The sequence below is a fragment of the Caballeronia eucalypticola genome (assembly GCF_047608185.1).
Lineage (GTDB): Bacteria > Pseudomonadota > Gammaproteobacteria > Burkholderiales > Burkholderiaceae > Caballeronia.
In genome coordinates this window covers 1-57,671 of record NZ_JBLKRU010000020.1, presented here as the reverse complement: position 1 = coordinate 57,671, position 57,671 = coordinate 1, and the positions used below count along the sequence as shown (strand labels likewise).

Genomic DNA, 57,671 nt, shown 5'->3' with positions numbered 1-57,671 from the left:
CGTAAGGCAACGCTTCGTGCAAGGGATCGGTGAGCGACACGACGTCATCGAGAGCGAACTGGAAGCCGGCCGCGCGTAACTGGGCGCAGCGTTTGAAAAGCCTGGCATCGAAGGTGACGGTTTCCAGAATCTCGAGCACGAAACGCTCGGGCGGCATGATGTGGACGATGTCATCGAACAGCAGGTCGCGGTTCATGTTCACATAACCGCGGTGATCGCCCAGCACCGCCGACAAACCGATCTCGCCCACCGTTCGCGCGACGACATGGGCAGTGGCCTGCACATCGTCGAAAATGCGCGCGCGATTGTCCGGGCTGTCGCGAAAAAGCAGCTCGTAGGCATGCAGCGCACCGTTGCAATCGATGATCGGCTGGCGGCCGAGATAAACGCTTTCCGGCTCGCGAAGAACGGGCGAGGCAGTCTTCGCCGCGGGAGTGCCCACGGCGTGGTGCGCGGCGCGCCGGGGCCGGTTCCGATCAACTGGCGGCATGAATGGACCGGCTGCGTTGGCGTGAGATCGCAGGCTCAATGCAAGGGGCGGCCGTCGCCCAAGCCTCGCACATCACAATGCGTGTGTTCAGGGCCAGCTCCGGCAATCGGCTTGGGGACGCGATCATGGCGTGCAGCAATGGAACGGTGTTGACTGAATGACGACCAGACAGCGGGTTAGCTCAGGCGATTAGCGTGAGAGGTTGGCTTAAGGATTCGGCTCGACTATCCGGCTTACACACTCAAAGAGCGACGAAAGCGCGTTATCAAGCCCGGACAGCAGCCAGACCATAGCTCAACATCACACTTGGCGGAACCACCGGCCAGTTCAGAATCCAAGCCATCCAGCCGCACTCTACCCCAAATCGTGATGCCGACAAATTGCGTGAAACCCGCTGGGGCGAAGGCTTGCGGGCGCTCCGCTATTCCTCTAAAGAATTTCGGGACATAACCGTTAACTTGCAAAGAACGCGTCCGAGTCGCGGTTACCGGATATTACGGTGGCGCCCGCCCGCATCACCGGACCATCGACAGCCGATGCCCGATGCAGCGCGCTGGCCGGACAACGTGCGCCGCGCCCCTATCGGCCCGGCGTGCAATCAGACAGGCTATAACCGAAACATGTCAGTAAAACGGATCACCGCCGAGCGCTTGAATGCATGGATCGCCCTCGCCGGCCAAACCAGCGTCGCCGTTCGCGCGACGGTCAGGACGTTGATCGCCACCGCGTTGCCGGGCTGCATGGCCAGGTTCGCCACAGCGGAAGCCATGCCTGCGCCCGTTCTGGCCACAGGTAGCCGTGACCCTCGGCCGCGGCCGCTCGCCGTCTCCGGATCGGCACCGCTCGGTGGACGAGGGACAAAAGCAGGACGGATCGTCTCTGTTCCGGCTTCGGCCGCGCCGCTTCATCTATTGCATGCGGCTGCGGTGAATGAAGCTGAGCCGCCCTTAAGCGTCGCCACGGAAGCCACCCTCGCTGCCGTCGATTTCGTCGCGCAAGTGGATGCGTCGCTGCGGTTTTGCTATGTATCGGCGGGGAGCATCGAGTTCCTGGGTTATCACCGGGACTATCTGAGCTTGCTCACGTTGCACGAGCTCGTGCCCTCGCACGAAACAGATGAACTCGATGCGCTCGTCGCGCGAGCACAACAAAGCGGCAAGCTGGAGACCGCGACGCTGCATCTGCTGAAGTCCCTGACCACGCCGATCCTCGTCGAACTGCGGATCCTCGCCACGCACGCGCCAGATCTGCCTGGTTTTGCGCTCGCCGCGTTTGAGGTATCGCATTGGCGTGACCGCGAAACCGCGCTGCAGCACACGCTGCATCACGATTCGCTGACTGGCCTCGAGAACCTGACAGCGCTGAAAAGCGCGATCGATGCCGCCCAGGCCGAAGCGGTTCACACGGGCACGCATGCCGCGCTGCTGCTGGTGGATATCGACAACTTCCAGCGCATCAACCGCGCGCTGGGCTACGACGCCGGCGACGACATGCTGCGCGAAACCGCGCGCCGCATCCAGCACGCAGCCCGCGCCGGCGAACATGTTGCGCGTGTCGGCAGCGATGAATTCGCCGTGCTGCTGTCGGCCGGCACCTCGGCCGAAGCGACCACGGCGGCCGAAGATGTCGCGCGGCGTGTATTGAGCGCGATTGCGCAGCCCTACCGGTATCGCGGACAACATACGCATTTATCGGCGAGCATTGGCGCCGCCATCTTCCCCGACGAAGTCGAGCAAGAGAGCGGCAGCCTGCTGCGCATGGCCGACCATGGACTGGCGCAGGCGAAGACATCGGGCGGCAATATCGTCGTGTTCCATGTTCCCGACGACGACCCCCGCAACGCCGCGCGCCTGAACCTGGAAGCCGATCTTTACGAAGGCGTGCGCAACGGCGAGTTTTCGCTGCACTTTCAGCCGATCACCGAAAGCCGCGGCGGCGGCGTGGTCGGCGCGGAAGCGCTGATCCGCTGGCAGCATCCGGTGCACGGCCTCGTGCCGCCGGCCGCTTTCATTCCGCTCGCAGAATCGATCGGCCTGATCAACTATCTGGGCAACTGGGTGCTCAAGGCCGCGTGCATGCAATTGGTGCAGTGGGACAGCGAAGGTTTCGTGCTGGACTATGTTTCAGTGAACGTCTCGCCGCAGCAATTTCGCGACAAGCGTTTTACGCAGAACGTGAAAGAGGCGCTGCAGCTGACGGGGCTCGATCCACGCAGGCTCGTGTTCGAAATCACGGAAAGCCTGCTGATGCACGATCCGGAAGAAGCGACCCGTTTGCTCGAGGCGCTGGCGGCGCTTGGCATTGCGTTCGCCGTCGATGACTTCGGCACCGGTTATTCGAGCTTGTCCTATCTGCAGCGCTTCCCGCTTTCGAAGTTGAAGATTGATCGCAGCTTTATCGAAAACCTGCTGACCTCGCGCAACAACCGGGCAATCGTGGCCGCCGTCGTGGGCCTGGCAAAATCGCTTGGGCTCGAACTCGTGGCGGAAGGCGTAGAGACCGAAGCGCAGCGCGAACTGCTGATCGAGATGGGCTGCGACCAGATCCAGGGATGGCTGATCAGCAAAGCCCTGCCCGCGAGCGACCTGATGCGTTGCTTTCAGGATAAAACGCTCTTTCTCCAGGCGCCTTTATAAGATACCGTCACGTTTTTGTCTTGATCGGGACAAGAAACCAGAGCTATTGCAGCGTTTCATTAATGATCTGCTGTAAAGCTTCTGCGTGTGCGCGCCGTTATAAGGTTATGCAGGGTTAAATGCAGGATTTGAGCGGGCTTTTTTCCGCGCGTTACACTTCGACCCAGGTCGACGATTCAAGCCGTTCCGGGCACCCGGTCGGGAACGTGTAAGGCATTCACACCAATCGCATGGCAAGCAATTCCAAAGCCGAATTACTGGACAAGCTGTGGGGCCGCATGAGCGAGCGCGGGGATTTTCCGATGCTCTCGCAGGCGCTGCGCACCACCGTGTCCGCAATGAGCGACGACGACCTGGACTTTACAGCCCTGGTCCAGGTCGTTCTGTCCGACTTCGGCCTCACGCAGAAGGTGCTGCGCCTCGCTAATTCCGCGATGTACATTTCATTCGGCGGCAATATCACGACCGTGACGCGCGCGTTGATGGTGCTCGGCATGGACGCGGTCGGCCATCTGGTGGTCGGTCTGAAACTGGTCGATCACTTTCATCAAAGCGCGCCGCGACGCATCGACGCCAAGCTCGAACTCAACCGCACGCTGCTGTCCGGCACCGTCGCGCGCCAAGTGACCGAGCACAGCGAATTCCGGGCGTCGGAAGAAGCCGTGGTTTGCACGCTGATGCGGCAGATCGGCAAGCTGCTGGTGGCGTTCTATCTCGAGACCGAGTGGGACCAGTTGCGCCGCAAGGCTGCGGCCGAGCAGATCAGCGACAGCGTCGCGTGCAGCACGTTGCTCGGCGTCACCTTCGAGGAAATCGGCATGGAAGCCGCGGACCGCTGGCGCCTGCCGGAGACCATCCGCACCGGCATGCTGACGCGCGACCCACTCGCCCCTATCGATGAAAAAACGCCGCGTCACGTGCGCTGGCTGCAGGCCGTCACCAACTATTCGACCGAAGTCGCCGATGCGCTCACCGCGCAGCATGTCGACGAAACCCATCGCGAGTCGTCGCTCGTGGATATCGCGAACCGCTACAGCCGCGTGCTGCTGACCGATGCCGCCACGCTCGCCGCGATGAGTCTCGCGCTCGCGAACGAAGACTCGAACGATGGCGTCATGCGCGAGATCGTGGAACTGCGCGCGGACGCCGATGCCATCGCGCGCGCGGGTGTATCGGCGGAAGCGCGGATTGCTGCGGGGCTTGAGGACTTGCGCTCGCTGCCCTCGAAGAACGCGCTGAGCGCAGTGCTTGCGCTGGCATCGGAAGCGGTGCTGGCCGGACTCGCATTTTCGCGCACGGTGGTATTCGTGCGCCAGTCAAACAATGAGTTCCACGCGCGTCTCGGGCTCGGGACGGGCGTGGAGGCGCTGCTGCCGTCGCTGACGTTTCCCGCGGCGTTCGAGCCTGATGTGTTCCATCTGGCGATCTCGAACCCGGTGGGGATTTTTATCGAAAATGCGCGCGATCCGCGGATTGAAGCGCGCTTGCCGCGCTGGTTCAAACCTTCATTCGGCGATGCCCACGCGTTCGTGCTGCTGCCCGTGAAGGCTAACGGCTCGACGGTGGCCATGCTTTACGGCGACTGGACGCAAGCGCAGCACGTACGGAAGATCACGCAACCGGAAATGGCCGCGCTCAATGAACTCATGCGCGAACTGAGCCGGTTTTTTTCTAACGCGGACTGGAAGGAAGTGGAGTTGCTTTAGCTTGTTTTGTGCGGTTTTTTGCACGTCGGCGAGCAACTCACACTCTAACTCCTCACTCGCGCCAAAGTATCGCCACCGCCTGATCGCCGTACTCCACGATGTATCCGCCATACTCGCGCTGCCATTCACGCGCGGCGTCGGCACCGGCAAACCACACCTTCTCGTAGTCACCAAAAGCGCCTGCATCGAAGCGGTATCGATCGATGACGGCAGGCTCTCGCGTATCGAGTTCCGGCTTGCAAGCGTCCCAGCCGAAATGACCCAGCTCGACCGCCAGCATGTTCAATATGTGCTTGAGCTGAACCTCGGTGCGCGTTTTGTGAAGCCCGGCGAGCGTCTCCGCGCGGGTTACGCCGGCGGCTAGCAGACGGCGTGCGATGGGCATCGCCGTGCTTGTATCGTCCGCACGAGCGCGATGAAGCAGCCGGCGCGCATGGCGTCGGAGAAATTCGGTATTGGTGAGTCCGGAATTGATAGTGCGGGGACAGGATGTTGACCACATGACGTTTCTCCTTGTTGCGCCGTTCTCGCTGCGGCTAAAGGTTCAACGTTGCGGTTTATCCATATGAAGCGATAACGCGTGACAGGTGTTTTCACTTTCGCGAGACCGGGCGCCCTGCCGCGCCCGTCGCGAATTCTAGAACAAAGGCTTGCAGTTCAGCAAGCCCAGGTTCAGTCATCAGCATCGACACCACATTGCATTACGTGAGATCACGCGAGCTGAAACTTACCGACCAGTTGTTTCAACGCGTGCGCCTGATCATCCAGCGACTGCGCAGCCGCGGCCGCCTGCTCGACCAGCGCCGCGTTCTGTTGCGTGCCCGCGTCCATTTGCGTGACGGCGAGATTGATTTCCTCGATACCGCTGCTCTGTTCCGCCGACGCCGCCGAAATCTCGCCCATGATGTCCGTCACGCGCTTGACTGCCTTCACGACCTCTTCCATGGTCGAGCCGGCTTCGTGAGCGAAGGTCGAGCCATCGGAAACCCGCGCAACCGATGCGTGGATCAAGCCCTTGATTTCCTTCGCCGCCGCCGACGAGCGTTGCGCAAGATTGCGCACTTCGCCCGCGACGACCGCGAACCCGCGCCCTTCTTCGCCCGCCCGCGCCGCTTCCACGGCGGCATTGAGCGCAAGGATATTCGTCTGGAACGCGATCCCTTCGATCACCCCGATAATGTCGCCAATACTCTTCGCGCTCGCATTGATTTGTTCCATGGTCGCGACCACGCGTCCGACCACGACGCCGCCCTTCTCCGCAATCTCCGACGCGTTGTATGCCAGCGAACTCGCTTGCTTCGCGTTCTCGGCGTTCTGGCGGACGGTGGATGTCAGCTCTTCCATGCTCGACGCCGTCTTTTCCAGCGCGACGGCCTGCTGCTCCGTGCGCTGCGACAGGTCCACGTTGCCCTGCGAGATTTCGCTGGACGCCGACGCGATCGCTTCCGCGCTGGCCGCAATTTCTCCGACCGTCGCCGATAAATCCTTCTGCATGCCCGAAAGCGCGTGGAGCATGCTGGTGTTGTCGCGCTTCGCAATCGCGATGCGGTTGGACAAGTCGCCCGCTGCGATCCGGCTCGCAATTTCCATCGCATAGACGGGTTCGCCACCAAGCTGTTTCGCGATCCGCCGCACGACCCATTCGCCGACCGCGAACGCCAGCACGATCAGCACGAGCGTCAACACGGCCACCATCACAAACGATGCGTGATAAATGGCGGCGGCCGAATCAATCGTCGCCTTGGCTGTCGCGCCTCGCTGTTCGATGAGCGCATTCACGAGCTTTTCCAGCTTGCCTGTTGCCACCAGCAGCGAGACATCCATGATCCCGACCTGCCAGTTCATCTGCGACAAATCGAGCGGTTGTTCCTTCACGAGTTTGACGAAAGTGCGCAGGTCGGTGCTCCACGCGCCGACCGCCGTCGCCAGGCGCTTCTGGTCGCCGGTCGGGTCCGCGTAGTTTTGCAGGTTGTGCTGTCCGCGGCCGATATCGGCGAGCGCATGTTCGATATCCGCGCCGAGTTCGTCGCGCTCTTTCGCGGTGGTCGCGGTGAGCAGCATCTTTTGCGAGCGGCTCGCACGCAGCACGGCGCCGCGCAGCTCTTCAACATCGCGGCTGGCGACATACCCCTCGCGATAAATGGATTCCGTGGAGCCGTTGAGCCGGCTGATCTGCGTCAGCGCAATCACGCCGATAACCAGCGTGCCGACCAGCAACAACGCGAACGCGAGGCGCAGTGATGCCTTGACCGATAACGAACGGCCGCTCGTGGCGGCGATCTTGGCCATTGTCCGGGCGGCGGCCTTGGCGCCGACATCGGGAATAAATCCAGCGCCGGGATTGCCCCGCAGCGAAAACGGTTTCATCTATTGAATTCCCAGTTTGATTGGCATCGCGCGGGCTGCTTCTTGGGCGGGCCGCACGGCTACATCAATGGTCTACGGCGGGAAATCGCGCTTCTTTAGATGTGTTTTCCCCACATGTTGGAAACCAGCGTTGACGTCACCAAAAGCGGGCGTACATGCGCCAGGTGTGGGCAGCCGCATGTCCGTTTCGCGACAAAATTTGGCCGGACAATGCGTAGAGGACACATTAAACTTATCTGCACACCGCGCATCCGTGGCACTTTGACGCACTCAGAGAGACAACTTCAAGCCATCATCATGCAGACAAGTATCGATAAAAACGCGCTCGGCGCCGCACCCGCCTTGAGCCCTGCCGTTTCGCGCACCGCCTTCTCCGTGCTCGGCGCGATCAGTTTTGCGCATTTGCTCAACGACATGATCCAGTCGCTGATCCTCGCCATTTACCCGATGTTCAAAAGCGAGTTTTCGCTGTCGTTCGGGCAAATCGGCTTGATTACGCTGACTTACCAGATCACGGCGTCGTTGCTTCAGCCGCTGGTCGGCTTATATACCGATAAACATCCGAAGCCGTATTCCCTGCCGGTCGGCATGGGTTTTACACTGTGCGGCTTGTTGCTGATGTCGATGGCCGGAAGCTTTCCGGTATTGCTGGTCGCCGCGGCGCTGGTCGGTTGCGGATCGTCGATATTCCATCCCGAGTCTTCGCGCGTGGCGCGCATGGCGTCGGGCGGACGCCACGGGCTTGCGCAGTCGGTATTTCAAGTCGGCGGCAATGCGGGCAGTTCCCTTGGGCCGTTGCTGGCCGCTCTGGTCGTGATGCCACATGGACAACGCAGCATTGCGTGGTTCTCGGCGGCGGCGCTGCTCGCTATTGTCGTGTTGGCTAACATCGGCCGCTGGTACCAGCGTCACCCGGCGGTAAAGAAGGCGCGTGCTTCAGCGACGGTCTCGGCATTGCCGCGCAATAAAGTCCTGATGGCAATGACGGTCCTGATGCTGCTCGTATTCTCGAAGTACTTTTATCTGGCGAGTATCAGCAGCTACTTCACGTTTTATCTGATCAGCAAGTTTCATTTGCCGGTGGAAACCGCGCAGGTTCATTTGTTCTGGTTCCTGGCGGCAGTGGCGGTGGGCACGATCGTGGGCGGTCCCGTGGGCGACAAGATCGGGCGCAAGGTTGTGATCTGGGTATCCATTCTGGGCGTTGCGCCATTCACGCTGATGCTGCCGTTTGCAAACCTCTTCTGGACCGGCGTGTTGTCCGTGGTGATCGGGCTGATCCTGGCATCGGCTTTCTCGGCCATCCTGGTCTATGCCACTGAACTGGTGCCGGGCAAGGTCGGCATGGTGGCGGGGTTGTTCTTTGGTTTTGCGTTCGGCATGGGCGGCATCGGTGCCGCAGTCCTTGGCCATCTGGCTGACGCGACGAGCATCGACTATGTCTATAAGGTTTGTTCGTTCCTGCCGCTGATCGGAGTCCTGACGATCCTGCTGCCGAATACCCGGGATGCGAAGGAAAAAACGGTAACGGCCAAAACGTGATGATCACGGTCATGTGAGCAGGACACACAGTCGACCGACGAACGCGCAACTCTAAAACGAGTTTTCATTTCGACGTTCCAGGCGCCCCACAAGGTTGTCACTTGACAACCTTGTGGGGCGCCTCTACTATGGGGCTAACGATGACTCGATCACAGCATCAGAAGAAGGAAATTGAAGAAGCACTGCGGCATGCAGAAACGCACGGCTGGCGCGTCGAACAGGGAGGAAGCCATGCGTGGGGCCGGATTTATTGCCCCTACAGCGCGGCCGAGCGCCGCTGCGGCGAATTCTGCATTACCAGTGTGTGGAGCACGCCGAAAAATGCGGTGAATCATGCGCGAGCCATCAAGCGCGTGGCCGACAACTGCACGTTTCAGTCAAAAAAGGTTTCCGGTCAAACAGCGGTCTCAATCAAGGTAACACCATGGAATACACGTTCACATTGAAGTACCGGTTGTCGGAAAGCAACTGCGATCATGAAGCTTTGATCGGACGCCTCGGCGCCGCAGGATGCGACGACGCATTGATCGGTGTTGGTCAGCCAGGTCGCATTGCGCTGGCATTTACGCGGGAAGCGGACAGCGCGCAAGCGGCATTAATGAGCGCCTTGAAGGACGTCAAGTCGGCCGTTCCGTCAGCATCGCTGGTGGAAGCATCGCCGGACTTTGTCGGCCTGACCGACGTCGCCGACGCCATCGGCGTCACGCGTCAGAACATGCGCAAGTTAATGCTCACGAACTCGGACACTTTTCCGTCGCCCGTGCACGAGGGCAGCACCGCCATCTGGCATCTGGCGGAAGTCATGGACTGGCTTAAAGCGAAAGGCACGTACCAGCTTGAGCAAGCGGTTCATGAAGTCGCGAAGACCACCATGCAGGTCAATCTCACCAGAGAGGCGCAGCGGATCACGCACCGGGCGGAGCGTGAGTTGCGGGCTTTGGTGAAATAGAAATCAGCCGTCAAAGCGACAAAGCCTCCTTCACCTGAACAAGCGCCCCGGCATCCTCGATCATCGGCAGATCGCCGGGGTCGCGCCCTTCGGCCAACGCAGCAATCGCCCGCCGCAACAACTTGCCCGACCGCGTCTTGGGCAGCATCGCCAGGAAATGAACGCGGGCAGGCCGGGCGATTGCACCCAGATGCGCATCCACGCTGCGGCAAAGTTCGGCCTCAAGCTTTTCACGCGCACCTTCTGCTTCCAACGCCTGGGCATCGCGCACCACCACGAAGGCCAGTGCGACTTGCCCTTTTACTGAATCGGCGACGCCCACCACCGCCACTTCAGCCACGGCCCGGTGACTGCTCAACGCCTCTTCTATCTCACGCGTGCCCAGCCGATGTCCCGCCACGTTGATCACGTCGTCGGTGCGTCCGAGGATGGAGACATAGCCATCTTCGTCAGTCACGCCCCAGTCGAAGGTCGAATACAGTTGCTGCCCCGGCACGCTTTCCCAATACGTCTTGATGAAACGCGAATCGTCGCCCCATACCGTCTGCATGCAGCCCGGCGGCAGCGGATAACCAAGTGTGATCACGCCCTTCTCACCCGGCGCGCAGATCTCGCCAGTGGCTTCGTTGCGTACGGTCAAGTCAAAGCCCATCGACGGTACGCCCGGCGATCCTAGCTTCGGCGGCAATGCTTCAATACCGCGAGGAATCGCGATCATCGGCCAACCGGTTTCGGTCTGCCAGTAGTTATCCACGACGGGTTTTTTCAATGCTCCTTGAATCCATTGCGCCGTGGGTTCATCCAGCGGTTCGCCCGCCAGGAACAACGTGCGCAGACTCGACAGATCCGCCTGCTCCATCAGCTTCGGGTCCTGCTTCTTGAGCACGCGCAACGCGGTCGGCGCGGTGAACATCAGGTTGATCTTGTGCTGCGCGATGATCCGCCACCAGATGCCGCCGTCGGGGCGAATCGGCGTGCCTTCGTACATGACCGTTGTCAGTCCGGCAATCAACGGTGCGTAAATGATGTAGCTGTGCCCGACCACCCAGCCCACGTCCGACGCGGTCCACATGGTGTCGCCCGGCTTGCCCTGGAAGATATGTTCCATTGATGCCGCCAGCGCCACCGCGTATCCGCCCACGTCGCGTTGCACGCCCTTCGGCTTGCCAGTCGTCCCCGACGTATAGAGCACATACGACGGTTCATTCGATTCGAGCCAGACGCAAGGGACGTGAGCGTCGAAGAACTGTTCGCGCAACGGCTCGTATGAAACCAGATACGGCGCCTGCAACCGTTCCGGCGCGAGCTGGCGGTCGATCAACAATACCTTCGGCACTTTGTGCGTGGCGCGCGCCAGCGCTTCGTCCACAAGCGGCGTGTAATCGATCACCTTGCCCGCCCGCGCACCGGCGTCGGCGGTAACGATCAGCACGGGCGTGGCGTCGTCAATGCGCGCCGCCAGACTCGGCGCGGCGAAGCCGCCGAACACGACCGAATGGATCGCGCCGAGCCGCGCGCATGCGAGCATCGCGAACAGGGCTTCGGGGATCATCGGCAAATAGATCAGCACGCGCTCGCCCTGGCTCACGCCGAGCGAGCGCATGACAGCGGCCATGCGGTTCACTTCAGCGTGCAGTTCGGCATAGGTGTAGCGGCGCTCGATGCCCGTTTCCGTCGATACATACACCAGCGCATTTTGCTGAGCGCGCGCGGCGAGATGCCGGTCGACGGCGTTGTAGCAGAGATTGGTCTTGCCGCCGACGAACCAGCGCGCGAATGGCGGATTGCTGCGTTCAAGCACTTGCTTGAACGGCGTTTCCCAATGAATACGCCCCGCCTGCTCGCCCCAGAATGATTCCGGATCTTCAATCGAACGGCGATGAGCTTCACGATAAGTCGGCATTCGAACCCCTGTCTGGTAGCGGAACGCCACGCCTGAATCAGGTTCAGGCGCGGACGAATTGCTCCTGAGCATAGTTCAGCCCGTGGGGCGCTGCTAGAGAGGGACGGCCCTGAGTCGACGGCAGGCCGGGACAGGTCGCGACGCCTCGTTAAGGCATCTGCAAACGCGGCTTGTCGGTTGGCACGGATTTCTGCAGATCGGTTGCCGAATGGTTAAGCAGCACCGGCGTGAGTTCGCCGGCCACTCGCATGCTGGACACCACGACCATTCGCACGCCGCTGCCCTCGGTCGCGGCGCGAACGGCTTCCCGCGTCGACGCCCGCGCTTCGATCCTCGGCTCGATCACAATGAATCCGCGGCAAAAAAGGGCGAGCGTTTCGCGGTGGGAACGTAGCCATGCGCTGCGCAGCCGCGTGTCGTCGGCGGTTTCATCGGCGTCATGGTCGGACACGATCACAAACGGCGTCTTCAACGATAACAACCGCTGCATCTCAGCGCCCCAGCCGAACGCATAGCCCGGCTGCACCGCGCGCCGGCGCAAGCGCACGAGCGGAAAGCGGCTGGCATCGTGCATGCGCGGATCGGGTAGATCTGACGCGACGGACGCGCCAATAACGACGGACTTGGCCAACAGAGATGGGGTAGCAATCACAGCGGTCTCGTGCTCCAGAAATTCATGGCTAATGCAAGGTTTGCGGCTATCGGACGACGTGAAAGCCGGAGTGGCCGGGACAGTCGGGGCTCGGCGATATCGCTGATGGGCTGCGCCGCTCCGGCGAGCCATGCGCGGCGCGTGGTCTCGATCACCCGTGCGGCGTTCGCGGACATTGCGCGCTGTGCCCGGCTGGAGCCGGGCGTCGTTTCGGTCATGTGGACCTCCTGTCGTCGCGAACATTGTAATTGCGAATCATTCTCACTTACAAGCGTGAATTTTGGGAGCAAACCGGGGGAGATAGAAGAGATGCGGACGATGAAGACGAGGGTGTGGAGAAACGGCACGGGGCGCTCGCCCTGCTGCGCGACGCGACGCATATAAAAGGCCGCTACAAGTTTCGCTGTTACTTTCAGTGCAGAACGGAGGCAGAACGCGCCGCTGGGCTTAAAGAATTGCCGGGCGCTAAAGGGGACGGTTTTCAGTAAGGAAAGACGCGCGTCGCCTATGCAAGCCCACGCGGCCGGAGACAGTCGCCGAATGCCCGACGAATAGCCGTGCGCTGACGAAAGCGATGCTCAGGAAGGACTACGTACGTCGCCCGTGGAACCCCACGCGGACAAAAACCGTCGCAAGATCCCCGACGAATACGCGCCGCCCAGCGCATGCAGGAACTCGAGGAAAGATTCGGGCGCGTCCGCGTCGGCGGTGTCCGAGACCGTGCGCACGACCGAACATGCAACACTGTGTTCGAAACACACTTGCGCGAGCGCCGCGCCTTCCATCTCGACCGCGAGCGCGTCGGGCAACGCCGCACGCAGCGCGTTCACCTCGTCGTGACTCGATACAAACCGGTCGCCGCTCACGATCAGCCCGCGATGCAATCGTGGCGGATGCACGCTAAACCGGCTCTCCAATGCGGCATGCTCATCGGCGAGAAATGCCTTGCATGCATCTGCCAAGGCGGCATTCAGCGTGGCATCGCCGGGAAAACAAGACATGCCCAGCAACGGCACTTCAAAACGCGGAAATAACGGCGAGGCGTCGAGATCGTGCTGCATCAGCGTGTCGCCAATCACGATATCGCCTACTTGCACGTCCGCGCGAACGCCACCGGCCACGCCCGTGAACACAATGGCGTCAACGCCGAACAGATGGATCAATGCGCTAGCCGTTGCGGCCGCGGCCACTTTTCCGACACGCGCCAGCGTCACCACGCACGGCACGCCATGCGCGATGCCGACGTGATATTCGCGCCGGCCGATGGTCTCAGTGCGCACCTCACCGGCCGCGCGCATCGATTCGATCAGATCGCCCAGTTCCTGCGGCAACGCGGCCATGATGCCAAGACGCTTCACGTCCACGCTCATTCCACGGCCTGCAACTTCGCCACCGCCAGCGCGAGCCACTTCTCCCCGTGGCGTTTGAAGCGGACTTGCGCGCGGGCATCGGCGCCCGTGCCTTCGAGTCCGATCACCGTGCCTTCGCCAAACTTGTTATGAAACACGGGCTGACCGACCTTGAAACCGGTGTCGGCGGCGCGTTGATTGTTCGCGAACGCGGGCAACGGCTTGCCAGCATCGGGATCGGCGTACGCAGCGCGTTCCTTGTCGGGCTTGGCGAACCAGTCGCGGCCCCAGCCGGCGTTATCCGACCGGCCGCCCCAGCGTGCGCCCGCCTCCACCTTCGGCGTGAGCCACTTGAGCGAGCCTTCCGGGAGTTCATCGAAGAAACGGGAACGGATGTTGTAACGCGTCTGGCCGTGCAACATCCGGCTCTGTGCAAACGACAGATACAACCGCTCCTTCGCCCGCGTGATTGCCACGTACGCCAGTCGCCGCTCTTCTTCGAGCCCGTCGCTTTCCTGAGCGCTGTTCTCGTGCGGGAACAGGCCTTCCTCCAGGCCCGTGATGAACACCGCCGTGAATTCCAGACCCTTGGCCGCGTGCACCGTCATCAGTTGCACGGCGTCCTGGCCGGCTTGCGCCTGGTTGTCGCCGGCCTCGAGCGATGCGTGCGACAGGAACCCGGCCAGCGGCGTCATGGTGTCGGGATTTTGCGCGGGATCGGCGGGGCTCTCCGGGTCGAGCACATCGACGGCCGGATCGCCGGTCGCCAAGCCAATCTCCGGCGCGTTCGTCGCGCCCGGACGAAGCGGAATGGAACGCGCGGGGGTATCGAGCCCATAGCCCTCCTCCTGCACGAACGCCGCCGCGGCATTCACCACTTCCTGCAAGTTCTCCAGCCGATCCTGACCTTCACGCTCGTTCTCGTAATGCGTGGCAAGACCGCTCGCGCGAACCACGTATTCGACGGTTTCCGGCAGGCTCATCTGCTGCGTTTCAGCGCGCATCTTGGCGATCAGTTGCGCAAACGCGCCGATGCTCGACCCCGCCTTGCCCATCACGTAGGGAACGGCGGCGGCCATCGAACAGTTGTAGAGGCGCGCGGCGTCGGCCAGTTGTTCGATCGACCTTGCACCGATTCCGCGCGTCGGAAAATTCACGACGCGGGCGAACGCGGTATCGTCGTTCGGGTTGTCGATCAGGCGCAGATACGCGAGCGCGTGCTTCACTTCCTGGCGCTCGAAGAACCGCAAGCCGCCATACACGCGATACGCAATGCCCGCATTCACCAGCGTGTGTTCGATGGTCCGCGACTGCGCGTTGCTTCTATACAGAATGGCGATCTCGCCGCGCGTCGCGCCGGCATGGATCATCGCCTTGATCTCCTCGACGATCCACGCCGCCTCTTGCGTATCGGTCGCGGCCTCGTACACGCGTACCGGTTCGCCATGACCGGCGTCGGTACGAAGATTCTTGCCGAGCCGCCGTGAGTTCTTCGCGATCAGGAAGTTGGCGGTATCGAGAATATGACCGTGCGAGCGATAGTTCTGCTCGAGCTTGATCATGTTGCGCACGTGGTACTCGCGCTCGAAGTCGTGCATGTTGCCGACATTCGCGCCGCGAAACGCGTAGATGGACTGATCGTCGTCGCCGACCGCGAAGATCGCGTTGTGCTCGCCCGCCAGCATTTTCAGCCACGCGTACTGCAGTTTGTTCGTGTCCTGGAACTCATCGACCAGGATGTTGCGAAACCGCGCCTGATAGTGCGCGCGCAACGGCGGATTGTGCGCGAGCAATTCGTAGCAGCGCAGCAGCAGCTCAGGGAAATCGACCACGCCTTCGCGCTGGCATTGCTGCTCGTAGGCTGCGTACAACTCGACGAACTTCATGTTGAAGGAATCGGTCGCGTCGACGTCTTTCGGGCGCAGCCCTTGTTCCTTGGCGTTGTTGATGAAGTACTGGAGATTCTTGGCCGGATATTTTTCATCGTCGATATTCAAGCCCTTCATCAGCCGTTTGATGGCGGACAACTGGTCGGCGGTATCGAGGATCTGGAAGGTCTGCGGCAGCCCGGCGTCGCGAAAATGCGCGCGCAGCATGCGGTTGCACAGGCCGTGAAAGGTGCCGATCCACATGCCGCGCGTGTCGATCGGCATGATCGCGGTCAGGCGCGCCATCATTTCCTTGGCGGCCTTGTTCGTGAAGGTGACGGCGAGAATGGTCGGGGGCGACGCGAATCCTTGCTGGATCAGCCAGGCGATACGCGTGATGAGCACGCGCGTCTTGCCGCTGCCCGCGCCCGCGAGAATAAGCGCCGGCTCGTTCGGCAGCGTGACGGCGGCAAGTTGTTCGGGGTTCAGATTGGCGAGCAGATCGGGCATGGGGGAGTTTTCCGGTGGGACAGGTATTATAAAACGGCGGGGAAGCGGTCGTTGGCACTTGGGTTGGGGACAGGGTCGCTCGCCTCAACTTCCCGCCGAACCTCCCCTCGAACAAATCCCGTGTGCGATTGAAGCGCCTTCGCGCCGGCCCCACCCTCCAACACCTTATAATTCCCCGACCCCCGCTTCTTTCTTACGCATTTTTCGGCAGATTCCACCCCATGAGTGACAACACGACTGACAACACGCTTGCGAAGAGTTTCGAGCCCCAGAACATTGAGTCCCATTGGGGCCCGGAATGGGAAAAGCGCGGCTACGCTGCGCCGACCCTGATCGAAGGCAAAAAAGATTTCTCGATCCAGCTCCCGCCGCCGAACGTCACCGGCACGCTGCACATGGGTCACGCGTTCAACCAGACCATCATGGATAGCCTCACGCGCTATCACCGCATGCTCGGCGAAAACACGCTGTGGCTGCCTGGAACGGACCACGCCGGAATCGCTACGCAAATCGTGGTGGAGCGCCAGCTCGATGCACAAGGCGTATCGCGTCATGATCTCGGCCGCGAGGAATTCCTGAAACGCGTCTGGGAATGGAAGCAGCAATCCGGTTCGACCATTACAGGCCAGGTGCGCCGCCTGGGAGCGTCCATCGACTGGTCGCGGGAATATTTCACGATGGACGACAAGATGTCGCCCGTTGTTATCGACGTATTCGTCACGCTGTTCAAGCAAGGCCTGATCTATCGCGGCAAGCGGCTGGTGAACTGGGACCCGGTGCTGGGCACCGCCGTCTCGGACCTGGAAGTGGTCAGCGAAGAAGAAGCGGGCAGCCTGTGGCACATCCAGTATCCGCTGCCCGACGGCTCCGGCCACGTGACGGTTGCCACCACGCGCCCGGAAACCATGCTCGGCGACACCGCCGTGATGGTCCACCCGGACGACGAGCGTTACGCGCATTTGATCGGCAAGACGGTCGTGCTGCCGTTGTCGAACCGGGAAATCCCGGTGATCGCCGACGATTACGTGGATCGCGAGTTCGGCACCGGCGTGGTCAAGGTCACGCCCGCGCATGACTTCAACGACTATCAGGTCGGCCTGCGCCACAAGTTGCCGATGATCGAGATCCTCACGCTCGACGCCAAGATCAATGGCAACGCGCCGGAAAAGTATCGCGGCATGGATCGTTTCGTCGCCCGCAAGGAAGTCGTAGCCGATCTGGAAGCGCTCGGCCTGCTCGAATCCGTCAAGCCGCACGCGCTGATGGTGCCGCGCGGCGACCGCACCGCCACGGTGATCGAACCCATGCTCACCGACCAATGGTTCGTCGCCATGAGCAAGCCGGCGCCGGAAGGCACGTTCCATCCGGGTAAATCGATTGCCGAAACGGCGCTCGACGTGGTCCGCAACGGTGAAATCAAGTTCGTCCCGGAAAACTGGTCGACGACCTATTACCAGTGGCTCGAAAACATCCAGGACTGGTGTATCTCGCGGCAACTTTGGTGGGGCCATCAAATCCCCGCTTGGTACGGCGATAACGGCGAAATTTTCGTCGCGAAAACCGAAGAAGAAGCCCGCGCGGAAGCTGCGGAAAAAGGCTATACCGGCGCGCTCAAACGCGATGACGACGTGCTCGACACGTGGTTTTCATCGGCGCTCGTGCCGTTTTCATCCCTCGGATGGCCGAACGAAACGCCGGAACTCAAGCACTTCCTGCCTTCGTCGGTGCTCGTGACGGGTTTCGACATCATCTTCTTCTGGGTTGCCCGGATGGTGATGATGACCACGCATTTCACCAACAAGGTCCCTTTCGACACGGTCTACGTCCACGGTCTCGTGCGTGACGCGGAAGGCAAGAAGATGTCAAAGAGCAAGGGCAATACGCTCGATCCCATCGATATCGTCGACGGAATCGACCTGGAAACGCTCGTTTCGAAGCGGATTACCGGCCTGATGGACCCGAAGCAAGCCGTAAAGATCGAGAAAAAGACCCGCAAGGAGTTTCCAGACGGAATTCCGCCGTTCGGCACCGACGCGCTGCGTTTCACGATGGCGTCCATGGCAACGCTCGGTCGCAATGTCAATTTTGATCTGGCAAGGTGCGAGGGATATCGTAATTTTTGCAATAAGCTGTGGAATGCTACCCGCTTCGTCCTGATGAACACCGAGGGCCACGATTGTGGTTTCGGTAAGCCGGAGGAATGCGAAGCAGGCGATTGCGGACCGGGCGGATACCTCCATTTCTCCCAGGCGGACTTCTGGATCGTGTCGCTGTTGCAGCGCGTGGAAGCCGAAGTGGAGAAGGGTTTCGCCGATTACCGTTTCGACAACGTGGCAAGCGCCATCTACAAATTCGTCTGGGACGAGTATTGCGACTGGTATCTCGAGTTGGCCAAGGTGCAGATCCAGACCGGCGCGCCCGAGCAGCAGCGCGCGACTCGCCGCACCCTGCTTCGCGTGCTGGAAACGGTGCTGCGCCTCGCGCACCCGGTGATTCCATTCATCACGGAAGCCTTGTGGCAGAAGGTTGCGCCGCTGACCGACCGGTATCCGCAAGCCGCTCAAGGCGAGGAAACCGCGTCGATCATGATTCAGCAATACCCTGTCGCGGAGCCATCTAAAATTGATGAATCGTCTGAACAGTGGGCGGCCGAACTGAAGGCAATCATCGATTCATGTCGTAATCTGCGTGGCGAAATGAATCTGTCGCCGGCGGTCAAAGTGCCGCTGCTGGCAACCGGTGACGAAGCACGGCTCAAGTCATTCGCGCCTTATGTCCAGGTGCTGGCGCGTTTGTCTGAGGTAAAGATCATTTCCGACGAATCCGAGCTCGATGCGGAGGCAAGTGGCGCGCCAGTTGCTATCGTAGGAACGAACAAGCTGGTGTTGAAGGTCGAAATCGACGTTGCGGCTGAGCGCGAACGGCTCACGAAGGAAGTGGATCGACTGACGCAGGAGATCGCGAAAGCCCGCGTGAAGCTGGAAAACGAGAGTTTCGTGGCGCGCGCGCCCGCCGCGGTGGTCGAGCAGGAGCGCAAGCGGCTGGCGGAATTCGAATCGACTTCTGACAAGTTGAAAGCGCAGTTGTCGCGGCTTCCGGCATAGGCCTTCGAGGGGTTGAGCGGGCCAAATACGCTCGGCTGAACCCTGAAAACAACCGATTGCTTGTTCCGTCTTATAGCAAAGTGCGTATTTATGCTTGAAGAATTAATTTCGCCGCACTTTTTTATCAACGCATCAACCTGCATCATGGCATCTGCTTCCATGCCCAACGTTTCAGGCTTGACGTTTAAACACGATACGAGGATCAGGGTCATCAAATGCTAAAAGTTACGAAAGCGGTTTTCCCGGTTGCGGGTCTCGGTACCCGATTCCTCCCCGCGACCAAGGCCAGCCCGAAGGAAATGCTGCCCGTCGTTGACAAACCGCTGATCCAGTACGCGGTCGAAGAGGCCATGGCCGCCGGCATCACGGAGATGATCTTCGTGACGGGCCGCAGCAAGCGCGCGATCGAGGATCACTTCGACAAATCGTATGAGATCGAAGCCGAACTGGAAGCGCGCGGCAAGCAAAAGCTGCTCGATCTCGTGCGCAGCATCAAACCGAGCCACGTGGATTGTTTCTATGTGCGTCAGGCCGAAGCGCTCGGTCTCGGCCACGCCGTGCTGTGCGCGGAAAAGCTCGTGGGCGACAACCCGTTCGCCGTGATTCTCGCCGATGACTTGTTGTACGGCACGCCGCCGGTGATGACGCAGATGATCGAAGTCTTCGACCACTATCACAGCTCGGTGATTGGCGTGGAGGAGATCCCGGCTCAGGATTCCAAGTCGTACGGCGTGATCGACGGGAAAGAATGGGAAGATAATATTTTCAAGCTGTCGGGCATTGTGGAAAAGCCGGAACCCGCCGATGCGCCGTCAAACCTGGGCGTGGTCGGGCGATATGTGCTGAAACCGCGCGTCTTCGATCACATCCGTGCATTGAAGCCGGGCGCCGGCGGCGAATTGCAACTGACGGATGCTATCCAGTCGTTGCTCGCTGACGAACAAGTGCTCGCGTACAAGTACCACGGCACGCGTTTCGATTGCGGCAGCAAGCTGGGCTATTTGAAGGCGACAGTGGAATTCGCGCTGCGTCATCCGGAAGTGGCCAAGGATTTCCAGGAATATCTGAACACGCGTTCGCCGCACCTGGTCGGTTAATTGCCAATGCTCAAACCCTAAGCCGCCAGCGCGCGGTTTTGCGGCCGAAAAAAATGCCCATGATTAAAATCATGGGCATTTTTGTTTGGCCTTCAGTCGATCAGCGACGGCGCATGAGGAAGGTGAACACCTTGTCGTGCGAGGTCGATTCCACCAGCTCATTGCCCGTTTGCTTCGAAAACGCGGCAAAGTCGCGTTGCGAACCCGGGTCGGTCGCCAGCACTTTCAATATCTGGCCGCTTTGCATATCGGACAGCGCCTTCTTCGCCCGCAAGATGGGCAGCGGGCACATGAGCCCGCGCGCATCGACTTCCTTGTGCACTTCCATCAGATTGAGCCTTGTTCGAACCCGCTTATTGAGGATTCGATTTTACCCCAGTGCTTAAAGATTCACCGCCTGGCCTTTAGCCAGGGACTCCCGCATCGCAATCCCGATACGTGTAGCCTCGCGCGCGTCGTTAAGCGTCAGACCCGTAGCGGGGCCTCCGCTCAGCGACGCCACGAACACCTCGGCTTCGTGCAGGAACGCGTGCTCGAAGCGCTCGAAGAACGTTGGCGTGCATTCGTTGCGCACGCCGCCGGCATCGTAGATTTCTACACGATTGACCCGCGGATTGTGTCCCACCGACAACGCCCCGCCCGTTCCGACCACTTCCGTTTGCGTATCGTGACCGTGGGCGCTGGTGCGCGATGCCTGGAACACCGCGATCCGGCCGCCCTCGAATTCGCAGATAGCGACACCGTTGTCGATATCGCCGCATTCCGCCAGTCCTTCGTGGATCGCGATCGTGCCGCTCGCAAAGACACGCGTGACGCGCGGATTGCCCAGCATCCAGCGCGCGAGGTCGATGTCGTGGACGCTGCAATCGAGGAACAGTCCGCCCGATGTCGGGGCGAATCGCACGAAAAAGCCATCGGGATCGTTCTTGTCGACGGTCTGCGAGCGGACCATGAACGGCCGGCCGATCGCGCCTTCGCTGATCTTGTTGAAGGCGTCGCGATAACTGGCGTCGAAACGGCGCACGAAGCCGATCATCACGTGCAGATGCGGAAAGCGCGCACTCTCTTCAATCACGCGATCGCACTGTTCCAGATCCAGCGACAACGGCTTTTCGCAGAACACATGCTTGCCCGCGCGCAACGCGGCGATGATCTGGTCGGCATGCAGCGATGTCGGCGTAACGAGCCAGACGGCATCAATCGATGCGTCTTTTAGTATCGATTCATAGTCGTCGTAAAGCGCGAGTTCGGGCAGGTTGGCGCTGGCCCATTCGCGTTCTGACGCGACCGGACTGCAAACGGCCGCTAGCGTTGCGCCCGGTACGTGCCACGCGAGATTTCGTGCGTGGCGCTGGCCCAATCGTCCCAATCCGACAATCCCAATTCGCACGGGCGCCTTCATGCCGCCCCCAGCTTGATGATCGTTCCCTCACGCCAGGACCGCGAAGCCGCCTCAGCGAGTTCCAACGCCTTCAGGCCGTCCGCGACCGTCGTGCGAACCGGCTTTCCTTCCTGGATGGCATCGAAGAAATGAGCGATTTCCAGTGCGTACGCCGCACGATAACGCTCGAGGAAAAACGCTTCCGGCACGTCATTCGATACAGCGGTCTTCGAATACGCCGTGACTTCAGTCGGACGCACATTGCCGGCTTGCAGCATGCCTTGGCTGCCAAGCAGTTCGAAGCGCTGGTCGTATCCGTACGCCGCGCGCCGCGCCGTGTTGATCTGGCACAAACGGCCGCGTTTAGTGCGGATCGTGACAGCCGTCGAATCGATATCACCCGCCTCCGCAATCGCCGGATCCGTCAGGCAGCTTCCGGTTGCGTGCAGGGTGTCGGCTTCATCGTCGAGCATCCAGCGGAAGATATCGAAATCGTGGATCAGCATGTCCTTGAAAATGCCGCCCGAATGCTTGATGTATTCCACCGGCGGTGCGCCCGGATCGCGGCTCGTGATCACCAGCATTTCCGGATCGCCGATCTCACCCGCCTCGACGCGCGCCTTCAATGCCGCAAAGGTCGGATCGAAGCGGCGCTGGAAGCCGATCATGCAGACCACGCCGGCTTTCGCGACGGCATCGGCGCACGCGCGTGCCCGTTCGAGCGTGAGGTCCACGGGCTTTTCGCAGAACACATGCTTCTTTTGCGCCGCCGATTTCAGGATCAGGTCAGCGTGCGTGTCCGTGCTTGAACACACGACGGTTGCGCCTATCGATGCATCGCCGAGTGCGCCTTCCACATCGGCCACTTGCGCGCCGTGAAGCGCGGCCAATGCCGCAGCGGCTTCCTTGTTGACATCGACTACGTACTTCAGGCGCACACCCGGCTGCTTCGCCAGATTCGCCGCATGGATCTTGCCGATCCGCCCTGCTCCGAACACCGCCACATCAATCGTCATAGCCGCCTGTCTCCCTTGATTCTTCTACGTTCAGTTCAAGCCGGTACGCAAGCGCGATAAACAGCGCCTGGCACAAGCAGATCGTGCTCGTGAGCGAACGGAACGCAAACGCGCTGCCTTCCTTCACGAACAAATGCGCGCTCGCGTGACGCGCGAGCGGCGAAAGCTGGCCATCGGTAATCACCAATGTCTTGGCGCCGTGATGCTGCGCGGCGCGCACGCAATACTGCGTTTCCTTGCCATACGGCGCGAAGCTGATTGCGACCACGACATCGCCCTTCTTCACGCTGCGGATCTGTTCGCGATACATGCCGCCGAAACCCGACACCAGATGCACGCGCTTAGCCGTGTGCTGCAGCGCGTAGACGATATAACTCGCCACCGGAAACGAGCGCCGCACGCCGATCACGTAGATATTCTCGGCCTGCTCCAGCATCTTCACGGCGGCTTCGAACTGGACGTCGTCGAGACCCGCTTCGAGTTCCTCCAGCCCGCTCCGGCTCGCCGCGATAAATTCGCGCGCCACCGATCCGCCCGACAACTTGCCCGGCTTTTCATCGATGAGTTTGCGGATGCGCTGTTGATAGCTCTGAGCGGAACCGTTCTGGCCCGTGTAGGCCTGCTTGAAGATTGCCTGGAGGTCGGAGAAGCCCGAGAAACCGAAGCGCTGCGCGAAGCGCACGACAGCCGAGGGATGCACGCCGCACGCGCTGGCGATGTCGCCAGTGCGATCCATCATCACGTTGCTGCGATGTTGTTCGATGTACGTCGCCACGCTTTTCAGCTGGCGCGGCAACGCGTCGTAGGCTTCGGCGATCCGCTGCATGAGTTCATCGACTGTCGGGATTTCAGCCGTCTGTTGCGTGTCTTGCGTGTCTTGCGTGTCTTCCTGCATGCCGCGCTCGTGGTTGGTTCTGTATTCGATGCAACCGATTATAGATACCAGAACGAACAAATGGAATTAATTTTCCAAACTTCGGCTAGTTAAACTTCCTATTGCAGAGCGACGAAACTTGTCCTAATCTTGGTCCTGAGCCAAGGGACGTCGAACGGCGATAAGCGCCGTACGCAAGACACCGGATGCTCATTCAGAACAACAACCGTGATAGGTGGAGACAATGAAACTTAGCAATCGCCGAGGCGCTCTGCGCGCGCTCGCGGCTGCCGCTGCGTTGTGCGGCGCAGCGGCATTGAGCGGTCAGGCAGCGCACGCCGCCCCTGACGGCCACTTCGTTTTGATCAGCCACGCGCCGGATTCGGACTCGTGGTGGAACACGATCAAGAACGCCATCAAACAGGCGGACGAGGACTTCAATGTCCAGACGGATTACCGCAACCCGCCCAACGGCGATATTGCCGATATGGCGCGCCTGATCGAACAAGCTGCGGCACGCAACTATGACGGCGTGATCGTCACGATTGCCGACTTCGACGTTCTGAAGGGGTCGATCTCCAAAGTCACCGCGAAGCACATCCCGCTTGTCACGATCAACTCCGGCACCGAAGAGCAAAGCGCGCAGCTCGGCGCGATCATGCACGTCGGCCAGCCTGAATACACGGCGGGTAAAGCGGCCGGCGAGAAGGCGAAGGCGGCGGGCATCAAGTCGTTCCTGTGTGTAAACCACTATGCGACGAACCCGGCGTCGTTCGAGCGTTGTCGGGGTTTCGCCGAAGCGCTTGGCGTCGATTTCAAGGCGTCCACCCTGGACGCAGGCCAGGATCCGACAACGGTGCAATCCAAGGTGAGCGCGTATTTGCGTAATCACCCGGATACGCAGGCCGTGCTCGCACTCGGCCCGCTCTCGGCGGACCCGACCATCAAGGCGCTCAAGCAGATGGGCGTGGCGGGCAAGCTCTGGTTCGCGACGTTTGACTTCGATAGCGACATCGCGAAGGCGATCCAGGACGGCACGATCAAGTTCGCCATCGACCAGCAGCCGTACTTGCAGGGTTATATCCCGGTCGCGGTGCTGGCTATCGTGAAGAAGGATCACACGACCGATCCGGTCAAGATTCGCCAGGCCCTGGAAGCGAATCCGAAGTTCAAGGAACGGCTGGCAACCTACGGGCTCGCACCGTCCTACGGGCCGCGCAATATCGGCTCCGGTCCGGGCTTTATTACCAAGGACAACGTCGACAAGGTACTCAAGTACGCAGGTCAGTACAGATGAACCCGATGGCGGCGCGGTCAGCCTGACCTCAAGCATGTAGCAAAGCCGCGCCGCCATCTTCGAACACACCTTCAGGCATTCATCACGTCATCCGCACCATTCACCTGTATCGCTCGCGCATCAGCATGTTCGCCCTGTGAACCCACGCCGCATCGCGAATGAAAGACGAAGGAGACATCATGGGCGTAGCCGGAAAACCTATTCTCTCGGGACATCGCAAGCCGTCTGACGGCGCCGCGACATCGAGTTCATCCACCGTCACCGCGTCCGCCGACGAACGCGTCCGCCGCGAATCCCGTTTCGGGCACATCCTGAATCGGCCGGAATTCGCCGCGATCTCCGGCGCCGTGCTTGTCTTTGTCGTGTTCGGAGTCGCCGCCGGCAGCTCGGGCATGTTCAATCTCGACGGCATCATGAACTGGTCGCAGGTGTCCGCTTACCTTGGCATCCTCGCCGTCGGCGCCTGCCTGTTGATGATTGCCGGCGAGTTCGACCTCTCGATCGGATCGATGATCGGCTTTGCCGGGATGATGGTCGCCATTCCTAGCGTCTATTTCCACTGGCCGATCTGGCTCGCGATCATTTTCGCGTTCGCGGGTTGCATGCTGCTTGGCGCGTTGAACGGTTATATCGTCATGCGCACACGGCTGCCATCGTTCATCGTCACGCTCGCTTTCTTGTTTATTTTGCGCGGCCTGACGCTCGCCCTTTCGATCATGTTCGCCGACCGGACCATCGTTTCCGGCGTAGGCGACATTGCCGCGAAAGACTGGCTTGCGAATACCCTTTTCCATGGTGTCGCGCTGCGAGATTTATTCGTGTGGCTGGGCCACGTAGGAATCCTGAAGATGCTCGATAACGGCCAGCCGCTCGTACCGGGCATTCCGAAAGTGATCCTCTGGTGGGTCGTGCTTGCCGCCATTGGCGCGTTCGTTCTCGCCAAGACCCGTTTCGGCAACTGGATTTTCGCAGCCGGCGGCGATGCGGTAGCGGCCAAGAACGTCGGCGTGCCGGTGCGGCGCGTGAAGATCTCGCTGTTCGTGCTGACCGCATTCTGTGCGTGCCTGTTCGCTGTATTGCAAGTGTGCGATATCGGTTCGGCAGCGGCCGACCGGGGCCTTGAAAAGGAATTCGAGGCGATCATCGCCGCGGTGATTGGCGGCACGTTGTTGACCGGCGGTTATGGCTCGGTAGTCGGCGCGTGTTTCGGCGCGCTCATCTTCGGCGTGGTTCAGATTGGCATTGGCTACACCAGCGTGCCCTCTGACTGGTTCCGCGTATTCCTCGGCATGATGCTGCTGATCGCCGTGCTGTTCAATCACTACGTGCGCCGTCGGGTATCACAGGCTCAATAAACAAGCCCAATAAACAAGCTCAATAAGGAGAAGAACCATGTCTGATTCGATCCAGAGCGCACCGCCCGCGCCCGCCGACATCATCCTCGCGCTGGAAAACGTCAGCAAGTTTTTCGGCAAGGTGATCGCGCTGAACGGCGTCACGCTGCGCCTGCGACGCGGCGAAGTGCACTGCCTGCTCGGCGACAACGGCGCCGGTAAATCGACACTGATCAAGACGCTCGCCGGTGTCCATGCGCCCTCCTCCGGCGAGTATCTCGTCGATGGCAACCCGGTCCGTTTCGGCTCGCCGAAAGAAGCGCTCGACCTGGGTATTGCAACGGTCTATCAGGATCTCGCGCTCGTGCCGCTGCTGTCGGTGGCGCGCAACTTCTTCATGGGACGCGAGCCGCAGAAAAAACGTTTTGGCTTTATCAACGTGATGGACCTGGACCTCGCCGCAGAAACATCGCGTGCGCGGCTGGCCGAAATGGGCATCAACGTGCGTGACCCGCATCAGCCTATTGGCACGATGTCGGGCGGCGAAAAGCAATGTCTCGCCATTGCACGGGCGATCCACTTCGGCGCGCGCGTGCTGATCCTCGATGAACCCACCGCAGCGCTCGGCGTGAAGCAGAGCTTCAACGTGCTCAAGCTGATCCACACGGCGCGCGCGAAAGGCATCTCCGTGATCTTCATCACGCACAACGTGCATCACGCGTATCCCATTGGCGATTCATTCACGCTGCTCAATCGCGGCAAGTCGATGGGTACGTTCACGAAAGACACGATCACCAAGAACGAAGTCCTCGACATGATGGCGGGCGGCGCCGAAATGCAGCAAATGATGAACGAACTGGAAGACGCACCGGCTTGAGCCGGCACGCGCGGCCACCGCAGTATTCGTCATCTACAGAACAGGATCGAACATGGCATTGCAATCATCAACCGGATCGCGCTTTGCAACAGGGCGAACCCGCGACATCGTTTGCCTCGGGCGGCTCGCGATCGATCTCTACGCGCAGCAAGTCGGCGCACGGCTCGAAGACGTGTCGAGCTTCGCAAAATATCTCGGCGGGTCGTCGGCGAATATCGCGTTCGGGTGCGCGAGGCTCGGCCTCAAATCCGCGATGCTCTCGCGTGTCGGCAACGACCACATGGGCCGTTTTCTCACCGAGACGCTGGAGCGCGAGGGCTGCGATACGAGTCACGTTCGGATCGATCACGCTCGGCTGACCGGTCTGGTCTTGCTGGGCCTGGAAGACCGCCATACGTTCCCGCTCGTGTTTTATCGCGATGACTGCGCGGACATGGCCGTCGATGAAAACGACTTCGACGAAGCGTACATTGCTTCATCGAAAGCGCTGCTGATTACGGGTACGCATTTCTCCACTGACCAGGTCAATCGCACCAGCCGCCGCGCGCTCGATTACGCGCGCCGCAACCAGGTTCGCACGGTGCTCGATATCGATTACCGGCCGGTACTTTGGGGGCTCACCGGTAAAGCCGACGGCGAGACGCGGTTCGTCGCGAACGAGGGCGTGACCGCGCATCTGCAAAGCATCTTGCCTTTGATGGATCTCGTGATCGGCACGGAAGAAGAGTTCCGGATTGCGGGCGGCAAGGACACGATGATCGATGCGCTCACGGCCGTGCGCGCGGTGACGGACGCCATGCTCGTGGTCAAGCGTGGACCGATGGGCTGCTCGATCATCGATGGCGATGTGCCGGTTTCTATTGACGATGCGCCGGTCTATCGCGGCGTTGAAGTCGAAGTGCTGAATGTGCTCGGCGCGGGCGATGCCTTCGCGTCCGGCTTCCTCGCCGGGTGGCTGCGAGACGAGCCGCTGGAAGTCTGTGCGCGCACGGCGAATGCGTGCGGTGGACTGGTTGTATCGCGTCATGGTTGCGCGCCTGCCATGCCAACGCCTGCCGAACTCAGCTATTTCCTCGATGCCGCGCAAGCCGATCCTGTCCGCATGCGCAGGCCCGATCGTGATGCCACGCTTGCGCGCCTGCATCGTGTGACGCCCGCTCGTAAAACATGGGACGAAGTGCTCGGTTTTGCCTTCGATCACCGCAACCAGTTCTTCGATCTCGCGCAGCAAACCGGCGCGGATGAAACGCGTATCGCCGCCCTCAAGGCCTTGTTCGTGGAAGCCGTGGCGCAGACGGAAAAGGAACGCGGACTCGAAGGACGCATCGGCGTATTGATCGATGACCGCTATGGTCAGGATGCGTTGAACGCGGCAACGGGCCGTGGCTGGTGGATCGGCCGCCCGGTGGAATTGCCCGGCTCGATGCCGCTTGTTTTCGATCATGGCCGGTCTATCGGCACGACGCTGATCGAGTGGCCGCGCGAGCATGTGGCGAAGTGCCTGGTTCACTATCACCCCGATCATCCTCACGATCTTCGCCTCGAACAGGAAGCGCAGATTCGCACGCTATACGATGCGGTTCAGGCCAGCGGGCATGAACTATTGCTCGAAGTAATCACGCCAAAGAACGGACCGCCGATCGCGGACGATACCGTGTTGCGCTCGTTGAAACGCCTCTACAACCTTGGCATCTATCCCGAGTGGTGGAAGCTCGAACCCATGAGCGCGACGCAGTGGCAAGCGGTCGATGCACTGATTGCCGAGCGTGATCCGGCATGCCGCGGCGTTGTTCTGCTCGGCTTGTCCGCCGCCGTCGATCAACTGTGCGAGGGCTTCAAGGCGGCGGCATTGTCGAAGACGTGTCGTGGATTTACTGTGGGCAGGACGATCTTTCATGAGCCGAGTCACGCGTGGCTGGCGGGTTCCATCGACGACGCCGAACTCATCGCGCGCGTCAGGCATACGTTCGAAACGCTGATCGATGCATGGCGCGAGGCACGGACAAAGAACGCCACGCAAGCACATACGCAGGAGCAGGCAGCATGAACAGCACGCTTCGATTAACCACCGCGCAAGCGCTGGTCCGCTATCTCGCCGCACAGCAAACGCCTGATGGCGAGTCGCTGTTCGGCGGCGTCTTCGCGATCTTCGGGCATGGCAACGTGGCAGGCATTGGCGAGGCGTTGTACGCGCATCGCGAGACGTTGCCGACCTATCGAGCGCATAACGAGCAGGCGATGGCGCATGCGGCTATTGCGTACGCGAAAGCGCACTTTCGGCGCCGCATGATGGCGGTGACCACGTCCATTGGTCCCGGTGCGACGAACCTGGTTACGGCCGCTGCGCTCGCGCACGTGAACCGGCTGCCGGTGTTGTTGCTGCCCGGCGATGTGTTCGTGTCACGCGCCCCCGATCCCGTCTTGCAGCAAGTAGAAGATTTCGCCGATGGCGGTATTTCCGCGAACGATGCGTTGAAACCCGTCTCGCGTTACTTCGATCGCATCGTGCATCCGGCTCAATTGCTGACCGCGTTGCCGCGCGCGATGCGTGTACTGACGGACGCCGCATTGTGCGGACCGGTGACGCTCGCGCTGCCGCAAGATGTGCAGGCGATGGCCTACGACTATCCGGCGTCGTTCTTCGAGCCGCGTGTTATTCCGTTCCACGCGCCCTCGCCCATCAATGAAGAAATTGCGCAGGCCGCCGCCGCTTTGCGCGCGGCTAAAAAGCCGTTGCTCGTATCGGGCGGGGGGGTGCTCTACGGCCTGGCAACCGATGCATTGCGCTCTTTCGCCGAGCGCCACGGCATCCCCGTTGCCGAAACACAAGCCGGAAAAAGTGCGCTTGCATGGGACCATCCGCTGAATCTTGGCGGTATCGGCGTGACGGGATCGGAGGCGGCTAACGAACTCGCGCACGACGCCGATTGCGTGATCGCGGTCGGAACGCGGCTGCAGGATTTCACGACCGGATCGAACACGCTGTTCGCTCAGGCCGGAATCATCGGTATCAATGCAAATGCATTCGACGCCCTGAAACAAGGCGCTTTATCGGTGGAAGCCGATGCACGTCTTGCCCTTAATGCATTGAGCGCCGCGCTCGACGACTGGCGTGCGTCGCCGCCATGGACCGCACGCGCACATGAACTTGCTGATAGCTGGCGTGCCACCGTCGACCAGGTGACGAACGCGCCTCAAGACGACAACACCTTGCCGCGCGAAGCCGATGTGATTGGTGCCGTCCAGCGCTCCAGCGCGCAATCGGCAGCGCATGACGTGGTGGTCTGCGCTGCGGGAACGCTGCCGGCCGATCTGCAAAAGCTCTGGCGCACGAGCACACCGGGCGGATATCACGTCGAATACGGCTACTCGTGCATGGGCTATGAAATTGCCGGCGGGCTCGGCGCGAAACTCGCACGGCCGGAGAGTGAAGTGATCGTGATTGTCGGCGATGGCAGCTATCTGATGATGAACAGCGAGTTGGCTACGTCCGTCATGCTTGGGGCAAAGCTGATTGTCGTGCTGCTCGATAACCGCGGATATGGCTGTATCAATCGCTTGCAGCAGGCATGCGGCGGCGCGCCGTTCAACAACCTGACCGACGATTGCCGCCAAGGTCCCGAAGGCGCACCTGCTATCGACTTTGCGATGCATGCGCGCTCGCTCGGCGCGAGTGCTGAGCACGTGGCGAATATCGACGAACTCGAAGCCGCGATGCAACGTGCACGGGCCTCTACTCGCTCTTATCTGATCAGCATCGACACCGATCCGGCGCGTCCCACGGAAGAAGGCGGCTGGTGGTGGGAAGTCGCGGTGCCTGAAGTGTCGTCGCGTGAAGCGGTGCGCTCGGCGCGCGCAAACTATGAACACGAAATCACGGCGCGTTCGAAGCGCACGAAGGAATAACCGATGAGCACGTTCGATGTACGGATCGGCATCAATCCGCTGTCCTGGATGAACGACGACCTGCCCTCGCTCGGCGGTGAGACGCCGCTAAGCGTTGCCCTGACCGAAGGCAAACAGATCGGCTACGAAGGGTTTGAACTCGGCAACAAATTTCCACGCAAACCCGAAGCGTTGAAGACGCTGCTCGCCGGATACGACCTCGCGCTTGTCTCGGGCTGGTACTCGGGGCGGCTCGCCGAACGCAGCGCCGAAGACGAGATCGCGGCTGTAGGTCCGCATCTCGACCTGCTCGCAAAAAACGGCGCGACGGTGATGGTCTACGGCGAAGTATCGGACTCGATCCAGGGCGCGCCGCGACCGTTGTATCAACGACCGCGTTTCTTCTCCGATGACCGCTGGAACGAGTACGCAACACGCTTGAACACCTTCGCTGAATACACGCTTTCGCGCGGCGTTCGCGTGGCTTATCACCATCACATGGGCGCGTATGTAGAGACGCCTGCCGACGTCGATCGCCTGATGAGCCTCACCAATGAAGCCGTGGGCCTGCTCTTCGATGCCGGTCACATTACGTTTGCGGGCGGCGATCCGATGACGATGCTCAACAAGCACATCGAACGCGTTTGCCATGTGCATTGCAAGGATGTCAGGCCGGAAATCATCAAGCTTGCGCGGAACCGGAACTGGAGTTTTTTGGAAGCCGTGATCAACGGGGCGTTCACCGTTCCGGGTGACGGTACAGTAGATTTTCCATCGATCATCGCCCGGTTGAAACAGCACGGTTATCGCGGCTGGCTCGTGGTTGAGGCCGAGCAGGATCCCGTTATTGCGACCAGCTATGCGTACGCCGAAAAAGGCTACAAGACGCTGCGCGCGCTGGTCGATCAAACACTTCAGGAGGCAGCATGAGCCTGCTCGTCAAGGCATCGCGCGAAGGCCAGACTATCGCGCGCGTCACGCCCGAAACTGCGTTATGGAAACACGTTGGCTTCGCCGCTTATCGGCTGGAAACGGGTGATGTCGTGCATGTACATGAAGCGAAGCGCGAGGTGTGCATCGTCGTGTTGTCGGGGACGGTGAGCATAGAAGCGGGTGAGCATAAATGGGAGAAACTCGGCTCGCGCGACAGCGTGTTCGAAGAGACCGCGCCCTACGCCGTTTATCTGCCGCCCAAGCTTGCCGCGACTATTCGTGCGGATCGCGCAGCGGAGGTCGGTGTGGCGAGTGCGCCCGCTACGGGCAAGTATCCGGCGCGGCTGATCGAGCCATCGCAGATGAAACGCTCAACCCGCGGCAAAGGCGCGAATACGCGATACGTCTGCGATATTCTTCCGCAAACAGAACCTGCGGAAGGCTTGCTCGTAGTCGAGGTAAGGACGCCCGGCGGTCACGCCTCAAGCTATCCTCCGCACAAGCACGACAGGGACAATGTGCCGGTGGAGAGTTCGCTTGAAGAGACTTACTACCATCGGCTGATCCCGCCGCAAGGGTTTGCGTTCCAGCGCGTCTACACCGACGAACGCGATCTCGATGAAACCATGGCCGTGGAAGACCATGATGTCGTCATGGTGCCGCGCGGTTATCACCCTGTCGTGGTGCCGTATGGTTACGACAACTACTACCTGAACGTCATGGCGGGCGACAAACGCACCTGGCATTTTAAAAATGATCCAAAGCACGAATGGATCGTGGAGAGGGATAGCAAGGCTTCTTGAGCTAACCCACTGAAAGCCATTCGTTGATCACACGCTCGTTCGCTGCAAGCGCGGCGGGCGTGTCGTCGAAAACGATCTTGCCATGACCCATCACGGCAACGCGCGTCGCCAGATCACGCGCCATGCTCATGCGTTGCTCGATCAACAGAATCGCCACGCCACGGTCCCGCAAACTGGCCAGGCATGAAGAAACTTGCGCCACGACCTGTGGCGCGAGCCCTTCAGTAGGTTCATCGACGATGACGAACGACGGATCGCCCATCAACGTGCGAGCCAGCGCAAGCATTTGCTGCTCGCCTCCCGACAACATCCCGGCTTTCACGCCAGTGCGTTCTTTCAGCACGGGAAAAAGCTGCTCCGCGTCGTTGATGGTGAAACGTGATCCGCCCCGCTTCGTTCCGAGCTGCAGGTTTTCTCGCACGCTCAACGTCGGGAAAACATCGCGTTGTTCCGGCACGTATCCCACGCCCATGCGCGCGATTTCATAAGGGCGTTTTCCGAGCATCGATACCCCGCGAAAATCTGCTATCCCCTGCGCGGCCACCAGTCCCATCAGCGCTTTAGCGAGCGTCGAACGGCCCGATCCGTTGCGTCCGGCCAAGGCCACGATCTCGCCTTCGCCGATACGTAGACTCACGCCATGCAGCACATGACTCGCGCCATATCCGGCGTTCAGGTTGTCGATTTCAAGCAGCGCCGTCATGACATTTCGCCAAGATAAGCTGAGCGAACCACGGGGTCCGCAGCAATGTCAGCGGGCGTTCCCGTTGCGATAATACGGCCTTGTACAAGCACTGAAATGCGATCGGCGAGTGCGAACACCGCTTCCATATCGTGCTCGACGATCAACAATGTCTTGCCCTGCGTCGTCTCGCGAATCAACGCGAGCGCTCGCGCGGCTTCGGCGCGATTCATGCCGGCGGCGGGTTCATCGAGCAACAATACGGACGCACCCGTGGCCAATGCAAGGCCCAGATCGAGCGAACGCGATTCGGCGTAGCTGAGGCTTGTGGCGAGCGCATCGCTACGATCAAGCAAGCCGATAGCCTCGATCACCCGATGCGCCGCCTCGTCAATCACGCTCGAACGGAACCATCGATCCTTCCACGTCGCCGCGCGTGATCCGAGCACCGCGCAACGGACGTTATCGTGAACGGTGAGACCCGTGAATACGCTGGTGATCTGGAAGCTGCGCGCAAGGCCTTTGCGTCCCAGCCGATGCGCCGACATTCCCGTTACGTCGATGCCGTTCAACGCAACGTGCCCGCTCGTTGGTTGCGTGCGTCCCGCGATCAGGTCGAACAAAGTGGACTTGCCGGCACCGTTGGGGCCGATCAACGCATGACGCTCGCCTTCGCGAATGCTCAGATCGACGCCGCGAAGTATCTGCGTTGCACCGAAACGCTTCGTGATTTGCGTTAGTTCGAGCGCAGTGTTCATCGGGCGCTCCGGGCTTTTCGGGTGAACAGGACAGCAATCGCGGCGCTGAAGAACGCCAGGCACCAGGGAGCCGCACGCCGGCCATCAAGAAGGAAACCAGCGATGTGCGCAAGGCCGTCGCCGTGACTATCGAACTGCAGTGCGTAGGCGATTTCCATCGTTATTGCAATGGCCAGCACCCAAGCGACAGCCGCACACAATGAGAGCGCGATAACCACGCAACTCTTGCGTGAAAGCGCAGCGATAAATCCCACCAAACCCTTTGGCGCCACCACGACGACCCAAACAAAAAACAGCCCAAGATACGCCACCCACGCCGACGATACATTTCCCACCGCCAGGCTGAAAAACGTCAGCACCACGGCTCCTAACACGGGCCCAAAGAATTCTGCGGTCCCGCCGATCACCGCCGCGATCAGCACGCTTCCCGAGCGCGCGAGCCCTGCCCCTTCCGACGATGCCAGCTCCACATTGATCAGTCCCAGGCCGCCCGCCACGCCCGCAAAAAACGCAGCGACGATCACCATCATGAAGCGCACACGGCGCGGATCGAAGCCGATAGCCGCCGCGCGCACGGGGTTATCGCGAACCGCATTCGCCACGCGCACAAACGGCGTGCACGAGAAAAGGAACATCGCGACGCACGCCAGCAGACACCATCCGGCGATCAACGCGTAAGCCTGGATCGAAGGCCCGAAGTTCAAGCCGAAGATGACTGGACCACTCGCACGATCGATAGGAACACCGCCTTCGCCACCGAACCATCCCGGCACAAGCCACACGCCCGCCGCGACGAGCTCACCAATACCCAGCGTGATCATTGCGAACGTCGTACCAGCACGACGCGTCGAAAAGAAGCCGAACACAACGCCAACCAGCGCCGCCGATACGCCCGCGATCAACGGCAGCAAAGGCAGCGGCACGGGGTATCGATTGAAGATTTGCGCAGCGGCGAACGCGCCAAGACCCGCATATACGGCGTGACCAAAAGACAGCAATCCTGTCTCGCCGAGCAGCAGATTGAACGAGAGCGCGAACACGATCATGGTCGCGGTTTGCGCGAGGTAGGCGAGCAGCCCGCTCTGCGATGTGAAGACTGGCGGTAACGCAAGACCCGCCACGAGCAGCAGCCATGGAAGCGCCCGACGCAAAGAGAAAGGTGCGTTAAGCATCGTCGTCGCCACGCTGGCCAAACAGTCCGCGAGGACGCAGCGCGAGCATTGCGACAAGCAGCACATACGGCAGCACGGGTGCAATCTGCGCGACGCTCAATGAAGCCCACGCAGGCGGCAACACGGCGCCAGCAAGCCGGGCAATGCCGCCCAGCGACAACGTAGTGCCGACGGCAAACGTCTGCACGCAGCCGATCAGAAGCGATGCCACCAGCGCGCCGCCCACCGACCCCAGCCCACCGACGACCACGACAACAAACACGATAGGTCCGATGTTCTCGGCCATCGAAGGTTCGATCACGAACAACGGCGCGCCGATCACACCAGCCAGCGCCGCGAGCGCCGTGCCGGTCGCAAAGACGAGCGTAAAGACACGCGGCACATTGTGACCAAGCGTCTCGACAGTCGCCGCATGCGTGAGCGCAGCTCTCACCACGAGCCCTATCCGCGAGACCCGCAGCACGGCGTACAAAGCCAGCAGCATGGCCAGCGATACACCCATCATGAATGCGCGATAACGCGGGAATGCGGCGCCGTAGAGCGTGAACAACGGGCCATCGAGAGCAGGAGGTACAACGGCGCTAATGGGCGCAAGACCCCAGACCAGCTTCACGACCTCAGCGATCAGATAAGCCGCGCCAAACGTCAGCAGCAGCTCGGCAAGCGCACCGCGCGTTTCAATCCGGCGCAATAAAAACCGCTCGAACAAGCCGCCGATAGCGCCCACGAGCAGAGGTGAAACGATCAACGCGAACCAGAAGCCCCCGTGCGCCGCGAGCGCGTAACCCACATACGCGCCGAGCATATAAAAGCTCGCGTGAGCGAAGTTGAGCACGCCCATCATGCTGAAGATCAGCGTCAATCCCGCTGACAGCATGAACAGCAACAACCCGACGCTCACTCCGTTCAGAAGGTTGATCGCGAGCCACTGAACGAACGAGGTCACAGATGCCACGTTATCCTAACTAACCGTTCACAAGCGGCTTGAGCGCTGCAACGAGCGTCTCGGGCAAAGGAACCGGACGGCGCGACTCGCGATCGACATAGACATGCACGAAATGCCCTTGCGCCGCGGGTTGCTCGGACTCCGCATTGAAGATGCCCACTTCGTAATGCACGCTCGTCGTGCCAAGCCGTGCCACGCGCAGACCGGCATCGATACGTTCAGGAAACGCCAGCGACGCGAAGTAGCTGCAATGTGTTTCCACCACCAGCCCGATGGTCTTGCCGGCTTTCAGATCGAGCGCGCCGTGCCGGATCAGGTACTCGTTCACCACCGTATCGAAGTAGCTGTAATACACCACATTGTTCACGTGGCCGTAGAGATCGTTATCGGACCAGCGCGTATCGATCGACAGGAAATGCGGATACTCCGCGCGCGTCGTGGGGACAGGGCGGCTCATAAATCAGAACGACTCCTTCAGCATCCGCCGATAATCGTCCGCACTCGCCTCGCGCGGATTCGTCTTGTGGCAATGATCGGCAAGCGCGCCCTTGATCACCTTATCGAACATGTCTTGCTCCACGCCCATTTGCGACAGGCGCGTCGGCAGGCCGAGACGCCCGGTCATGTCGTTGACGGCTTGCGCGAGATCGGCGTCGGCGGCGAGATTCATCACGCGGCGCATGCGTGCAAAACGCTTGTCGGCCACCACGCTCGGCGCGCTTTCGTTGAAGCGCAGGACGGCCGGCAGAACAACCGCGTTCAGCGTGCCGTGATGGAGCCCGGTGCGCCCGTTCACGACCAGTCCGCCCAACGGATGCGACAGCGAATGCACGCATCCCAGACCTTTCTGGAACGCCATGGCGCCTTGCATCGATGCGCTCATCATGTTCAGGCGCGCATCGCGATCCTGACCGTCATGCGTCGCCCGTTCAATCGACGCCCAAGCGCGCTCGAGTCCATCCAGCGCGATGCCGTCCGCCGGCGGATTGAACGCGGGTGCAAGGAACGTTTCGATGCAATGCGCGATCGCGTCCATGCCCGTTGCAGCGGTGAGCATGGCCGGCAAGCCGAGAGTCAGCGACGGATCGCACACGGCCGACTTGGGCAACAGATGCCATGAGTGAAAGCCGAGCTTGCGGCCGTCGGCGAGAATGATGATCGCCCCGCGCGCCACTTCGCTGCCGGTGCCCGAGGTGGTCGGTACGGCGATCAGCGGTGCGGCGTCGGCGGTGATCTTGTTGCTGCCGCCTTCGATGGTCGCGTATTCCGTCAGCGTACCCGGATGGGTCGCCATGATCGCGACGCCCTTCGCCAGGTCGATCGACGAACCGCCGCCCACCGCGATCAAACCGTCGCAGCCTTCGCTTTTGTAGAGCGCGGCGGCTTTCATCACCATGGCTTCGGTCGGGTTCGACGGGGTTTCATCGAAGATGGGAACAGCGCCCGCATCCAGGTCCAGCGCCTGGACGGTTTGCGACACCAGCCCTGCGGCCAGCACGCCTTTGTCGGTGATGATCAATGGCCGCTTGATGCCGACGCGCGTGCATTCGCTGTCGAGCATAGCGAGCGCGTCGTAACCGAGATGGATGTGGGTGACGTAGAAGATGAAGGCCATGACGAGTATCCGCAGTTGACGCAGTTAAGTGAAGCGTCAGGTATGTTAGGAGTCCAGCGGGAGTCCGTCAATCGGCGCGGACGCCATGTAGCAGCAAACGCTTATTGCCCGGGACGGTCCACATACTCCACGGCGAGACCGCGCCGACGCATCCATTCCGCCACGGCGTGACCCGTTCCCGCGCGCCAGGGCCTGAGCTTCGCCGGCTCGACCAGACGATATTCAAGCAGTTCCGGCGACAGGTTGATCGTCCCGTTCGCCTTCACGTGATACGCAATGATCAGCTCGTTCTTGCGCATGAATTCATACACGCCAACCAGTTCCACCGATTGCGCCACCAGCGATGTCTCTTCGAGCACTTCCCGCGCGATGCCCTCTTCTGGCGTCTCGCCGTTTTCGAGAAAACCGGTGATCAGCGCGAACATGCCCTCGACCCACGCCGCGTTGCGCGCGAGCAGGATCTTGCCCTCGTATTCCACGATCGCCGCGACCACCGGCAGTGGATTATTCCAGTGCACGAAGCCGCATTCCGGGTCCGGACACGCGAGCCGCACGCGCCCGCCTTCGTGGCTTGCATCGGTGCGTTCGACCAGCTTGTTGGCATCGCGTGGACAGAAATGGTAGTCGATCATGGTCGTGGGTCAGCGCATCCAAAAAGGTCACAAGAGTTAGAGAGGGGTTAGAGAGGGGTTAGAGAGGGGTTAGAGAGGGGTTAGAGAGGGGTTAGAGAGCGGTTAGAGAGCGGTGCTAAGCGCGCGCACTTCAGCGGCGAACTGCTCCACCGTTTCCGGCAGCGTGTCCCACGCGCACATCAGCCGGCAGCCGCCCGAGCCGATGAACTGATAAAACTTCCAGCCCTTATTACGCAGCGCCTGCGCAACCGCCGGCGGCAACTCGGCGAACACCGCGTTCCCTTGCGGCGTGAACATGACCTTCACTCCTTGTATGCCTTCCAGCCGCTCGGCCATCAGTTGCGCCATCGCGTTTGCATGCCGCGCGTTGCGCAGCCATACATCGTTGTTGAGCAAACCGAGCCACGGCGCCGAGATAAAACGCATCTTCGACGCCAGTTGCCCCGCCTGTTTCAACCGATACGCAAAGTCGACGGCCAGCGCCTTATCGAAGAAGATCACTGCTTCGCCGACCGGCAGACCGTTCTTCGTGCCGCCGAAACACAGCACGTCGACGCCCGCGCGCCACGTGATTTCCGACGGATGCACATTCAGCGACGCAACCGCGTTCGCAAACCGCGCGCCGTCCATGTGCACTTTCAGATGGCGGCGCTTCGCGATCGCCGCGATGGCGCGAATTTCTTCCACGCTGTAGACGGTGCCCACTTCGGTGGACTGCGTGAGCGTAACGACCTTGGGCTTTGGATAGTGAATATCAGCGCGACGCGTGACGATAGCTTCGATGGCATCCGGCGTCAGCTTCCCGTCGATACCCGGCGCCGTCAGCAGCTTCGAGCCGCCCGAGAAAAATTCGGGACCGCCGCATTCATCCGTTTCGATGTGCGCAAGTTCGTGGCAAATCACCGAGTGATATGACTGGCAGAGCGATGCGAGCGCCAGCGAATTGGCTGCCGTGCCGTTGAAGACGAAGAAAACTTCGCAGTCGGTCTGGAACAAGTCGCGAATGCGGTCGCACACTCCCTGCGTCCAGGAATCGTCGCCGTAAGCCGGCTCGTGGCCGCTATTGTTGGCTTCGATCAGCGCGGCGAGCGCTTCGGGGCAAATGCCGGCGTAGTTATCGGAGGCGAAATGTTGCATGCGGTCAGGGGGCCGGGGCGATGGTGAATGTGGCGGTTATTTTAACGTTTCGCGCTTCAAGACGCGGAGACGTCCCGCGGAGACGTCCATAACTGCCACGCTCGTACCAGTTCGCCCTTCGTCCGCCGACCGCCTTACGACTTATTTTCCGGCGTTTTGATCGGTTCCCGCGGCCTGCTGCGCTTTCTTGTCTTTCTTGTTTGCTTCGTGGTGACCGACCGCGCATCCGCCGGCGGCACCGACCGCGCCGTGCTTGCCTGCCATATGGCCCGCCACGCCGCCTACTGCCGCACCTTCAAGACATCCTTTGGCATAGACGGCACCCGTGGCGAAAAACATGGACGAAGCGGCGACGAGTGTGACGAGAGTTCGTTTCATGAGACAGGTTCCTTTTGTAGTCAACGCGCAGAGCTGCATGCCTGCGCTGACATAGAAAGGGCAAGCCGCGTACCTGTCAGTTTGCTTGCGGTTTTTGATGGTGGAATCAGGTCGGCGTGATCTGGTTCGCCTCAGACCATGAGCAACTTAGCGCAGATGCAAAAAAGCCCGTCCTGTTGTCACTCAGAACGGGCTTTTTATCGGTTGAAGCGACTGACCGGCTGAACGCTTAAAGCTTGCTCTTCACCCAGTCATTTACACCAGCCAGTGCCCCTTCCAGGTTTTCCGGCTCCGTGCCGCCCGCCTGCGCCATGTCGGGCCGTCCACCGCCCTTGCCGCCGACTTGCAGCGCGACGAAGTTCACCAGATCACCGGCTTTCACCTTCTTCGATGCCTCCGCCGTCACGCCCGCAATCAGGCTGACCTTGTTGCCGTCGACGGCTGCCAGAACAATGGCTGCGTTCTTCAGCTTGTCCTTCAATTTATCGACGGTTTCGCGCAGCGTCTTGCTATCCGCGCCGGGCAGTTGCGCCGCCAGCACGAAGACCCCGCCGATCTCGAGCGCCTGCGACACGAGTTCATCGCCTTGGCTCGAAGCAAGTTTCGACTTCAGCGCGCCGAGTTCCTTTTCCAGCGCCTTCACGTGATCCTGAACCTGCACGATGCGCTGTGTAAGTTCCGACGGCTGGGCCTTAAGCACGGCCGATGCCGCGTTAATCCGCGCATCGAGTTCCTGCACGAAGCGCACGGCGTTGTCGCCGGTGATCGCCTCCACGCGGCGAATCCCGGCCGCGACGCCGCCTTCCATCACGATCTTGAACAAGCCGATGTCACCCGTGCGCTGCACATGCGTGCCACCGCAAAGCTCACGCGAGAAACCGAGGTCGAGCACACGCACTTCGTCGCCGTATTTTTCGCCGAACAGCGCCATTGCGCCTCCCTTCACGGCTTCGTCGTACGGCATGACACGTACGATACCCGGCGCGTTTGCCAGCACTTCCGCGTTGACGATTTCTTCCACGCGACGAATCTGCTCGTCGGTCATGGGCGCGTTGTGCGCGAAGTCGAAGCGCGTCTTGTCCGGATCGACGAGCGAGCCCTTCTGTTGCACATGGCTGCCCAGTACTTCGCGCAGCGCCCGGTGCATCAAGTGCGTCGCCGAGTGATTGCGGGCGGTGCGAAGACGGCGAACCGTATCGATTTCCGCCTTCACCACGTCGCCCACTTTCAGCGTGCCCTGCTCGACGGTGCCGTGATGGCCAACGACGTCGGACTGAACCTTGAGGGTGTCGGCAACCGCGAAACGCACCGCGGCGTTCGCGAGCACGCCCTGATCGCCTGCCTGGCCGCCCGATTCGGCATAGAACGGCGTGTGATCGAGCACGACGACGGCCTGCTGGCCGACCTGCGCTTCTCTCACCGATGTACCGTCAACGTAGAGCGCGACCACTTTGGCGTCGTCGAAAATTTGGTCTTCGTAGCCGTGGAACGTGGTTTTCGCACCCGCGTAATCCAGGCCTTGCGCCGATTTGAACTTGCCGGCCGAACGCGCTTGTTCGCGTTGACGCGCCATGGCTTCGTCGAACGCTGCTTCGTCGACGGTGATGCCGCGCTCGCGGCAAACGTCGGCGGTCAGGTCCAGCGGGAAACCGAAGGTGTCGTGCAGCTTGAACGCGAGTTCGCCGTCCAGCTGCTTCGAGCCCTTGGCGTCGAGCGTGGCAAGTTCGGTTTCAAGCATCGACATACCGTGTTCAATGGTCTCGAAAAAGCGTTCTTCTTCCTGCCGCAGAACGTCCGTGACGCGGGTTTGCGCGTCCTTGAGTTCCGGATAGGCCGAGCCCATTTCCTCGACCAGATCGGCCACGAGCTTATGGAAAAAAGCGCCTTTGCGGCCGAGTTTGTAGCCGTGGCGGATAGCGCGGCGCACGATCCGGCGCAGCACATAACCGCGGCCTTCGTTGCCTGGAATCACGCCATCGACGATCAGGAACGAGCATGCACGAATGTGGTCCGCGATCACCTTCAACGAATTGTTGGTGAGATCCGCCGTGCCCGTTTCGCGGGCGGCGGCCTTGATCAGCGTCTGAAACAGGTCGATTTCGTAGTTGCTGTGCACATGTTGGAGCACGGCGGCGAGGCGTTCGAGGCCCATGCCGGTGTCCACGCTCTGCTTGGGCAGCTTCGTCATGTTGCCCTGGACGTCGCGATTGAACTGCATGAACACGAGATTCCAGATCTCGATGAAGCGGTCGCCGTCCTCTTCCGGGGATCCCGGCGGGCCGCCCCACACTTCCGGGCCGTGGTCGTAGAACACTTCCGAGCACGGGCCGCACGGGCCGGTGTCGCCCATGGTCCAGAAGTTATCCGATGCGTAGCGCGCGCCCTTGTTGTCGCCGATGCGGATGATTCGCTCTTTCGGCACGCCGATTTCGTTTTCCCAGATGGCGAATGCTTCGTCGTCTTCCTGGTAGACCGTGACGGTGAGCTTGTCCGCGGGCAGGCCGTAGACCTTGGTGAGCAGTTCCCAGCAGTAGTGGATCGCGTCGCGCTTGAAATAGTCGCCGAACGAGAAATTGCCCAGCATTTCGAAGAACGTGTGATGACGGGCCGTGTAGCCGACGTTTTCGAGATCGTTGTGCTTGCCGCCGGCGCGGACGCTGCGCTGTGAGGTCGTGGCGCGCGAATAGGGGCGGGTCTCCGTGCCAAGGAAAACGTCCTTGAACTGAACCATGCCGGAGTTTACGAAAAGCAACGTGGGATCATTGCCCGGCACAAGGCTGGACGAGCGCACGATCGTGTGGCCCTTCGATTCAAAGAACTTGAGGAATTTCTCGCGGATGTCGGCGGCTTTCATGGCGTGCAGGTCTGCTGTTTTGTACGGTTGGTCGCTCTCGCGCGAGGGACGATGCCGGGTGCCAAAATGGGATTGTCGATTATACGGGGTTTAGGTGGGGTTTTCGCTCGCGCCGGTGGACGGGGGTGGGTTTCGGCGGTCGTAGCAAGGTGATGAGGTTGATGTGGCAGTGGGTTGGGTCAGTGCCCCGGCTTGCTGCTTTTCAGGTTTTTGCGCGTTTAACGTTAGCTGTTTTCTTTATCACTATTAGCCACTGCGCGTGGCAGCGCGTCATTTCTTTGTCCAAAGCGAAAAAGAAACGAAGCAAAGAAAACGCTTTCACCGCTCTACCCTAAGTGTCCACAGCGTGCAGTTTTCATTCATAGGTGCCCCAAAAGCACGGTGCTCGCCAGAGCCACGGATGTGTGAAACCCTCCTTCTCGCGAATCCTGACACGAACACGCTTTGCCCCGTACGCGCTCGGGCAAGCACCATTCGCCCTGAAACCCGCACGGCCTCACCGTTTCCGTCCAGGATCCTTCTCGCTGGTTCAGTCTTCGCCGAATCTGCTCAATGCGCTCGCTGTGCTCAATCCGTTCGGTCGTGCAACCGCCGAGGACGGTTGTCGGAGCGCACGAGCCTCCTCTTACCTCACGCCTGCCCCAATCAGCCCGCCCGCCGCCGCGCCCGCCACCGTTCCGAGTGGACCGCCCGTCAATACGTAACCTAAAGCGCCGCCGGCGGCCGCTCCAATGCCCGCGTGCGCCTGCGTGCGGTTCATCGCGCACGCGGAAATTGAAGCGACAAACACGCCAATCGCCGCAACCCGTGCAACCCGAAAAGAAACCCGCGTGATCTTGTTCATCATGAAATTTTCCTTTTGTCGTCAATACCACCCACACCCCGAACCTTTCAATTTCATTATTTCGGAACGCGAGGCTATCTTAAAATCCTCCCGTCGATGCCGACAATTCGATTTACGTCCCGTTACGCCGAATACATGCTGTATTGAAACCGCCATGATCTCGTTACAACCGTTCTACGACGGCGCGAGGCGTCCGGATGTCGCAGCCGCGCCGCACATCGCGGCTAAATCCCGGCCTGCGCTGTCCTGTCCCTCTCGCTAAGGTAGAATCGAAAGACCAGATAAGTCTTACCGAACGCAAGCCGCACGTCTTCAACGCTAGCGCCCTCGTCCGCTCTCTCTTTCTCGCATGAACACCGATCGCAACGACGCCCCGGCGGTAAACAATTTCATCCGCAATATCATTGACGAAGACAATCGCAACGACAAATGGTCGCAGCGGGTCGAAACTCGTTTTCCACCCGAGCCGAACGGCTATCTGCACATCGGTCACGCGAAGAGCATTTGCGTCAATTTCGGGATCGCGCGTGATTACGGCGGCGTCTGCCACCTTCGTTTCGACGACACAAACCCGGAAAAGGAAAGCGTCGAATACGTCGATTCCATCATCGACGCCGTCAAGTGGCTCGGCTTCGACTGGAACAAGGACGGCACCGAACACCTGTACTTCGCCAGCGACTACTACGACAAGCTCTACGAATTCGCCGAACTGCTGATCGAACGCGGCCAGGCTTATGTCGACAGCCAAACAGCCGAAAAGATGCGCCTGACGCGCGGCTCGGCCCAGGAACCCGGCAAGAATTCGCCGTTCCGCGACCGCACGCCGGAAGAAAACCTGGACCTGTTCCGCCGCATGAAAGCGGGCGAGTTCAAGGAAGGCGAGCACGTGCTGCGCGCGAAAATCGACATGGCGTCGCCGAATTTCAACATGCGCGATCCAGTCATCTACCGGATTCGTTTTGCGCATCACTACCGGACCGGCGACACGTGGTGCGTCTACCCCATGTACGACTACACGCACTGTGTATCGGACGCGCTCGAAAACATCACGCATTCGCTGTGTACGCTCGAGTTCGAAGATCATCGTCCGCTGTACGACTGGTTCCTGAATCAACTCGCCGATGACGGCAAGTTCACCCGTCCACTGCCGCAGCAGATCGAGTTCTCCCGCCTGAACCTGACCTACGCGATCACCAGCAAGCGCAAGCTGCTGCAGCTCGTGACGGAAAATCATGTCGATGGCTGGGACGACCCGCGCATGCCGACTATCGTAGGTGTTCGGCGCCGGGGTTTCACGCCCGAAAGCATCCGGCTCATGTGCGATCGCGTGGCGGTGACGAAGGTGGATTCGTGGATCGACATGAGCGTGCTGGAAGGCGCATTACGCGATGATCTCGACGAAAAGGCGCCCCGCGCAATCGCGGTGCTGGACCCGCTGAAGCTGATCATCGACAACTATCCGGAAGGCACGAGCGAAATGTGCAGCGCGCCGGTTCATCCGCATCATCCCGAGCGTGGCACCCGCGAATTTCCGTTTTCGCGGGAGTTGTGGATCGAGCGCGAGGACTTCCAGGAAGTGCCGAAGAAAGGCTATTTCCGTTTGTTCCCAGGCAACAAGGTGCGGCTGAAGTACGGCTTCGTCGTGGAGTGCACCGGCGCGGACAAGGATGAAAACGGCAACATCACGGCCGTGCACTGCACGTATTTCCCCGACAGCAGGTCGGGCACGGAAGGCGCGAACAGCTATAAGGTCAAGGGCACCATTCACTGGGTCAGCGCAGAAGGCGCGTATGAAGCCGAGGTACGGATCTACGACCGCCTCTTCAAAGAGCCGCAACCCGGTGCTGGCGGCGCGGAATTTCTCGATGCGCTGAACCCGGACTCGAAGCGCATCGTGCGCGCTTATCTCGAACCGGGCGCGCGTCAGGCAAACGCTGAAGATCGCTACCAGTTCGAACGCCACGGCTATTTCGTCGCTGACCGTATCGATTCGAAACCCGGCTCGCCGGTGTTCAATCGCATTGTCAGCCTGCGCGATAGCTGGACCAAGCCGGCTTAAAATCATCGGCGCGTCCCGTCGGACGCTCACACTTGTTGTGGGGGATGCTTTGCAACGCAGCTTGCCAAGGTCGTTCGTCCGCGCGCTGCGCGCGTCGTGTGCGTTGTGTTCCTTTGTGCTGCTAATCGGGGCGGTGCAAACCGCTTTCGCGGGCAATGTCGACCAGTCCTCGCCCACGTTACGCAAGATCGCCGAGAACAACGCGATTGTTCTCGGCGTGCGCGAGTCGTCGGTACCCTTCTCGTATCTCGACGCGAACGGGCACTCCATCGGCTATTCGCAGGCTATTGCACTCAAGATCGTCGACGAAGTCCGGCTTCGCCTGCAAACACCCCGGCTCGCCGTGAGCACGGTGACGGTTACGTCGGCGAACCGATTGTCGTATGTGGTGAATCACCAGATTGACCTGGAGTGCGGATCGACCGCTCATATTCGTGATCGAGAGCAATTGGTCGCGTTCTCGAACAGCATCTTCAGCTACGGCATCCGGATGGTGGTGAAGCGCAAATCCGGCATCCGCAACTACGACGATCTCACCGGCAAGACCGTATCGACAACAGCCGGCACGTCCGATGAACAGCTTCTACGGGAACTGTCACGGAACCGGAAACTGGATCTGAAGATCTTCAGCGCGAAAGACCATGCAGAAGCGTTCGATGCCGTGAAAACCGGCCGCGCTGTAGCGTTCGTCATGGACGATCCGCTGCTTTACGGAAAGATCGCCCAGGAAGGTCCGGCTCAAAACGAGTACATGGTCACGGGCGACTCGCTCGCGCACGAGTCCTACGCATGCATGATGCGCAAGGGAGACCCAATCTTCAAGAAACTGGCCGATGACGTGATTGCCGGCATGGAGCGCTCCGGCGAAGCCGAACGGCTCTACGACCGGTGGTTCATGCAGGCCATTCCCCCCGACAACATCAACCTGCGGTTCCCCTTGTCGCCGGAAATGAAAGCGATGTTCGCTAATCCCAACGATCACAGCTCCGACGACTAGCTGGTCAAGCCGCCAGCCTTCCGGCTCAGGCAAGCGTCTGGTGCAGTTCAGTCAGCGACAGCGTTGTCTGGAATAAGCGCGCGAGGCTCCGGCTTGCGAACTGATCGACGTCGATCGGCGTAACCCATCTGTACGCGTCCATTTCGGGGATCATCACACCGTCCCGGCGACGCGGGAAATACGATTCGCAGACGCACTCTTCGAGCTTCACTTCGTCGTCGGTCACTCGCACCGCGAACAGATGCAGATCCTTGTCGCGGCGATAAACAAACCGCCCCAGATCCTTCAAGCGCTCTGCTTTCATCACGATGCCCGTCTCTTCCACGAGTTCCCGCAACGCCGCTTCCACGGGTTGTTCGTCCACCTCACCCTGGCCTTTCGGGATGTCCCAGTGAGAGGTCTCGGTCGCGTGGCAAAGCAACACGTCGCCTTGCGTGTTAAGAATCACAATGCCGCACGAAACTGTCCGGTCGGTCATTTAAGCGGCCTTCCAGATTGGCGATACCCCGCGACGGGAGACTTCGAGATGTTTAAAACAGGTCACTGTTTCAACAATGCCCATTTACCGCCGTCCGTCTTGCAAGCGGTCGGTGCCCAGGTCTGCGTCTGCCCCTTGGCGTGAGCCACCATGGTGAGCTTGCGGCACGTACGATCGCCGTCCTTCTTCGTATCCGACGGCGTGATCGTGCCGTTGATGGCAACTGAATTACCTGCGCCTTCGTTATTCCAGTCGAGCGACTCGCCGTCTTGTTTGGTGTCGAGCGCCGAGTGCGCCGCGTTGTTGAGCGCCTGCAAGTCGCGCTGCTTCATGTAGGTGATCGGCGTGTTGTTGAGAAACCCGAGGTTGGCCGCGTGCGCCGCACCGCTGGCAAGCACGACACAGCTTGCGATCAGTTGCACAGCAAGTTTCACGGAGACGCGCTTTAGCGCGCTAGATGGATATGACATGAAACACTCTCCCTCGTTGGTATTGATATTGAGCTTCGCGGGTATCAGACAGCGTGACTGCATTATTCGCGACCATTGCCATAATCGCGTTTCAAAAAAATCCGAAACGGTCGGGATCAACTGATAAAACACGATCATCTGGCGTCGAGGATAGCATGAGGACATACGGACTTTGCAAGCGTCCAACGTCCGCCAAATGGCCATGCGCTGTGATTTTCAGAGCAAACGACGACTATCTCAGAAGTGTCTGATATTGGAATTTGAGACGGAAAACTAAGATCGAAGGCTTGTTGATTACGCCTCGATTCCGATCATGGACCTCCTTCTCGCCACCGCTCAGACTCCCACGCTCTACCAGTGGCTTTGCATCGCCATTATCGCGTGTGCAATCACGATGCCCAGGGGCCTCATAGCAATGGACCGGATGCTGGCCAGACGGCCGGAGCGGTCCGAGTGGTCAGGCTGCTCCTACGTTCCCAACCCACGTGGCGCAGCAACACGGCCGTCAATCTGGCCGCGCGTGATGACCGCCATAGGCGGCGCGTTCTGGATTGGCGCATTGCTCACATTGGTGATTTTATGCCAGCAACTCACTCCCTAGTCTTCTCGCAATCCGACATGAATCAAGGGCAGCTTCGGCTGCCTTTTTCTATTGTCGAACAGTTTCGCATTTCCGCTTTTTCGCAATCCGTCATTAGCTTCGAAGCATCGCTTATTCGACGCACAAACTCATCGCCGCTATGGTCGACGCTATCTCTTCTTCCACGTAAATCTCCATGAAAAAGCTGGGTTTGTTGTCGTCGTTATCAGGGTTATGGGTCGCCGCTGCGTTCGCTTTGTTGCCATTGTCTGCGTCGGCGCAAGATGCGGCGAATGCACCTGCAAAGCAATTGCGGATCGGTTTTCAGAAAGCCGGTTTGCTAGCCGTGCTCAAGGCCCAGGGTTCACTCGAACAAAAGCTCAAGCCGCTCGGCTATACGGTCAGCTGGTACGAGTTTCCCGCCGGGCCGCAACTGCTTGAAGCACTCAATACGAACAACATCGATTTTGGCTACACCGGCGCGCCGCCGCCCATTTTTGCGCAGGCCGCGGGTGTGAATTTTGTGTATGTCGGCGCGGAGCCGGGAGGAGAAACCAACGAGGCGCTGTTCGTCAAAGCCAACTCCCCCGTTCATTCGCTGGCCGAGCTAAAAGGCCGGCGCATCGCGCTGCAAAAGGGATCAAGTTCGAACTTCCTGCTGCTGGCGGTACTTCAGAAAGCGGGCCTGAAACTCGACGATATCCAGCCGGTTTATCTCGCGCCCGCAGACGCACGGGCGGCCTTCGAAAACGGCGATGTCGATGCGTGGATCGTCTGGGACCCATACTATGCCGCCGCGCAGAAAGCGTTGTCCGTGCGCACGCTTGCGGACTACACCGGGTTGCCGAAGCCGTTCAATTTCTACGAAGCTACGCGTAGTTTCGCCGCCCAAAATCCACAGGCGGTGCGTGCCGTGATCGATCAGTTGCGGACGACCGGTGCGTGGGTCACGCAGCATCCCGCGGACACGGCGGCGTTGCTGGCGCCGAAAGTCGGACTGGATGAAGCGCTGGTGGAAACGTGGATACGCCGGGTGCCGTATGCCGCGACGCCGATCGACGAGAAGATTGTCACGACTCAGCAGGGTGTGGCGGACGCATTCTATCGCGCGAAGCTGATTCCGAAGGCGGTGACGGTGAAGGACAACGTGTGGCAGGACCAGAACGCGCTGACTGCGCGATAGGCGAAATGTCTTTTGCAGCGATGGCGTGATCGTATGAGCACGCCCCGCTAAACATCACGCGATGCTTCGGTTTCGCACGCCCGAGGCGTTGAGACGAACCCGAGGTCCTGGTACGGCAGGAGGGACTCGAACCATTATATGTATTTGCGCGTTCGCGGTTGGGTGAGTGAGTGAGTGAGCAGGACAGTACGAAGGCCGCCAGGTGAGCGTCACAACGATGCGAAGTCACTCATGGATGTCGGTAGCCAACATGCAGCTGCGTGCGTGTTCGCGGGCTGAGCATTAGCCAACGCTTTTCACTCATTCTGATGCCATGTGCCAGGCGATAGGCGATAGGCGATAGGCGGCTAAGGCAAGCAAACACCCAGCGAAACATATTGACCCGAATATTGTGCTGATAATTGCAAAAGCCATATGGTTGTTTCCCCAACCGGCATTTTTAGCGGAGACGCTGGGCGCCCAGCGGCATAGTCACAAATGAGAGACCGGTGAAGCGGGGGGGCTGAAAAAGCCAGAGGGCGCGGTAATAACATCAAAGAATTGGAACGAGAGTTATCCATCTTTGCCGATTGATGCTCGCATTCGATTTCGCGTACTGAAACGTTAGCCTACCTGCAATCAATTCTCCTAGAGAAGAACTGAATACTTTAATGGCGTATTATTATCGGTCCAGCGTAAAGCCTACGGACCGCTGCTCTGCGCGCGCGGGAGCTATCACCGCCCGCTCAAACGCGGCCCGGTCGCCTATGACGACGATTTGCTCCTCGGCCCTCGTTAATGCGGTATATATCAAAGCGTGGTCCAACAGCTTGCTATCGTCAACTACGAAACAAACGCGTTTAAATTGTGAACCTTGCGCTTTATGCACACTAATAGCATAGCCCAGGCCAAGACAATCGCGAGCCTCACGCCTAGAAAACATGTGCTGCTGCCCTTCAAATTCGGCAAGAAACATATCGTCGCGCGTCAGCGTGACGATTCGTCCGAGAGCTCCATTCATTAAGCTCCGTTCATAATCGTTGACCATGTGAACAACTGGCTCGCCCGACACAAATTGCGTCGCATTGCAACCCTTAGTTGCCTCGAAGTGGAACATTTGATTGATTTTACGTACGCCAGCACGTCCGACGTTTGTCGCAGAGAGAATTTGCCAATCATCTCCATGCCAACTTCGAGCGATAAGTGAGAGATACTTCGATACATCTCCCTGTTCGCACTCCAAAAAGCTAGCGCCAGAGTGCTTACCGCTAAACGGCGTGAACTCAGGAATTAGGTGTTCACGTACGGAAGCTGCAAGTGCGGGAATGCCCGTGTCATCTGCTTGCCGAAATTGCCGGCGGAGGTTCGCCTGTGCTACACGCGCGGTTGTGACCAAGCGATGAAAAATAAGTCCGATGCCAATCGGCGGCAGCTGCGCCGGGTCGCCTACTAATAGCAATCTGAAGGTAGCCGGACAATAGCGCAAAATTTGATATAACGTCGGAGCGTCTATCATTGATGCCTCGTCGATAATGATGAAGCCGTTAATAGGCAAACGAATCCTTTTTGTTCGGACCTCCGAAAGAAACTTTGCAATAGTCATCGTCGGAAAGCCGGTGATTGCTCCCAAACGTTGTGCGGCTCTGCCGGCCAACGCAAGTAAGAACACCGGGATTTTCCGCTCAAAGGAGATTTCGGCAATTACTTTCAGCACTGAAGTCTTTCCTACGCCGGCACCACCGGTCAACAAGCTGAACCTGTGTTTAAACGGCAGTTCGACTGCTGCGCGTTGTTCAGCGTTTAAACGAATCCAACGACCCTTCGATAGAAATACGCTCAACGCTTCAACGCGCGCAAAAACGCGTTCGGTCTCGTCAAAACCTGCGGTGTGTTGCATTAGTGCTTCAAGCCGCTTCGCGATTGTTCGTTCCAATACAGCAGCTCCGGCGGTTTGGAAACCTTCTTCATTCGTGCCCGTCACCACGCCCATTGATACGCTGGTGAATATGGCAGCCTTCGCGGCTCCCCGGCCTAAACGTTGTCCTACCCCTTTACTCAATTCCGTGTAGCTCAATAATGTGTGTGATTGCCGGAGGCCCACGTATAAGGTGGCTTCCACAGCGCCTACGCAACGACGCACATCGTTGCGAGCTATCCCAAGTTTCATCGCGGCGCCGTCGACTTGCGTCCAGTTCGCAAAAGCTAGCATCAGGTATGGGTTTGACGTCAGCCTGGACTTGGCGTGCACTCCCCAAATCCTCGATAACTTGGTAGCTAATCCTGCGTCGAAGCCGTTACAGTCGAGAAATTCGATTAATTCGCATTCGCACGTCTTCTGGGCCCACACATCTACAATTTGCTGCGCTGTTCTCGTGGATAAGACCTCGGATAGGGACTTTGTGTCCCCTGCGGACAAAATCCCGCCCAGCCGCTCGCCGAACGCGGCCCATAGTTGCTTCGCATTTACTTCGCCGATTCCTGTAAACGAAGCAGCGAGAAATCGGACCAGAAGCCTGCCCCGAGGTAGCTTGTATCGGCAACTTTGCGCTTGCAATTGGCGGCCATGCCGTACATCGTCGTGCATCACACCGGTGACGGTCCAAGCTTCGCCTGCAATAGGAACTCGGAACAATGCGCGCGGCGGCGCGACCACCTTGACCAACCCGCCCGTAGCATCTTTGCCGACGAATATTGCTGCGCCCCCGTCGGTCTCGCTTATCACACGCTTTACGACGATTGAACATTCAACAAGCTTTTGATTAGAAAGAGGTGGCATCGTTGACTCCGGTTCTCAGACGCGGAATCCCGTTGCCAGACTAAAGTCAATCCGGGCAGCATCCATTTCCAAATCTGCCACCCGTTCGCGCAGGTCGTGGTTATCAGCAGTTAGTACAGCGATGAGCTGGTTGGCATGATGCAGCTCTCGCTCAGTCCGGCGGGACCCTCTTTCCTCATCGAATGTGGGTGCAGATTTTTCTCGACTAGCGGTTTGCGTTGCCAATTGCGGCGGGGCCGTTTTTTGAGCCCGCGATAGATTGATTTCTTGTAACCAGCTATCGAGATAACGCTTCACAGGGAGATTTTGGTAGAACGTACATTTCGGGATTTTTGTCATACGGGATAACTCCGAGACGTTTGGCACGCCAGGGCGAGAGCATGGCATAGTCCCCGTTTCGGTTTTATACCTGTGAAACATCTCAAGGTAATTAGCACCGATGTCCCTACCGCTCCTAGCGATTTTAGATTCCTTCATTTTTCTTTAGCCACTCAAAAAAAGCGTCTGATAAAGGAGGCGCAACGACCACATTGTTTCTCATGCGAGAAAGGTCAATTACGGACCGCGTCTCTGGATTTGCCGAAAGCGCAACCTCCATATGACTAAGTACTAAATGAAGTGCTTGACAAGTCCGAATAAATTTCAAATTCGCTTCTTCGAAGCGAATCTTCCACTCATCCTCTTCCGAGTCACCGGGTCTACTTTTGTCTTCGGAAAGAGCAGGTTGTTGTCCTGCTACGCACAGCTTTAAGCGCTCATTTTCACGACGCAGATTTGTGACTTCCAGCACGTTAGTAATGGAGGATGGGTAAAGTGAATCGCGATTCACGTCCATCGGCATGGATTTACGGTCAATTGTCGCTTGCCAAAACTTCTCTAAAAGCACCCGATAACGTGCGTTGCGCATCAGTGTGGACGCCACGCATCGTCCCGGACCCAACATAGTAAGGTGCGCGGCAACCATGGTTGCCACATCCGTTCTGAACTCAAATTTCAGCCGAGCGAGCGAAAGCGTTTTTAGGTATTTATTTATCTGTTCTTCTCGCTTCGTCTGTTCTGCGTCTTGATGATGGAATGTATTTGCCTGCTTTGCCATGGTAATGTCTATCCCAAAAGCTCAGGAGCTTGGTTCGAATAGGCAACTAAATGATTGTCAGTATTTATAAGCTCAAGCACTTCGTCACTGCTAAGCTTATTGGCTTGAACGATAGTCCGGATTAAGCCAGCCAATTCGCCGGCAACATTTGTCGGCACCTCACTAGTGAGCGCCCTCCCAACATTTCCTGAACGGGCTAGCAACTGCCGTCGAATAAGGTCGAATCTCGCACGCATTTGCGGACTCTCAAGCGTCGGATAGGCAACACATTCCCGAAGGCGCTCCAACGTAAACGAAGTGAGATTTGACGGAACAACCACCCGGCTCAGGTCTTGGATTATCATTTCTGGCTTCTGTACCGTCCACCTGCGTGAATCCTGTCCGTTCTTAATTCTGGCCAGTTGAATGTTCAACGTATTTTCGGCAACCCTCCAACCGGTCTCTTCCTCCGCTAATCTCACCCGCTCCAAATCGAGTCTGTCTAATTCGTCATTGCTATAGGGACAGGGAGTGGCAACAAGAGCCGTTTCAATCTTTTTCGTCAACTCCATCTCCATTTCCCCGAATTGCTTCACCTTAGCGCTGACGGCGGTCAAATGGTCAATAGAGCGCACCGCACACTCGCAGAGCCCACAGCGTCCGAAACCTTTATATTTGATAACAATCTCGTTAGGACACATATTGCCATATGGACAAATCTCCGTTTTGTTCTCTGCTGCGTTGACGCCACCCGTCTCACGTAGGACGTCTAGGCCCGTTGCCCCGCTGGAGCTCATAGTGATGCTTATACATCCATATGAGACGAGCGTCTCGGCGAGGTTGCTGCGGAAGCTTTTAGAGAAGTGCGAATTAACGTGGTCTGCAGCTATGAATCGAGCACTCGAAGATTCTGCTGAATTAATAAATTCCAGCGAAGCCGTTGTAGATACACGTGTTCGAAGCGCCATTGCCTGATGTGTCCTCTCCAACTGCAATGCCTCCTCATCGAGTTTAACGTAGATAGAGACTGTCGCTGCAGTCTGACCGGTAATGTATTTCCCAATCAAATCAGCTGGCAGTATCGTAATGTATTGCGATACGACATTAATTCTCGCACTGTGTGGCGTTATCATAGTTGCGGGTTCAACCAAGCACACGTCGTGACAGTTCTTTCCATATTTGTAGCGTTTCTCTACAAGTTCGATGTCATCGCATTTAATGTTAGGCGGCAATAATTTAAACATTTTATGCTTTCCAGCTTCATCAATATCCGGTAACATTTTCTGTATCTCTAAAAGAACTGATTTCCAAACCTTTTGATATCTTGTGTCGCTATGCGGTCGACCATTTGCAGACGCGGAAAAAAGAGGAAGTATTTTCGGCCATTTTGTTTTTTTGTTATCTTCGTAAAATCTTAATTTCGTAAAACCAGGCATATCAATAAGCTCACGCCATGCCCTCTGGCTCCTTAATACTTCTATCACACGCATACGAACTCGCGGCTCCCAAGCATGGATTTTGACTTTGTCCGTGTTGACGTGCAATTGGGTGAACTCTATTTCCTCTGGCGTCACCAGGCTATCGAACTTGGTCGCGTCAAGCCATTGAACGTGCTGATGACGAAGTCCCGTATGCAAGGCGACAATAATTTGATTTACTGCGTGCGGTTGAGGGAGAAACATACGTTGACAATCGACAAATTTGGTACTTTTAATCCTTGTAGGCCGAATTGCCATACAATTTGGTATTGACTGCAAGCGAATGGTTTTTTCTCGGAAGAACAAGACCGGACTCAAACCAACAACGTTTGCGAGCTCAGCTACGTCGAGCGCTTCTACCTTGTTGTTGAAACTGCGTTCTAGTTGAGAATTGGACATCTCACCATTCAACACCAGGTCCGTTACCCTGTCTTGATAAGTTTTAAGGGCCTCGAAATAATCCAAAAATAATGAAAAGAGACGCCGAGGTACCGGCATTTTGTTTGTGCCATGGCTTCTGGATAAGGCAGGATATTCTTCACGCCACAATGGTTGAGAAAAACCTTCGCATCCCGGCAACTCATCTCGGTGTCTTTCAAGGAATCCGAAAAACTTTTCGAGTTGTAGCAACAGGGCGTAATGGTAAGTTTCTTTCCATTTGCGCTTTTCGGCTAGGTGCGCGAGCATTTCCATCAGAGTGCAAGGAGCCGGCTCTGTCGAAACCGAGATGCGTGTTACAAAGACGCTCGTAAGGAATTGGTTGGGCCACTCGGGAAAGTTAAGTGTCGTATCCGGGTTATCCTTAAACCAGTAAAGAAGATATTGGAATAGATAGATATTTAAGTAACCTAAAGCTTGTTCGACTCCTTTGAGCTTCTCCCGAACGGTCTTATCCCAATACAGCTGACCCAGCCTTATCCAATTAACAGAAACTTTCCTAAAATCGACGTTTAGCCCAGGCATCTCCGAGATAAGCGAGATTGCTTCGGGTGAAGCGTTACCGGGCATAGTCGAAACTAATCTATCAAATGGGCCGACAACCGCGTCCGATATCTTCGAAGCACGCTCCTTCTCTATCCCAACAAGTGACTTTGCGCGGCCTTTCGCGGATTGCAACCTGCGCAGTGATAAAGAACCATCCCAATCATCGACACTAATAGGAAACTCCTGGCCGTAGCGCACGCTTAAGACATCGACGAGCGCGCGGTAAGGGAGCACATGACTATGGGCCGTTAGACTAGGAGCTCGTTCGGATATTGCGACCAAATCCTTAAGCGATGCGTCCCCCGGACAACGCCAGCCAGTCGCAAGAAGAAGCTTTGTTGCATATGAAACGAACCAGCCCCTCCGGGTTGGATTTGTGCCGATAGACTCAAACGCAGGGTGGGGCAAGTCAGTGCTTTGTGGTAGTAAAGAGCGAACAAACGACAGCAATTCTGGACACAAATTTGTAACGAACGTGTTTAGGTGAGGGTTTTTTGCAGAGGTCGGCCAGTCAAAACCCAGCGGTAGAATAATCCATCCGGTTATACACATCTCGTAGCCCAAGGCGTCGTGCGCGGAAGAACGCGTTTACTTTCAATGACGTAGCGCTGCGCTTGTAAACTTTCAGCGGATCGCGTTTACTCTTGCTTTTTGAGTGGACGCATTGGTCACCGAATCGACGCCCTGGACCCAGACGGAATTCAAACAGCTCGAGCTCGGCGATGCGCGCCTGAACAAGCGAGCGAGGCTTTTGATGGAAAGAATGGCGGCCGACCCGATGGCCAGCGTGCCCAAGGCATGCCAGGGCTGGGGCGAGACGATGGCGGCGTACCGCTTCTTCGACAACGACAAGGTCGAATGGCATGCAATTTTGGAGCCGCATTGGCAGCAGACGCAGGAGCGCATGCAGGCCCATCGTGTCGTGCTCTGCGTGCAGGACACATCAGAGCTGGATTTCAATGGACAAGGCGCGATCGGACTCGGGCCGCTGAGCTATGAAGCCCAGCGGGGCATGTATCTGCACCCGACCTACGCGGTTACGCCGCAGCGCGAGCCGTTGGGCATTCTGGATGCGTGGATGTGGGCGCGGGAGAAGAAGGACGAATCCGGCAAGCGTGGCGGACTCAAGGAGAGTGTGCGCTGGATCGAGGGCTATGAGCGCATTGCCGAAATGGCGCCGAGCCTGCCCTCCACGCGTTTGGTGTATGTGGCCGACCGCGAAGCGGATCTGATGTCGCTGATGTTGCGAGCGCAGGAGCTGGGCACGCCGGCCGACTGGCTGGTACGAGCCGCTCATAATCGCTGCCTGCCGGAGGGAGACAAGCTGTGGGAGCGCACGAGCCGTGGGGAAGCTGTCGGGCAAATCGCCTTCACGATGGCTTCGCGCCATGGCGTCAAAGCACGCACGGTGCGCCAGCATCTGTGGGTGCAACGCGTGGAGTTGCCCGCGGGCAAAGGCAAGTGCATCGCTGCGACGTGCCTGGTCGCGCGCGAGTTCGAGGCTCCTGCGGGCGTTAAGCCGATCGAATGGCGTCTGTTGACCAATCGCACGGCCAGCACGGTGGAGGAGGCAGTCGAACTGATCGATTGGTATCGAGCGCGCTGGGAAGTGGAAATCTTGTTCAACATCCTGAAGAACGCGTGCCGTGTCGAGGCGCTTCAGTTGGGCACGATCGAACGGCTCGAGCGCGCGTTAGCGCTGTTTCTGGTGGTGGCTTGGCGTGTGGCTTATTTGATGCGGCTCGGACGAACCTGCCCGGATCTGGACGCGCACCTGTTCTTCGATCCCGATGAAATTCGCTCCGCCTACCTGCTCACGAAAACCCGAGCGCCGGCCCAACCGAAGCTCAACGAAGTATTGCGACTGATCGCGCGCCTGGGAGGTTTCCTTGGCCGCAAGGGCGATGGCGAACCCGGAGCAAAGACCATCTGGCTCGGCCTCCGAGAAGTTCATGTCGCTGCAAAAACATTGCGCCTCTTACGCGACGACGATGGTGACGACACTTCTGTATAAGGGAATG

At 59.3% G+C, this 57,671-nt stretch carries 48 protein-coding genes (1 of these 48 running past the window's edge); 19 read left to right on the top strand and 29 right to left on the bottom strand.

The annotated features are described in order from the left end of the window. On the bottom strand, positions 1–490 hold the beginning of the coding sequence (locus ACMX25_RS22475; protein ID WP_414952277.1) for an EAL and HDOD domain-containing protein. The gene continues 842 nt to the left of window position 1, outside the view; the window shows 490 of its 1,332 coding nt (coding positions 1–490); its start codon is at positions 488–490; its stop codon lies off the left edge, out of view. Positions 491–1,026: 536 nt separating this feature from the next. Here ACMX25_RS22475 and ACMX25_RS22470 point away from each other — a divergent pair. After that, complete coding sequence (locus ACMX25_RS22470; protein WP_414952276.1) at positions 1,027–3,126, top strand: putative bifunctional diguanylate cyclase/phosphodiesterase; 2,100 nt, start codon at positions 1,027–1,029, stop codon at positions 3,124–3,126. Positions 3,127–3,356: 230 nt separating this feature from the next. Further along, a complete protein-coding gene (locus ACMX25_RS22465) occupies positions 3,357–4,832 on the top strand; it encodes an HDOD domain-containing protein (protein WP_414952275.1) in 1,476 nt (491 codons plus the stop codon). A gap of 52 nt (positions 4,833–4,884) precedes the next feature. On the opposite strand, the gene ACMX25_RS22460 is transcribed toward ACMX25_RS22465, so the two are convergent. Then, positions 4,885–5,334, bottom strand: a complete 450-nt coding sequence (locus ACMX25_RS22460) for a hypothetical protein (protein ID WP_414952274.1) — start codon at positions 5,332–5,334, stop codon at positions 4,885–4,887. A 209-nt stretch (positions 5,335–5,543) separates the two neighbouring features. Then, positions 5,544–7,199, bottom strand: coding sequence for a methyl-accepting chemotaxis protein (locus ACMX25_RS22455; protein ID WP_414952273.1), 1,656 nt, complete (start codon positions 7,197–7,199; stop codon positions 5,544–5,546). 297 nt (positions 7,200–7,496) lie between these two features. On the opposite strand from ACMX25_RS22455, the gene ACMX25_RS22450 reads away from it, so the two are divergent. The 3 genes from ACMX25_RS22450 (at position 7,497) to ACMX25_RS22440 (ending at position 9,690) form a co-directional block, all read left to right on the top strand. Continuing rightward, positions 7,497–8,741, top strand: a complete 1,245-nt coding sequence (locus ACMX25_RS22450; protein WP_414952272.1) for an MFS transporter — start codon at positions 7,497–7,499, stop codon at positions 8,739–8,741. 140 nt (positions 8,742–8,881) lie between these two features. Beyond that, entirely contained in the window at positions 8,882–9,187 is a 306-nt protein-coding gene (locus tag ACMX25_RS22445; protein WP_414952338.1) for a hypothetical protein, read from the top strand. Further along, positions 9,166–9,690 (top strand): helix-turn-helix transcriptional regulator, encoded by a 525-nt coding sequence (locus ACMX25_RS22440; protein WP_414952271.1) that lies wholly within the window; start codon positions 9,166–9,168, stop codon positions 9,688–9,690. Before ACMX25_RS22445 ends, ACMX25_RS22440 begins: the two co-directional genes overlap by 22 nt. Before the next feature lie 10 nt (positions 9,691–9,700). Here ACMX25_RS22440 and ACMX25_RS22435 read toward each other — a convergent pair whose 3' ends face one another. The 5 genes from ACMX25_RS22435 to ACMX25_RS22415 all read right to left on the bottom strand — a co-directional run bounded on the left by ACMX25_RS22435 (position 9,701) and on the right by ACMX25_RS22415 (position 15,972). Continuing rightward, positions 9,701–11,665, bottom strand: a complete 1,965-nt coding sequence (locus ACMX25_RS22435) for a propionate--CoA ligase (RefSeq protein ID WP_414952270.1) — start codon at positions 11,663–11,665, stop codon at positions 9,701–9,703. A 76-nt stretch (positions 11,666–11,741) separates the two neighbouring features. Next, a complete protein-coding gene (locus ACMX25_RS22430) occupies positions 11,742–12,245 on the bottom strand; it encodes a hypothetical protein (protein WP_414952269.1) in 504 nt (167 codons plus the stop codon). Then, positions 12,242–12,463 (bottom strand): hypothetical protein, encoded by a 222-nt coding sequence (locus tag ACMX25_RS22425; RefSeq protein WP_414952268.1) that lies wholly within the window; start codon positions 12,461–12,463, stop codon positions 12,242–12,244. The genes ACMX25_RS22430 and ACMX25_RS22425 overlap by 4 nt, the downstream gene beginning before the upstream one ends. 360 nt (positions 12,464–12,823) lie before the next feature. Then, complete coding sequence (locus tag ACMX25_RS22420; protein WP_414952267.1) at positions 12,824–13,615, bottom strand: 5'-methylthioadenosine/adenosylhomocysteine nucleosidase; 792 nt, start codon at positions 13,613–13,615, stop codon at positions 12,824–12,826. Then, a complete protein-coding gene (locus ACMX25_RS22415) occupies positions 13,612–15,972 on the bottom strand; it encodes a UvrD-helicase domain-containing protein (RefSeq protein WP_414952266.1) in 2,361 nt (786 codons plus the stop codon). Before ACMX25_RS22415 ends, ACMX25_RS22420 begins: the two co-directional genes overlap by 4 nt. Before the next feature lie 221 nt (positions 15,973–16,193). On the opposite strand from ACMX25_RS22415, the gene ACMX25_RS22410 reads away from it, so the two are divergent. Beyond that, positions 16,194–19,076, top strand: coding sequence for a valine--tRNA ligase (locus ACMX25_RS22410; protein ID WP_414952265.1), 2,883 nt, complete (start codon positions 16,194–16,196; stop codon positions 19,074–19,076). Positions 19,077–19,291: 215 nt separating this feature from the next. After that, complete coding sequence (gene galU / locus ACMX25_RS22405; RefSeq protein WP_414952264.1) at positions 19,292–20,173, top strand: UTP--glucose-1-phosphate uridylyltransferase GalU; 882 nt, start codon at positions 19,292–19,294, stop codon at positions 20,171–20,173. Positions 20,174–20,273: 100 nt separating this feature from the next. On the opposite strand, the gene ACMX25_RS22400 is transcribed toward galU, so the two are convergent. From ACMX25_RS22400 to ACMX25_RS22385, 4 genes are read right to left on the bottom strand one after another with little or no spacing between them, the layout of a single operon-like run. Next, on the bottom strand, positions 20,274–20,501 hold the full coding sequence (locus tag ACMX25_RS22400) for a sulfurtransferase TusA family protein (protein WP_031360613.1): 228 nt from the start codon (positions 20,499–20,501) through the stop codon (positions 20,274–20,276). Between the two features lie 54 nt (positions 20,502–20,555). Next, the gene (locus ACMX25_RS22395) at positions 20,556–21,575 is read right to left on the bottom strand and encodes a Gfo/Idh/MocA family oxidoreductase (RefSeq protein ID WP_414952263.1); all 1,020 of its coding nucleotides are present in this window, start codon (positions 21,573–21,575) and stop codon (positions 20,556–20,558) included. Further along, positions 21,572–22,570, bottom strand: coding sequence for an inositol 2-dehydrogenase (gene iolG / locus ACMX25_RS22390; protein ID WP_414952261.1), 999 nt, complete (start codon positions 22,568–22,570; stop codon positions 21,572–21,574). The genes ACMX25_RS22395 and iolG overlap by 4 nt, the downstream gene beginning before the upstream one ends. Next, positions 22,560–23,465: a MurR/RpiR family transcriptional regulator gene (locus tag ACMX25_RS22385; RefSeq protein WP_414952260.1), complete on the bottom strand. Its 906-nt coding sequence runs from the start codon at positions 23,463–23,465 to the stop codon at positions 22,560–22,562. Before ACMX25_RS22385 ends, iolG begins: the two co-directional genes overlap by 11 nt. Positions 23,466–23,688: 223 nt before the next feature. Between ACMX25_RS22385 and ACMX25_RS22380 the strand changes: the two genes are divergently transcribed. The 7 genes from ACMX25_RS22380 (at position 23,689) to iolB (ending at position 32,573) form a co-directional block, all read left to right on the top strand. Next, the gene (locus tag ACMX25_RS22380; RefSeq protein ID WP_414952259.1) at positions 23,689–24,741 is read left to right on the top strand and encodes a sugar ABC transporter substrate-binding protein; all 1,053 of its coding nucleotides are present in this window, start codon (positions 23,689–23,691) and stop codon (positions 24,739–24,741) included. A 179-nt stretch (positions 24,742–24,920) separates the two neighbouring features. Beyond that, complete coding sequence (locus tag ACMX25_RS22375; protein WP_414952337.1) at positions 24,921–26,096, top strand: ABC transporter permease; 1,176 nt, start codon at positions 24,921–24,923, stop codon at positions 26,094–26,096. Positions 26,097–26,133: 37 nt separating this feature from the next. Next, on the top strand, positions 26,134–26,952 hold the full coding sequence (locus tag ACMX25_RS22370) for an ATP-binding cassette domain-containing protein (RefSeq protein WP_414952258.1): 819 nt from the start codon (positions 26,134–26,136) through the stop codon (positions 26,950–26,952). Positions 26,953–27,004: 52 nt separating this feature from the next. Next, positions 27,005–28,999 carry a bifunctional 5-dehydro-2-deoxygluconokinase/5-dehydro-2-deoxyphosphogluconate aldolase gene (locus ACMX25_RS22365; RefSeq protein ID WP_414952257.1) on the top strand — a complete coding sequence of 665 codons (1,995 nt, stop codon included), beginning with the start codon at positions 27,005–27,007 and terminating at the stop codon, positions 28,997–28,999. Beyond that, the gene (gene iolD / locus ACMX25_RS22360; RefSeq protein ID WP_414952256.1) at positions 28,996–30,858 is read left to right on the top strand and encodes a 3D-(3,5/4)-trihydroxycyclohexane-1,2-dione acylhydrolase (decyclizing); all 1,863 of its coding nucleotides are present in this window, start codon (positions 28,996–28,998) and stop codon (positions 30,856–30,858) included. The genes ACMX25_RS22365 and iolD overlap by 4 nt, the downstream gene beginning before the upstream one ends. A gap of 3 nt (positions 30,859–30,861) precedes the next feature. Beyond that, positions 30,862–31,767: a myo-inosose-2 dehydratase gene (iolE, locus tag ACMX25_RS22355; RefSeq protein ID WP_414952255.1), complete on the top strand. Its 906-nt coding sequence runs from the start codon at positions 30,862–30,864 to the stop codon at positions 31,765–31,767. Beyond that, positions 31,764–32,573 carry a 5-deoxy-glucuronate isomerase gene (gene iolB, locus ACMX25_RS22350; RefSeq protein ID WP_414952254.1) on the top strand — a complete coding sequence of 270 codons (810 nt, stop codon included), beginning with the start codon at positions 31,764–31,766 and terminating at the stop codon, positions 32,571–32,573. The genes iolE and iolB overlap by 4 nt, the downstream gene beginning before the upstream one ends. Before the next feature lies 1 nt (position 32,574). Here iolB and ACMX25_RS22345 read toward each other — a convergent pair whose 3' ends face one another. From ACMX25_RS22345 to ACMX25_RS22295, 11 genes are all read right to left on the bottom strand, one after another. Beyond that, complete coding sequence (locus ACMX25_RS22345) at positions 32,575–33,276, bottom strand: ABC transporter ATP-binding protein (RefSeq protein WP_414952253.1); 702 nt, start codon at positions 33,274–33,276, stop codon at positions 32,575–32,577. Next, positions 33,273–34,013, bottom strand: a complete 741-nt coding sequence (locus ACMX25_RS22340; RefSeq protein ID WP_414952252.1) for an ABC transporter ATP-binding protein — start codon at positions 34,011–34,013, stop codon at positions 33,273–33,275. Before ACMX25_RS22340 ends, ACMX25_RS22345 begins: the two co-directional genes overlap by 4 nt. Beyond that, positions 34,010–35,185: a branched-chain amino acid ABC transporter permease gene (locus tag ACMX25_RS22335; protein ID WP_414952251.1), complete on the bottom strand. Its 1,176-nt coding sequence runs from the start codon at positions 35,183–35,185 to the stop codon at positions 34,010–34,012. Before ACMX25_RS22335 ends, ACMX25_RS22340 begins: the two co-directional genes overlap by 4 nt. Beyond that, a complete protein-coding gene (locus tag ACMX25_RS22330) occupies positions 35,178–36,131 on the bottom strand; it encodes a branched-chain amino acid ABC transporter permease (protein WP_414952336.1) in 954 nt (317 codons plus the stop codon). Before ACMX25_RS22330 ends, ACMX25_RS22335 begins: the two co-directional genes overlap by 8 nt. 19 nt (positions 36,132–36,150) lie before the next feature. Continuing rightward, entirely contained in the window at positions 36,151–36,588 is a 438-nt protein-coding gene (locus ACMX25_RS22325) for an acyl-CoA thioesterase (RefSeq protein WP_414952250.1), read from the bottom strand. A 3-nt stretch (positions 36,589–36,591) separates the two neighbouring features. Then, positions 36,592–37,746 carry an iron-containing alcohol dehydrogenase gene (locus ACMX25_RS22320; protein WP_414952249.1) on the bottom strand — a complete coding sequence of 385 codons (1,155 nt, stop codon included), beginning with the start codon at positions 37,744–37,746 and terminating at the stop codon, positions 36,592–36,594. Positions 37,747–37,847: 101 nt separating this feature from the next. Then, positions 37,848–38,378 carry an NUDIX domain-containing protein gene (locus ACMX25_RS22315; protein ID WP_414952248.1) on the bottom strand — a complete coding sequence of 177 codons (531 nt, stop codon included), beginning with the start codon at positions 38,376–38,378 and terminating at the stop codon, positions 37,848–37,850. A 102-nt stretch (positions 38,379–38,480) separates the two neighbouring features. Beyond that, the gene (locus tag ACMX25_RS22310) at positions 38,481–39,515 is read right to left on the bottom strand and encodes a threonine aldolase family protein (protein ID WP_414952247.1); all 1,035 of its coding nucleotides are present in this window, start codon (positions 39,513–39,515) and stop codon (positions 38,481–38,483) included. A 141-nt stretch (positions 39,516–39,656) separates the two neighbouring features. Further along, positions 39,657–39,893: a hypothetical protein gene (locus ACMX25_RS22305; RefSeq protein WP_414952246.1), complete on the bottom strand. Its 237-nt coding sequence runs from the start codon at positions 39,891–39,893 to the stop codon at positions 39,657–39,659. 229 nt (positions 39,894–40,122) lie between these two features. After that, positions 40,123–42,747: an alanine--tRNA ligase gene (alaS, locus tag ACMX25_RS22300; RefSeq protein ID WP_414952245.1), complete on the bottom strand. Its 2,625-nt coding sequence runs from the start codon at positions 42,745–42,747 to the stop codon at positions 40,123–40,125. Between the two features lie 625 nt (positions 42,748–43,372). After that, the gene (locus ACMX25_RS22295; protein ID WP_414952244.1) at positions 43,373–43,594 is read right to left on the bottom strand and encodes an ornithine acetyltransferase; all 222 of its coding nucleotides are present in this window, start codon (positions 43,592–43,594) and stop codon (positions 43,373–43,375) included. A 346-nt stretch (positions 43,595–43,940) separates the two neighbouring features. On the opposite strand from ACMX25_RS22295, the gene ACMX25_RS22290 reads away from it, so the two are divergent. Together ACMX25_RS22290 and ACMX25_RS22285 are read left to right on the top strand one after the other, a co-directional pair. Then, positions 43,941–45,650 (top strand): glutamine--tRNA ligase/YqeY domain fusion protein, encoded by a 1,710-nt coding sequence (locus ACMX25_RS22290; protein ID WP_414952243.1) that lies wholly within the window; start codon positions 43,941–43,943, stop codon positions 45,648–45,650. 133 nt (positions 45,651–45,783) lie between these two features. Continuing rightward, complete coding sequence (locus ACMX25_RS22285; RefSeq protein WP_414952242.1) at positions 45,784–46,647, top strand: transporter substrate-binding domain-containing protein; 864 nt, start codon at positions 45,784–45,786, stop codon at positions 46,645–46,647. 25 nt (positions 46,648–46,672) lie between these two features. On the opposite strand, the gene ACMX25_RS22280 is transcribed toward ACMX25_RS22285, so the two are convergent. Continuing rightward, entirely contained in the window at positions 46,673–47,125 is a 453-nt protein-coding gene (locus ACMX25_RS22280) for an NUDIX domain-containing protein (RefSeq protein ID WP_414952241.1), read from the bottom strand. Positions 47,126–47,187: 62 nt separating this feature from the next. Continuing rightward, positions 47,188–47,595, bottom strand: coding sequence for an RT0821/Lpp0805 family surface protein (locus ACMX25_RS22275; protein WP_414952240.1), 408 nt, complete (start codon positions 47,593–47,595; stop codon positions 47,188–47,190). Between the two features lie 313 nt (positions 47,596–47,908). Between ACMX25_RS22275 and ACMX25_RS22270 the strand changes: the two genes are divergently transcribed. Both ACMX25_RS22270 and ACMX25_RS22265 read left to right on the top strand, forming a co-directional pair. Continuing rightward, positions 47,909–48,196 carry a hypothetical protein gene (locus tag ACMX25_RS22270; protein ID WP_414952239.1) on the top strand — a complete coding sequence of 96 codons (288 nt, stop codon included), beginning with the start codon at positions 47,909–47,911 and terminating at the stop codon, positions 48,194–48,196. Positions 48,197–48,371: 175 nt separating this feature from the next. Then, positions 48,372–49,358, top strand: a complete 987-nt coding sequence (locus ACMX25_RS22265; protein WP_414952238.1) for a sulfonate ABC transporter substrate-binding protein — start codon at positions 48,372–48,374, stop codon at positions 49,356–49,358. A gap of 661 nt (positions 49,359–50,019) precedes the next feature. On the opposite strand, the gene ACMX25_RS22260 is transcribed toward ACMX25_RS22265, so the two are convergent. From ACMX25_RS22260 to ACMX25_RS22245, 4 genes are all read right to left on the bottom strand, one after another. After that, complete coding sequence (locus tag ACMX25_RS22260) at positions 50,020–52,113, bottom strand: AAA family ATPase (RefSeq protein ID WP_414952237.1); 2,094 nt, start codon at positions 52,111–52,113, stop codon at positions 50,020–50,022. Between the two features lie 15 nt (positions 52,114–52,128). Continuing rightward, positions 52,129–52,452: a hypothetical protein gene (locus ACMX25_RS22255; protein WP_414952236.1), complete on the bottom strand. Its 324-nt coding sequence runs from the start codon at positions 52,450–52,452 to the stop codon at positions 52,129–52,131. A gap of 124 nt (positions 52,453–52,576) precedes the next feature. Further along, the gene (locus tag ACMX25_RS22250) at positions 52,577–53,209 is read right to left on the bottom strand and encodes a hypothetical protein (RefSeq protein ID WP_414952235.1); all 633 of its coding nucleotides are present in this window, start codon (positions 53,207–53,209) and stop codon (positions 52,577–52,579) included. An 8-nt stretch (positions 53,210–53,217) separates the two neighbouring features. Further along, positions 53,218–55,848, bottom strand: a complete 2,631-nt coding sequence (locus ACMX25_RS22245) for a hypothetical protein (RefSeq protein WP_414952234.1) — start codon at positions 55,846–55,848, stop codon at positions 53,218–53,220. Positions 55,849–56,305: 457 nt separating this feature from the next. Here ACMX25_RS22245 and ACMX25_RS22240 point away from each other — a divergent pair, with 457 nt between their 5' ends. Further along, a complete protein-coding gene (locus ACMX25_RS22240; protein ID WP_436231370.1) occupies positions 56,306–57,664 on the top strand; it encodes an IS4 family transposase in 1,359 nt (452 codons plus the stop codon). Positions 57,665–57,671 lie beyond the last annotated feature (7 nt).

Coding starts and splice junctions, on each gene's coding strand:
- ACMX25_RS22470 (WP_414952276.1), top strand. CDS start 1,027: ATGCCCGATGCAGCGCGCTGGCCGGACAACGTGCGCCGCGCCCCTATC.
- ACMX25_RS22465 (WP_414952275.1), top strand. CDS start 3,357: ATGGCAAGCAATTCCAAAGCCGAATTACTGGACAAGCTGTGGGGCCGC.
- ACMX25_RS22460 (WP_414952274.1), bottom strand. CDS start 5,334: ATGTGGTCAACATCCTGTCCCCGCACTATCAATTCCGGACTCACCAAT.
- ACMX25_RS22455 (WP_414952273.1), bottom strand. CDS start 7,199: ATGAAACCGTTTTCGCTGCGGGGCAATCCCGGCGCTGGATTTATTCCC.
- ACMX25_RS22450 (WP_414952272.1), top strand. CDS start 7,497: ATGCAGACAAGTATCGATAAAAACGCGCTCGGCGCCGCACCCGCCTTG.
- ACMX25_RS22445 (WP_414952338.1), top strand. CDS start 8,882: ATGACTCGATCACAGCATCAGAAGAAGGAAATTGAAGAAGCACTGCGG.
- ACMX25_RS22440 (WP_414952271.1), top strand. CDS start 9,166: ATGGAATACACGTTCACATTGAAGTACCGGTTGTCGGAAAGCAACTGC.
- ACMX25_RS22435 (WP_414952270.1), bottom strand. CDS start 11,665: ATGCTCAGGAGCAATTCGTCCGCGCCTGAACCTGATTCAGGCGTGGCG.
- ACMX25_RS22425 (WP_414952268.1), bottom strand. CDS start 12,463: ATGACCGAAACGACGCCCGGCTCCAGCCGGGCACAGCGCGCAATGTCC.
- ACMX25_RS22420 (WP_414952267.1), bottom strand. CDS start 13,615: ATGAGCGTGGACGTGAAGCGTCTTGGCATCATGGCCGCGTTGCCGCAG.
- ACMX25_RS22415 (WP_414952266.1), bottom strand. CDS start 15,972: ATGCCCGATCTGCTCGCCAATCTGAACCCCGAACAACTTGCCGCCGTC.
- ACMX25_RS22410 (WP_414952265.1), top strand. CDS start 16,194: ATGAGTGACAACACGACTGACAACACGCTTGCGAAGAGTTTCGAGCCC.
- galU (WP_414952264.1), top strand. CDS start 19,292: ATGCTAAAAGTTACGAAAGCGGTTTTCCCGGTTGCGGGTCTCGGTACC.
- ACMX25_RS22400 (WP_031360613.1), bottom strand. CDS start 20,501: ATGGAAGTGCACAAGGAAGTCGATGCGCGCGGGCTCATGTGCCCGCTG.
- ACMX25_RS22395 (WP_414952263.1), bottom strand. CDS start 21,575: ATGAAGGCGCCCGTGCGAATTGGGATTGTCGGATTGGGACGATTGGGC.
- iolG (WP_414952261.1), bottom strand. CDS start 22,570: ATGACGATTGATGTGGCGGTGTTCGGAGCAGGGCGGATCGGCAAGATC.
- ACMX25_RS22385 (WP_414952260.1), bottom strand. CDS start 23,465: ATGCAGGAAGACACGCAAGACACGCAAGACACGCAACAGACGGCTGAA.
- ACMX25_RS22380 (WP_414952259.1), top strand. CDS start 23,689: ATGAAACTTAGCAATCGCCGAGGCGCTCTGCGCGCGCTCGCGGCTGCC.
- ACMX25_RS22375 (WP_414952337.1), top strand. CDS start 24,921: ATGGGCGTAGCCGGAAAACCTATTCTCTCGGGACATCGCAAGCCGTCT.
- ACMX25_RS22370 (WP_414952258.1), top strand. CDS start 26,134: ATGTCTGATTCGATCCAGAGCGCACCGCCCGCGCCCGCCGACATCATC.
- ACMX25_RS22365 (WP_414952257.1), top strand. CDS start 27,005: ATGGCATTGCAATCATCAACCGGATCGCGCTTTGCAACAGGGCGAACC.
- iolD (WP_414952256.1), top strand. CDS start 28,996: ATGAACAGCACGCTTCGATTAACCACCGCGCAAGCGCTGGTCCGCTAT.
- iolE (WP_414952255.1), top strand. CDS start 30,862: ATGAGCACGTTCGATGTACGGATCGGCATCAATCCGCTGTCCTGGATG.
- iolB (WP_414952254.1), top strand. CDS start 31,764: ATGAGCCTGCTCGTCAAGGCATCGCGCGAAGGCCAGACTATCGCGCGC.
- ACMX25_RS22345 (WP_414952253.1), bottom strand. CDS start 33,276: ATGACGGCGCTGCTTGAAATCGACAACCTGAACGCCGGATATGGCGCG.
- ACMX25_RS22340 (WP_414952252.1), bottom strand. CDS start 34,013: ATGAACACTGCGCTCGAACTAACGCAAATCACGAAGCGTTTCGGTGCA.
- ACMX25_RS22335 (WP_414952251.1), bottom strand. CDS start 35,185: ATGCTTAACGCACCTTTCTCTTTGCGTCGGGCGCTTCCATGGCTGCTG.
- ACMX25_RS22325 (WP_414952250.1), bottom strand. CDS start 36,588: ATGAGCCGCCCTGTCCCCACGACGCGCGCGGAGTATCCGCATTTCCTG.
- ACMX25_RS22320 (WP_414952249.1), bottom strand. CDS start 37,746: ATGGCCTTCATCTTCTACGTCACCCACATCCATCTCGGTTACGACGCG.
- ACMX25_RS22315 (WP_414952248.1), bottom strand. CDS start 38,378: ATGATCGACTACCATTTCTGTCCACGCGATGCCAACAAGCTGGTCGAA.
- ACMX25_RS22310 (WP_414952247.1), bottom strand. CDS start 39,515: ATGCAACATTTCGCCTCCGATAACTACGCCGGCATTTGCCCCGAAGCG.
- ACMX25_RS22305 (WP_414952246.1), bottom strand. CDS start 39,893: ATGAAACGAACTCTCGTCACACTCGTCGCCGCTTCGTCCATGTTTTTC.
- alaS (WP_414952245.1), bottom strand. CDS start 42,747: ATGAAAGCCGCCGACATCCGCGAGAAATTCCTCAAGTTCTTTGAATCG.
- ACMX25_RS22295 (WP_414952244.1), bottom strand. CDS start 43,594: ATGATGAACAAGATCACGCGGGTTTCTTTTCGGGTTGCACGGGTTGCG.
- ACMX25_RS22290 (WP_414952243.1), top strand. CDS start 43,941: ATGAACACCGATCGCAACGACGCCCCGGCGGTAAACAATTTCATCCGC.
- ACMX25_RS22280 (WP_414952241.1), bottom strand. CDS start 47,125: ATGACCGACCGGACAGTTTCGTGCGGCATTGTGATTCTTAACACGCAA.
- ACMX25_RS22275 (WP_414952240.1), bottom strand. CDS start 47,595: ATGTCATATCCATCTAGCGCGCTAAAGCGCGTCTCCGTGAAACTTGCT.
- ACMX25_RS22270 (WP_414952239.1), top strand. CDS start 47,909: ATGGACCTCCTTCTCGCCACCGCTCAGACTCCCACGCTCTACCAGTGG.
- ACMX25_RS22265 (WP_414952238.1), top strand. CDS start 48,372: ATGAAAAAGCTGGGTTTGTTGTCGTCGTTATCAGGGTTATGGGTCGCC.
- ACMX25_RS22260 (WP_414952237.1), bottom strand. CDS start 52,113: ATGCCACCTCTTTCTAATCAAAAGCTTGTTGAATGTTCAATCGTCGTA.
- ACMX25_RS22255 (WP_414952236.1), bottom strand. CDS start 52,452: ATGACAAAAATCCCGAAATGTACGTTCTACCAAAATCTCCCTGTGAAG.
- ACMX25_RS22250 (WP_414952235.1), bottom strand. CDS start 53,209: ATGGCAAAGCAGGCAAATACATTCCATCATCAAGACGCAGAACAGACG.